The following is a 50,953-nucleotide window of genomic DNA, read 5'->3' on the forward strand; positions in this document are numbered from 1 at the left end:
AGGCCATTATCGAAGACATCAAAGAGCGTACCGCCAATGGTCAGCCGGTTCTGGTGGGGACTATCTCGATTGAAAAATCAGAGGTGGTTTCTAACGAACTGGTTAAAGCCGGGATCAAACATAACGTTCTGAACGCCAAATTCCACGCCAGCGAAGCGGAAATCGTCGCCCAGGCCGGTTATCCGGGAACGGTCACTATCGCCACCAACATGGCAGGCCGTGGTACGGATATCGTGCTTGGCGGTAGCTGGCAGACAGAAGTTGCCGAACTGGAAGACCCGACGCCGGAGCAGATCGCACAGATTAAAGCCGACTGGCAGGTGCGTCACGAAGCGGTGCTGGCGTCAGGTGGCCTGCACATCATTGGTACGGAGCGTCATGAATCGCGCCGTATTGATAACCAGCTTCGTGGTCGTTCTGGTCGCCAGGGGGATGCGGGCTCTTCCCGTTTCTATCTGTCGATGGAAGATGCCCTGATGCGTATTTTTGCCTCTGACCGTGTGGCAGGCATGATGCGTAAGCTGGGGATGAAACCGGGCGAAGCCATTGAGCACCCGTGGGTGACGAAAGCTATCGCCAACGCCCAGCGTAAAGTGGAAAGCCGCAACTTCGATATTCGTAAGCAACTGCTGGAATACGATGATGTTGCGAACGATCAGCGTCGTGCTATCTATTCCCAGCGTAACGAGCTGCTGGACGTTTCCGACGTCAGCGAAACCATCGCCAGCATCCGTGAAGACGTATTCAAAGCGACGATCGACAATCACATTCCGCCGCAGTCTCTGGAAGAAATGTGGGATGTTCCGGGTTTACAGGATCGCCTGAAAAAAGATTTCGATCTGGATCTGCCGATTGCTGAGTGGCTGGACAAAGAACACGATCTGCATGAAGAAACGCTGCGCGAGCGTATTCTGGCCAGCGCAATTGAAGTTTACGAGCATAAAGAGAAAATCGTCGGCACTGAAATGATGCGTCATTTCGAAAAAGGCGTCATGCTGCAAACTCTCGATTCTCTGTGGAAAGAGCACCTGGCAGCGATGGATTATCTGCGTCAGGGGATCCACCTGCGTGGCTATGCGCAAAAAGATCCGAAGCAGGAATACAAACGTGAATCCTTCGCCATGTTTGCCGCTATGCTGGAATCGCTGAAATATGAAGTGATCAGCACCCTGAGCAAAGTTCAGGTGCGCGAGCCGGAAGAAGTGGAAGAGATGGAGCAACAGCGTCGCGCGGAAGCCGAGCGTCTGGCGCAGATGCAGCAGCTTAGCCATCAGGATGAGCAAACCGCGGCTGCGGAAGCCATTGCGGCGCAGACCGGCGAGCGCAAAGTCGGGCGCAACGATCCGTGCCCGTGCGGTTCCGGTAAAAAATACAAACAGTGCCACGGCCGTCTGAGCTAATTGCGAACTTAACCCTGAAAGGCGCAGAGTTCTGCGCCTTTTTTATTGGATGAGACAAAATGAAAGTAATCCAAATTGCCGCCGGGATTATTCGCGATCCCGCAGGCCAAATCTTTATCACCCGTCGTGCCGCCGATGCGCATATGGCGAATAAATGGGAGTTCCCCGGCGGTAAAATTGAAGCGGGTGAAAGCCCGGAACAGGCGCTGGCGCGCGAGTTGCAGGAAGAGGTGGGCATTGTGCCTGGCCCGTCGCCCCTCTACATGAAAATTGAACACGCTTTCCCGGATCGCCACATTACGCTGTGGTTTTATCTGGTGGAAGCATGGCAGGGTGAGCCATGGGGAAAAGAGGGGCAGCCGGGGCGCTGGGTATTACAGCAGGATCTTGATGCCAGCGATTTCCCGCCGGCTAATGAGGCAGTGATTAAGCAATTGCTATCCGGCGTTCAGCCCTGAAACTCACGCCAGCATTATTGCTGGTTTTCGCTCCAGTCATCGCTGTCAGACAGATCGCCCTTGCTTGCGATACGTTTTTCTTCCGCCGCCCACTCGCCAAGATCGATTAGCTGACAGCGCTTACAGCAAAACGGGCGAAACGGGCTGATTTCGCCCCAGACAACGCTTTTCCCGCAGGTCGGACAATTAACAATAGTTTGTTCAGACATATTTACTCCTTAACAGCACGCCAGCTCAAAATTGAGCCGCTCGGGCACCAGACCATTTTCGCTATCCAGCGGCATAAAACGAATCGCAAAACGGCTTTTGTGCCCGGAAATTTGTGGATAAAGCTGCTCGTCGAGAGGCAGTTGCAGGCGCAACAGGTCGGCATCCTCGCCGTTGTCCTGATAAAACCCGTTCAGGCTGGTTTGCTTGCGGAAGGCGGAAGAATTACGGATCAGATCCATAATCAACGTCAGCGCCTGCTGAAGCGGCTGCAAACTGTCCATCCACTGCGCCGTTTGGATATCGCGCTGCGCCTGCGGTAGATGTAGCCACATATGCAGCGTCGGCAAATCAAAACTGCAACAGCCGCCCGGAATACTTAAACGCTGGCGCACCAGCGCAATCAGCCGATCCTCACGCAGAACTTGCCCGATACGCGGCGCGGACATCAGCGTGCTGCCAGCGGCTTTAAGCTGCTGGCGCAGCGAATCAACAAGATTCAGATCCACGCCGGGGACTTCGGTCCACGCCTGAAGTTTACGCTGCTGGCGTTCCAGCTCTTTCAGCAGCTCGGTGCGAACTTCGCCGCGTTCAAAGACATCCAGTAAATCGCCGACATTACGAAAAAAGTGTAATGCCCCCGCGTAATCGGCGACCGGCAATGCGCCAGATAACTGCTCGATTAAAAACTCAATACGCAGCCAGGTACGCATTTTCTCGTTTAGCGGATGTTCAAAAAGAATGTGGGTGTGATGCATTACGTTTTTTCCTGTGAAACAGCCTGCGCCGCCAGTTTCAGATACAGCGCGTGCAGGCGGGCGACATCAGAAGCAATGGCTTCTGGCGCACCGTTGTTATCAATGACATCATCCGCCACGGCAAGGCGTTCTTCGCGCGTCGCCTGGGCGGAGAGAATTTGTTCGGCGTGTTCACGGGTGACGCCATCACGCTGCATGGTGCGTTGTAGCTGGGTATTACGCGAGACATCGACCACAAGGACACGGTTGGCTTTCTCATAAAGCCGGTTTTCGACCAGCAGCGGTACAACCCACAACACCCAGGGCGAGGAGGCTCGCGCGATTTGCCGTTGGGTCTCCTGCTGGATCAGGGGATGCAGTAGCGCGTTAAGCCAGCGTTTATCGTCAGGATGCGCAAAAATATGCTCGCGTAAAAGACGGCGATTCAGTGCCCCTTCGGCGGTCAACATATCTGTGCCGAAGCGTTCAGCAATCGCATTAAGGGCCGGAGTGCCAGGCTCCACAACCTGGCGAGCGATGATATCCGCATCAATAACGTTAACACCAAGCAGGGCGAACGCGTCCGCAACGGTGCTTTTTCCGCTGCCGATGCCGCCTGTTAACGCTACCGTATACCTCATAAAAGCCAGTCCCGGAATGATTGTTGCACTAAATCAGAGAGTTGCGGAAGAAGAAATTAAAGCGAGTGCTAATAATTACCTTCTCACCTTTCGTCAGATAAATTTATAGGATTGTAGCGTAAAAAAAGAGAAAATCGCAGTCTTGCGGAGTCATGATTAGTGCGTATGATGACATCACTGGAGTTGTGCTTTTTCTATTGCCTTTAACCCCAGGAACCCTACATGCGTATCGAAGAAGATCTGAAGTTAGGTTTTAAAGACGTTCTTATCCGCCCAAAACGTTCTACTCTTAAAAGCCGTTCCGAAGTCGAGCTGGAGCGCGAAATCACCTTTAAACATTCCGGTCTGAGCTGGTCTGGCGTGCCCATTATTGCGGCGAATATGGATACCGTAGGGACGTTTGGCATGGCAAAAGCACTGGCGTCTTTTGGCATTCTTACCGCAGTGCATAAACATTACACCCCGGAAGACTGGAAAGCGTTTATCCAGAGCGTATCTGAGGATGTACTGAAACACGTAATGGTCTCCACCGGCACTTCCGATGCCGATTTTGAGAAAACCATTCAAATTCTTAATCTCCATCCGGCGCTGAGCTTTATTTGCATTGACGTGGCGAATGGGTATTCCGAGCATTTCGTGCAGTTCGTCAGTAAAGCGCGTGAAGCCTGGCCGAATAAAACCATCTGTGCTGGCAACGTGGTGACGGGTGAAATGTGCGAGGAGCTGATCCTTTCCGGTGCGGACATCGTTAAAGTCGGCATCGGCCCTGGCTCTGTTTGCACTACCCGCGTAAAAACCGGCGTTGGTTATCCGCAGCTTTCAGCGGTCATCGAGTGCGCAGATGCCGCACACGGGCTCGGCGGACAAATCGTCAGCGATGGCGGCTGTACCACACCGGGCGACGTGGCGAAAGCCTTCGGCGGCGGCGCAGATTTCGTTATGCTGGGCGGTATGCTGGCCGGGCATGACGAGAGCGGCGGCAAAGTTGTCGAAGAGAACGGCGAGAAATTTATGCTGTTCTACGGTATGAGCTCTGAGTCGGCGATGAATCGTCACGTTGGCGGCGTCGCGGGCTACCGTGCGGCGGAAGGCAAAACCGTGAAGCTGGCGCTGCGCGGTCCGGTAGAAAATACCGCTCGCGATATCCTCGGTGGTCTGCGTTCAGCCTGTACCTACGTTGGCGCATCCCGCCTGAAGGAACTGACTAAGCGCACGACCTTTATCCGCGTGCAGGAACAGGAAAACCGCGTTTTTAACAGCCTGTAAACCGCTGGTGCTGGCGCGTCTGCGCCAGCACGATCATCCCATTCCGCTCATCGCATCCCCCAGATGGAAAATCGGCAAATACATGGCCACCACCAGCGTGCCGATAATCATCCCGGTAACAATCAGCAGCACTGGCTCCAGCAATGTCGCCAGGTTATCCGCCAGCCGTTCCGTTTTTTCACTGTGATGCCGGGCCAGATTATCCAGCATGGTATCCAGCGCGCCCGAGGCTTCGCCCGTGCCAATCAGTTGCAGGCATAGCGGGCTGAATTCGCCGCTGCGTTCAAGCGCCTGCCAGATCGATGAACCCTGGCTAATCTCCTGATGTGCCTGGCGCAGCACGCGCTGCCAGTATGGACAGTTCAGCGTTTCACAGGCGTTATCTAAGCCCTGCAAAAAGGCAATCCCGGCGCTTTGCGTCAGCGCCAGCACGCTGAAAATCTGGCTGAGTCGTTGTCCCCGAATGAGGTCGCCCGCCACCGGGCAGGACAGCAGCCATTTTTGCCGCAGCAACAGCCAGCCGGAATGATGGCGTAGTGCCTGAAGCACCACAAAAAGCATACCGGGCAGGGTGGCAAGCAGGGCTCCCCAGCGCTGGATGAAATCGGCAAACGCCATAACTCCCAGAGTCAGCGCAGGCAGCGGGGTGTTGAAGGTTTTATAAATCGCGGCAAACTCCGGTAGCACCCAGCAGACCATCGCCAGCACCACTGCCAGCGCCAGTGCCAGGACGATCGCCGGATAACGCAGCGCCTTTCTGACTTTTGCGCCCAGTCGCTGCTGTGCGGCCTGCTGTCGGGCCAGATGGAAACAGCATTCCTCAAGTTTACCGGTCAGTTCACCGGTGCGGATCATCGCCAGCCACAGCGGTGGAAACGCCTGCGGCCACTGTTTTAGCGCGCCAGAAAACGCCACGCCGTTTTCCAGTTCTTCTTCCAGGGTCTGTAACAACGCCTGCCATTGCCGGGTGGATTGCTGCTGTGCCAGTAAATGCAGACCCTGCGGCAGCGTCAGCCCGGCATGAAGTAGAGTCGCCAGTTGCTGGATCAGATCGCAGCCATATTCATTTCGCCAGAGCGAGCGCCGAACCGCGCAGCGGCGCAGACGCAGCGGGGTAATGTGCTGCTGATGGAGCGCCATTAACACCGCCGCGCGGCCAGATGCCCAGCGGATGCCCTCCTGCACCTTTCCCTCACGCGTAAGGCCGCGCCATTGCCAGAGCTGCTTAGCGGCCATGCGGCGTGCCCAGTACGCGCAGCAGTTCTTCCTGACTGGTCAGTCCCTGTTCCACCGCCAGGCAGCCGTTTTCAAACAGGGTGGTCATACCGCCCCGTCGCGCCAGGACTTCAATTTCTGCGGCGCTCTCTTCTCCGGCGATGGCCTGATGCAATTCGCTGTCCAACTCCAGCACCTCAAACAGCGCTATACGACCATAAAATCCGTGATAACAGCGGTCACAGCCATTGGCCTGCCAGCGGGGCAGGGCGCGTGGCCACAGCGAGGACGGCAGGGCGGGATGCTCGCCGATGCGCTGACGGCAGTACGGACAGAGTTTACGCACCAGCCGTTGGGCGATAACCAGCAGCAGGGAAGAGGAGAGCATCCAGCGTGCGACGCCCATTTGCTGTAAACGCACCAGCGCCTCGGTGGTGGAATTGGTGTGCAGCGTTGAAAGTACCAGATGCCCGGTTTGCGCCGCTTTAATGGCGATTTCCGCCGTTTCGCCATCGCGGATTTCCCCCACCATAATGATGTCAGGATCCTGACGGAGTAACGCCCGTAACACGTTTTGAAAAGTGAGCCCGGTCCGGGAGTTAATCTGCGTCTGGTTAATCCCTTCAAGCGGGATTTCTACCGGATCTTCAACACTGCAAATATTCACCGTCGGCGCATTCAGCGCCTGCAATGCGCTGTAGAGCGTCACCGTTTTGCCACTGCCGGTAGGTCCGGTCACCAGCAGCAACCCCTGCGGCATATTCAGCGCGCTGCGAAAGGCTTCAAGTTGCCGGGTCGCCATGCCCAGCGTTTGTATATCGAGCGCCTGCTCCACCTGATGTAGCAGACGCAGCACCACTTTTTCACCGTTGCGACCGGGCAACGTGGCGATACGAAAGGAGACGGACTTCCCCGCCAGTTCGACGGTGAACTGTCCGTCCTGCGGCACGCGGCGCTCGGCGATATCCAGATTGCCCAGCACTTTCAGGCGCGCGGTGATCGTGGCGACCAGTTCAGCGGGAATACACGTCAGCAGGTGCAGCACGCCATCCACACGCAGGCGGACGCGCAATTGCCCGGCATACGGCTCAAAGTGGATATCGGACGCCCGCTGGAGCTGCGCCTGCTCCAGCGTCTGATTCAGCAATTCGACCGCGCTGGCGCTCCCCGCGCTCACCGCAGGCAAATGCGTTTGCGTCGCCATATGCAGATGTTTATCCATCCGCTCCTGCGACCAGCATTCAATATCGATATTTTTCTGGGTGGCGAAGCGTAACGCGTCCAGAAATTCCTGCCCCGGCTCGCCGATGACGGCGATATTCAGCGTATCGGCATTGCTCCCCAACAGCACGGCGGCATGACGTTTGCACAGCGCAATTAACTGTTCCTGTTTCATCGCGATCTCCTTACTGCGCGTCGAAGCGGAAAACGTCTTCACAGGCCTGCTGTAGCGCGCTGTCCTGCTGAATATTGCAGACCCGCTGCCAGCCCGTGACGCCATTGGCGTTATCCCAGCGTGGGGTCATCACCACGCCCAGACCGTTAAGGCTCTCCTGTCCGGTCAGGGACACGACGCCCTGCGCCACGCTCATTGCCGAGACGTAGCGGGTGGTGGTTGGGGAGGGAATGCCGTTTGTACCGCCGTCGCAGGAAGCCAGGCCGCCGTGATCCAGTGCGCACAGTTCAACGGCCGTGCGGTAGGGAATAAAGGTTTGCAGCATATCGGTCAGCGCCGCTTTGCGCAGGTAGTTCTGGTAGGCGGGAATGCCAATGGCGCTAAGGATGGCAATAATGCCGATAACGACCATGAGCTCAATAAGGGTAAATCCGTGTTGTCTGTTCATTGCGTACTCCTTTGTCAGTGCGGGAACTCTGACAGCGCGGGCATAAACAGGCGAGCGGCAAAAAGCGGATCGTGAAGAGGCTTTCCAGACTTTCTGGGGTTATTGCACAGGCGTTACATCATGTTGCGAGACAATACGAAAAACGGGCCATCAGGCCCGTTTCAAAGAAGGGAGTCACTAACGAAAGCGCATCGACAGATCCAGCGCGCGGATATGCTTGGTCAGCGCGCCGACAGAGATAAAATCAACGCCGGTTTCAGCAAATTCGCGCAGCGTATCAAAGGTCACATTCCCGGAAACCTCAAGCTGTGCCTGTCCCCGGGTGCGTTTTACCGCCTCGCGCATGACATCGGTGGTGAAGTTATCCAGCATGATGATATCCGCCCCGGCTTTCAGGGCATCATCCAGCTCATCCAGGTTTTCGACTTCCACTTCAACCGGGACATCCGGGTGTAGCCAGAAAGCTTTTTCGACCGCCTGACGGACCGAGCCGGAAGCAATAATGTGGTTTTCTTTGATCAGAAACGCATCGGAAAGACCGAGACGATGATTCGCGCCACCGCCGCACAGGACGGCATATTTCAGCGCGGTGCGCAGGCCTGGCAGGGTCTTGCGGGTATCCAGCAACTGCGTCTGCGTGCCTTCCAGTAATTCAACATAGCGCCGGACTTCACTGGCTACCCCGGAGAGCGTTTGCACAAAGTTCAGCGCCGTGCGCTCGCCGGTGAGCAGCACGCGCGACGGGCCATCAAGTTCAAACAGCGGCTGATTGGCGACGACTTTATCGCCATCGGCAACGTGCCAGGTCACCTGAACGTCATCGCCCGCCAGCTGGATAAAGACTTCTTCGACCCAGCGCTTGCCGCAGAAAACGCCGTTTTCGCGGGTGATCACGACGGCATGAGAGCGGCTGTCTTCCGGCAGGAGCTGCGCGGTAATATCGTTATTCGCATCGACTTCCCCGCCTAAATCTTCGCGCAGCGCCTGCGCAACGGTGGCGGGAATATCCAGGTTAATACGTTCCAGAAGCGCGTCACGTCGATGGTCAGGGTTATAGCGGCGAGGCGGCATGATAAAACTCCAGATTGATAACGAATCATAAGGTTGAAACATGCTACTCTGAAGCGGATATTCGCACCACAAATAAGGAGATCCTGCATGTTGTTAGACGAGGGTTGGCTGGCGGAGGCGCGACGCGTTCCTTCCCCGCATTATGATTGCCGCCCGGATGATGAAATTCCTTCTTTACTGGTGGTGCATAATATTAGCCTTCCGCCCGGTGAGTTTGGCGGTCCGTGGATTGATGCCCTGTTCACCGGCACGATCGACCCCGACGCGCATCCTTTTTTCGCTGAAATCGCCCATTTGCGCGTTTCTGCCCATTGTCTGATTCGCCGCGACGGTGAAATCGTTCAGTATGTTCCTTTCGATAAACGTGCCTGGCATGCGGGCGTTTCGCTGTATCACGGACGCGAGCGCTGCAATGATTTTTCGATTGGCATTGAGCTGGAGGGCACGGACACCCTGGCCTATACCGATGCTCAGTATCAGCAACTGGCGGCGGTCACCCGCGTGCTGATTGCGCGTTACCCGGCGATTGCCGACCATATGACCGGACACTGTGATATTGCTCCCGATCGTAAAACCGATCCCGGCCCTGCGTTTGACTGGGCGAGGTTTCGCGCTCTGGTTCTTTCATCGGCGGAAAAGGAGATATCATGACGCTGTTTACCCTGCTGCTGGTCCTCATCGCCGAGCGTTTATTTAAGTTGGGCGAGCACTGGCAGCTCGATCATCGGCTTGAAGTGCTGTTCCGGCGGATGAAGCACTTTTCGATGGCGCGGACGCTGCTGATGACCTTCATGATCATGGCACTGACGTTTCTGCTGCTGCGTGCGCTGTACGGCCTGTTTTTCAACGTGCCGTTGCTGGTGGCGTGGATCCTGCTGGGGCTGCTGTGTATTGGCGCGGGCAGAGTGCGGCTGCATTATCACGCGTATCTGAAAGCCGCCGCCCGCAATGACAGCCACGCGCGGGATTCAATGGCCAGCGAACTGACGTTAATCCACGGGGTGCCGCCCGGCTGCGACGAGCGCGAATATCTGCGCGAACTGCAAAATGCGCTGCTGTGGATCAACTTCCGCTATTATCTGGCCCCGCTATTCTGGTTTATCGTCGGCGGCGTATGGGGGCCAGTGCCGCTGGTCGGTTACGCGTTCCTGCGCGGCTGGCAGTCATGGCTGGCACGCTATCAGACGCCGCATCATCGCCTGCAATCGGGCATTGATTTCCTCCTCCATGTGCTGGACTGGGTGCCGACGCGGCTGGTCGGAGTGATTTACGCCCTGCTGGGACATGGTGAAAAAGCGCTGCCCGCGTGGTTTGCCTCGCTGGGGGATCTGCATACCTCGCAGTATCAGGTATTGACCCGACTGGCGCAGTTTTCGCTGGCGCGTGAACCGCACGTTGCACGGGTCGAGACGCCAAAAGCGGCGGTGTCGATGGCGAAAAAGACCTCGTTTGTGCTGGTGGTGATCGTGGCGCTGCTGACGATTTACGGCACGCTGCTCTAAGCCCGCGTGCCGCGTGTTTTAATGCGTATCCGCAGGCGGGATGCCGAAGTCGGGCATCCCGTTTTCATCCCAGTGGATCAGCTTCATTCGGGTGTGACGATTGGGATCGTACAGCGGATCGCCTTCAATTTCCGTATAGTTGCGCGCGTGATACACCAGCACATCCTGGCCGTCGGGCGTCTGCGTGAAGCTGTTGTGCCCTGGGCCATACTGACGATGTTCGTAGCTGGTGCGGAATACCGGCTGCGATGATTTATGCCAGTTTTGCGGCACCATCGGGTCGGCGTCCTTGTCGATCCACAGCAATCCCATGCAGTAGTTTTCATCCGTGGCGCTGGCGGAGTAGCTGACAAAAAGCCGCTCGCCGTGGGTGACCACCGCCGGTCCTTCGTTAACCTTAAATCCCCGGCATTCCCAGTCAAATTCAGGCTGGCTTAGCATCACCGGCTGGCCTTTAAGCGTCCACGGGTTTTCCAGTTCCGCCAGCCAGAGGTTTGAGTTTCCGGCAATATCCGGCGCTTTCTGCGCCCACAAATACCACTGTTTTCCCTGATGGAAAAAGGTGGTGGCGTCCAGCGCGAAAGTGTTGAACGGGGTGATCACCTGGCCTTTCTCGTGCCACGTTCCGCTTAGCGGATCGGAATCGGCGCATTCCAGGGCAAACATCCGGTGCTGAAACATTCCCAGATCGTCGAGCGCCCGGGTCGGGGCGGCGGCAAAATAGATATACCACTTGCCGTTAATATGATGCAGTTCCGGTGCCCAGATAAGCTCGCTCATCGGGCCGCTGTCCGGCTTGCGCCATACCGTCACCGCTCCGGCTGCGGGCAGCGCCTCCAGCGTCGCGGCGCGGCGGATCTCCAGCCGGTCGTATTCGGGTACGGAAGCGATAAAGTAATAGCTGCCGTCATGGCGCAGAATAAACGGATCGGCACGCTGCTCAATAAAGGGGTTGGGCCAGTTTTCCATCAGGCTTTCCTCGTCTGTTCAGTGGGTGGCAATTCCTGATACTCGCTCAGCTCACGATAGTTCACGCGGCGTTTCTCCAGATCGGCCTGGATCTGCTGCATAAATTGACTGTTGACTTTCAGCAGTCGCACCACGCCTGCGGTGATCAAATACCCGATGCCGGGGATCACCGTAAACAGCAGCATAATGCCGTTGATCGCCGTCGCGCTTTGCTGTTTCGCGCCCGCGTCGTAGCCGTACCAGGAGAGCAGGAAACCCACCATCGCCCCGGCGATAGCCAGCCCCAGCTTCAGGAAAAACAGGTTGCCGGAAAAGCTGATCCCGGTAATGCGCTTACCGGTTTTCCATTCGCCGTAGTCATCGACGTCCGCCATAAGCGACCAGTGCAGCGGGGAGGGAATCTGGTGCAGGATGTTTAGCAGGAAATAGAGCACCACAATCATCACCGTGGCGTGCGGGTCAAAAAAGTAAAAGGCGCAGGAGAAGATCGCCAGTGCGATGTTGGTCCAGAAAAAGACTTTGAGTTTACACCAGCGGTCAGTGAGCACTTTCGCCAGCATACTGCCGATCATCATGCCGACCACGCCGAGGCTGATAAACAGGGTTGCGAAGTGGGTGCTCTCACCCATCACCCAGGTAACGTAGTACATGGTGGCCGCCATGCGGATGAAGCCGGGGCAGACATTGCACAGCGTCAGCAGCAGGATGCGCACCCACTGATCGTTTTTCCACACGTCGCGCAGGTCTTTTTTCAGTTCGTCATTGGTTTGAACGGCCGGACGTACCCGTTCGCGCACCGTGGCAAAGCAAAATAAAAACATGCACATGCCGATAAACGCCAGCACGGTCATCGCCATTTGATAACCCTTCGCCTTGTTATCTCCGCCGAACCAGTCCGCCATTGGCAACAGCGTTAAAGAGAGCAGCAGGGTGGCGATCCCGACCATGACAAAACGATAAGACTGGCAGGCGACGCGCTCTTTGGGATCGTTAGTGATCACGCTGCCCAGTGAGCAATAGGGAATATTAATGGCGGTATAGGTGATCGACAGCAGGAAATAAGTGACAAAGGCATAGATAACTTTGCTGCTGTAGCTCCATTCCGGCGTGGTGAACATCAGCACGCTGAACAGGGCGTAGGGAAAGGCAATCCACAGCAGCCACGGGCGAAAGCGGCCATATTTACTGCGGGTGCGGTCCGCCAGCGCGCCCATAATCGGGTCGGTAATGGCGTCGATCACCCGAATAGAGAGCAGCAGTACCCCGACCAGTGCCGGTGCGAGGCCAAAAATATCGGTATAAAAATAGTTAACAAACAACATGATGGCGCCGAAAATAATATTGCATCCGGCGTCACCCATTCCATAGCCAATCTTCTCTTTCACGGTCAGCGCGTTGTTGTTCATTGCCAGAACCCTCCATTGCAGTATGGAGAGAATTATTCGCTGGCTATGAAATAAATGCGTTGCAGGATAAAGGCGACGATATGGACAAAATGGCTCTGGAGAAGAAAGTGTGAGGCAGGTAACAACCCTCACCCAGGGCGGGTGAGGGCAATAAGATTACTGTGCTTTTACCGTTCTGGCGCTTTTTTGCTTAAACAGGTAGCCCACGCCGAGGATCACCAGCCATACCGGGATGAGGTAAACGGAGATCGCCATCCCGTCGGTCATCAGCATGATCACCAGCACTGCCGCCATAAACAGTAGACAGATCCAGTTACCTACCGGGTAGAACAGCGCCGGGAAACGAGGCGTCACACCCTGCTGGTGTTTCGCCCGGCGGAATTTCATGTGCGCCAGGCTGATCATCGCCCAGTTGATTACCAGCGCTGATACCACCAGCGCCATCAGCAATCCGAAAGCGGATTCCGGGGCAAAGTAGTTGATCAACACGCACAGCGCGGTGACCAGCGCGGAAACCAGAATGGTGTTGACCGGCACGCCGCGTTTATCAACGTTCATCAGCACTTTCGGGGCATTACCCTGCTGCGCGAGGCCGAACAGCATCCGGCTGTTACAGTAAACGCAGCTGTTATAGACCGACAGTGCCGCCGTCAGCACGACCACGTTCAGGGCGTTAGCCACAAAGGTATCGCCCAGTTCGTGGAAAATCAGCACAAACGGGCTGGTATCCGCCGTGACGCGCGTCCACGGCAGCAGTGACAGTAACACTGCCAGCGAGCCGACGTAGAAAATCAGAATACGGTAGATAACCTGGTTGGTCGCTTTCGGGATGCTCTGCTCCGGGTTATCGGCTTCTGCGGCGGTGATCCCCACCAGTTCCAGCCCGCCGAAGGAGAACATGATGATCGCCATCATCATCACCAGCCCGTTAATCCCATGTGGCAGGAAGCCGCCCTGCTCCCACAGGTTGCGCACGGTGGCCTGCGGGCCGCCGTTGCCGCTGAACAGCAGCCAGCCACCGAACAGGATCATCGCGACGACCGCGATAACTTTTATAATGGCAAACCAGAATTCCATCTCGCCGAACACTTTCACGTTGGTGAGGTTAATCGCGTTGATGGCAACAAAGAACACCGCCGCCGAAACCCACGTCGGGATTTCCGGCCACCAGAACTGAATGTATTTGCCGACGGCGGTAAGCTCCGCCATCGCTACCAGCACGTACAGCACCCAGTAGTTCCAGCCAGAAGCAAAACCGGCGAAGCCGCCCCAATATTTATAGGCGAAGTGGCTGAACGAACCGGCAACCGGCTCTTCCACCACCATCTCCCCTAACTGACGCATGATCAGAAAGGCGATAAAACCGGCAACGGCATAACCGAGAATAATGCCGGGCCCGGCGGACTGAATAACGGACGCGCTGCCCAGGAACAGGCCGGTACCGATAGCCCCTCCCAGCGCAATAAGCTGAATATGGCGGTTTTTAAGCCCGCGCTTCAGCTGGTGGTCATGCTGTTGACCTTCCATCGTGAAACCTCGTGAGTATTTATTATGGGGTTGACGCTGTGGTGCGTGTGTACGTTTGCAATTCCATTTTGTGTATTGTTATCTTTACATCGCAGTGGCATGAAATATGGTCTGGATGCTTTTGTCCGAATCAGAATAATGGTATATCGCCGCGAATGCACATCCTTTGTGAAGGGATGATGACGAGTTGCGCAAAAACAGTACAGTTAAGAAGGGCCGCGTACTTTGCCAATCAACATTTAACGCAAATTTAATTATCTAATCCATTGAATTTTAGGTTAAAAAACTCAATACCCATTAATTCGGGAATGGTCAGTAAAACGTTATCCTCCCGTAGCACATCATTACGTCATTCATTATTCGTAAATATATAAACAATATTAATTAATGCCGGGCTTAATAGCGCTACTGGTTGTCAATACTGAGTCGTTATTCTGGAAAAAATGCCTCGCAAGCTTATATTTTATTTGTATTAACAAATCTGCGGGCGTTTAATTAAGTCACAATGGAATACCAGAGCGTGAAATGGAATGAGCGACATCATCTACCTGAAAATAACAGGTGAGAAACAAGGTGATATTTCTTCGGGTTGTGGAACCGTTGCGTCGGTGGGCAATCGCGGGCAGGCCGGGCATGAAGATGAAATTTTTGCATTTTCACTATCAGGCGCCCAGTTCAGGGACGAAAAAGGTTTTACTATTCAAGGGTTAAGTTTCTGTAAGCCTGTCGATAAAAGCTCACCTTTACTTTGTAATGCAATCACTAACAATGAGCGGCTATTTATTGAGTGTGACTTTTATCGAATTAGCAGAACAGGCCATTGGGAGCGTTATTATTATATTCAACTAAGAAATGCTTCAATAACTGATATTCATACGACTTTTGTGCAAAATGAGCTTCATTGCGAAGTGATAGCCGTCACCTATGAATATATTCACTGTAAACACCTTATTGCTAATACAGAATTCTACTACTTAACGCTGCCTGCCGATTATAACGGTATGTTTATTCCTCGTAATGACATATCGATAAACAAGCCTGAACCCTCCGTAGTGAACGCCGTCAGGCCACGGCCTCCGTCAGAAAAAGTGACGCCGGTTTATGCCAAATCCTGCCTGAAAGAGAAAGGATGTACGGACGCCGGGACGACCGAAGAGCCAGCTGAAAACTTCGGGCAAATGGCGATTTTCGCGCAACCGGTTGTCGATGACTGCTGCGGTTACCGCCATCAGCATGATGATGAAGACGCAGATCTCCCGGTTAAATCAGCCGCCGCGCCACTGGCGCTAAGCGTGGGGCTTGCGACGCAGGTCTGGGGAGAGTGGTCGCTTAGCGGGTTATTCGGTGCGGCAAGAGGCGTCCCCTACATAGGGGCGCTGGCCTCCGCTTTGTATATTCCGGGTGCCGGGGAAGGAAGCGATCGCGTGCCGGGACGCGATGAGTTCTGGTATGAGGAAGAGCTACGTAAGAAAGCACTGTCAGGCGGCACGGCGACGACGCGGGTCCGTTTCTTCTGGGGAACCGATATACACGGCAAGCCGCAGGTTTTTGGCGTCCATACCGGGGAGGGAACGCCTTATGAAAACGTTCGCGTTGCCAACATGCTTTGGAATGCCAACGCGCAGCGGTACGAGTTCACTCCCGCCCACGAGGTGGATGGGCCATTAATTACCTGGACCCCGGCAAAGCCAGACGGCTCTGACTACCCCGCCAACACCGGTAATGGCGCTCCGCCGGTCGATCAGCCAACCATTCTGGTGACTCCGATCCCTGAAGGGAACAACGAGTTCACCACTCCGCCTTTTCCGGCTCCCGACGCAGCCGATTTTAATGACTACATTCTGGTTTTCCCGGCGGACTCCGGCATCCAGCCGATTTATGTCTACCTGAAAGCTGACCCGCGGAACGTACCTGGTGTTGCAACGGGCAATGGCGTCAAGCTCAAGCCGGGCACAATTTGGCTGGATGTGTCGGTGACCAATGCGGGAGAGGGGGCACCCATACCCGCGCATATAGCAGATAAATTACGCGGCAGACACTTTAATGATTTTGATGAATTCAGGAAGGCGATGTGGTTTGAAATTAGTCAGGACCCAGATTTAATGGAGCAGTTTAGAGAAAGTAACCAGGATACCTTAAAACAATCTCATGCCCCATATACACCTGAGGAGGGTTACTACCATGGGCCTAATGAGATAGTTAGAAAATTCCAGATACATCATGTCATTGAAATCAAACATGGAGGCCCAGTGTATGATATTGATAATCTAAGGATTGTTACACCGCGTTTGCATGATGAAATTCACTACAGGAGATAACACTATGTTTACATTCAAGGGGAAAATTGAAGATTATACCGAAGCGGAATTTATTGAGCTTCTTGATGAATTAAGGATCGCAACACGAAAAGAAAACTCCTTACAAGGAAGGAAGTTAGAAAAATATATCGATTCTATCGTGGACCATTTCATTAAAATCACGGAGCATCCGGCACAGGGCGATTTGCTCTTTTATCCCAAAACGCGTGATGACGATAAACCTGAAAACATTGTAAAAATCGTCAGAGAATGGCGGCGTGCGCAGGGGCTGCCGCTGTTTAAAGACTCGAAGTGAACATAAAGGAAGTCGCTAACATCAAAATCATCGCATCCTGATGATGCGATGAAATCCACTACAGGGAGTAACGCTATGGTTAAGTTCAGGAACAAGATCGAAGATTATACCGAAGCGGAATTTATCGAACTTATTCAGGAGCTTGAAAATGCACCGACAAGAGAACCGTCCTTAAAAGGTAAAAAATTAGTAAAATATATTGATGATATCGTGGACCATTTTATTAAAATCACGGAGCATCCGGCACAGGGCGATTTGCTCTTTTATCCCAAAATGCGCGGTGACGAGGAACCTGAGAACGTCGTAAAAATCGTCAGAGAATGGCGGCGCGCGCAGGGGCTACCGTTGTTTAAAGACTCGAAGTGAACATATAGGAAGTTGCTAACATCAAAATCATCGCATCCTGATGATGCGATGAAATCCACTACAGGGAGTAACGCTATGGTTAAGTTCAGGAACAGGATCGAAGAGTATACCGAAGCGGAATTTATAGAGCTTCTGGATGAATTGAGGATCGCAACACGAAAAGAAAACTCCTTACAAGGAAGGAAGTTAGAAAAATATATCGATTCTATCGTGGACCATTTCATTAAAATCACGGAGCATCCGGCACAGGGCGATTTGCTCTTTTATCCCAAAACGCGCGGTGACGACAAACCTGAAAACATTGTAAAAATCGTCAGAGAATGGCGGCGTGCGCAGGGACTGCCATTGTTCAAAGACTCAAAGTAAAAAATGACCTGACTGGGCATCAGTTTACCGGTCCAGTCAGCGTTTCTCCCTCATTGTTCGCCTGCTCTTAGCCCGGCACCAGAGACGCCGATCTTCCCCTTCGTTATGTTAAATCTGCCTTCAGCCACGTAAAGCCAACATTTGTGCAAAGTTACATTAATGAAACGTCATTTCTGTAAGGTTGTTAAAATGTGGCGTGTTTTATGATGTGAGTCAAAACCTGTATAGACATAAGGTGAATACTTTGTTACTTTAGCGTCAAGAATATGAAATTGGTAAGACCAATTTACTTCGGGCAAATGGCGTAAGACAGAGAACAATGGCCTATAGCAAAATCCGCCAACCAAAGCTATCCGACGTGATAGAGCAACAGCTGGAGTTTCTCATTCTTGAGGGGACGCTTCGCCCCGGAGAAAAACTCCCGCCCGAACGCGAGCTGGCAAAACAGTTCGACGTTTCCCGACCCTCCCTGCGTGAGGCGATCCAACGTCTCGAAGGTAAAGGTCTGTTGCTGCGCCGTCAGGGCGGTGGAACCTTTGTACAAAGCCGCCTGTGGCAGAGCTTCAGCGATCCGCTGGTTGAACTGCTCTCCGACCATCCCGAATCCCAATTTGATCTGCTGGAAACCCGCCACGCGCTGGAAGGCATCGCCGCTTATTACGCCGCGCTGCGCAGCAATGATGAAGATCGCGCCAGAATCAGCGAGCTGCATCAGGCGATTGAGCTGGCCCAGCAGTCAGGCGATCTCGACGCCGAGTCCAGCGCCGTCGTTCAGTATCAAATTGCCGTCACAGAGGCGGCACACAACGTGGTTTTGCTTCATCTGCTACGCTGCATGGAGCCCATGCTGGCACAAAACGTGCGCCAAAACTTCGAACTACTTTATGCGCGCCGGGAAATGCTGCCGCTGGTGAACAACCACCGCACCACGGTTTTTGAAGCGATTATGGCCGGTGAGCCTGAACGGGCGCGTGAAGCGTCGCACCGCCACCTGGCCTTTATTGAAGAGATTTTGCTCGACCGCAGCCGTGAACAGAGCCGTCGTGAACGCTCCATGCGCCGCCTTGAGCAACGCAAGAATTAGTGATTTTTCTGGCAGAACGTGAACCAGAAGATGTTGTACCAACAGCGCCATTATTAGAGCGCGGCAACTAAACGCAGAACCTGTCTTATTGTGCTTTTAGTTTTCGAAATAGTTCAGGTTGTATCGCGGCGGCAAGCGCGCGCAACCCCGGCAGCATAGTGAACTCTGTGACCGGGATGAGAAAGCGCAGCCGACCAGCAGACAACCTGGAACATGAAGAACAAAGAGCACAATGGGACAGGTTCCAGACAAATCAACGTATTAGATAGATAAGGAATACCCCCATGTCAGAACGTCTTCAAAATGACGTGGATCCGATCGAAACTCGCGACTGGCTACAGGCGATCGAATCGGTCATCCGTGAAGAAGGTGTTGAGCGCGCTCAGTATCTGATCGACCAGTTACTTTCCGAAGCCCGTAAAGGCGGGGTGAAAGTGGCGGCTGGTACAGGCGCTCGCGGTTACGTAAACACTATTGCCGTTGAAGATGAACCGGAATACCCGGGCAACCTGGAACTGGAACGTCGTATTCGTTCTGCTATCCGCTGGAACGCCATCATGACCGTGCTGCGTGCGTCTAAAAAAGACCTCGAGCTGGGCGGCCACATGGCATCCTTCCAGTCTTCCGCAACGGTTTACGAAGTGTGCTTTAACCACTTCTTCCGCGCACGCTCTGAAAAAGACGGCGGCGATCTGGTGTACTTCCAGGGTCACATCTCTCCGGGCGTGTACGCGCGTGCGTTCCTGGAAGGCCGTCTGACCGAAGAACAGATGAACAACTTCCGTCAGGAAGTTGACGGTAAAGGTCTGTCTTCTTATCCGCACCCGAAACTGATGCCGGAATTCTGGCAGTTCCCGACCGTCTCAATGGGTCTGGGTCCGATTGGTGCGATCTATCAGGCTAAGTTCCTGAAATATCTCGAACACCGTGGTCTGAAAGACACCTCCGAACAAACCGTTTACGCTTTCCTCGGCGATGGCGAGATGGATGAGCCGGAATCCAAAGGTGCGATCACCATCGCTACCCGTGAAAAACTGGATAACCTGGTCTTCATCATCAACTGTAACCTGCAACGTCTGGATGGCCCGGTCACCGGTAACGGCAAAATCATCAACGAACTGGAAGGCATCTTTGGTGGCGCTGGCTGGGAAGTGATCAAGGTTATCTGGGGCGGTCGCTGGGATGAGCTGCTGCGTAAAGATACCAGCGGTAAACTGATCCAGCTGATGAACGAAACCGTTGACGGCGATTATCAGACCTTTAAATCCAAAAGCGGCGCATACGTTCGCGAGCACTTCTTCGGTAAATACCCGGAAACCGCAGCGCTGGTCGCAGACTGGTCTGACGATGATATATGGGCGCTGAACCGTGGTGGTCACGATCCGAAGAAAGTCTACGCGGCACTGAAAAAAGCGCAGGAAACCAAAGGCAAACCGATTGTTATCCTCGCCCACACCATCAAAGGTTATGGCATGGGTGACTCCGCTGAAGGTAAAAACATCGCTCACCAGGTGAAGAAAATGAACATGGACGGCGTTCGCTACGTCCGCGATCGTTTCAACGTCCCGGTTGCCGATGAAGCGCTGGAAAAACTGCCGTACATCACCTTCCCGGAAGGCTCTGAAGAGCACACTTACCTGCACGGTCAGCGCCAGAAGCTGAACGGCTACCTGCCGACCCGTCAGCCTAAGTTTACCGAGAAGCTGGAACTGCCAGAGCTGGCGGACTTTAAACCGCTGCTGGAAGAGCAGAACAAAGAAATCTCTACCACCATCGCTTTCGTTCGTGCCCTGAACGTGATGCTGAAGAACCAGTCGATTAAAGATCGCCTGGTGCCGATCATCGCCGATGAAGCACGTACTTTCGGGATGGAAGGTCTTTTCCGTCAGATCGGTATTTACAGCCCGAACGGTCAGCAGTACACCCCGCAGGACCGTGAGCAGGTTGCTTACTACAAAGAAGACGAGAAAGGTCAGATCCTGCAGGAAGGTATCAACGAACTGGGCGCAGGCGCATCCTGGCTGGCGGCGGCAACGTCTTACAGCACCAACAACCTGCCGATGATCCCGTTCTACATCTACTACTCTATGTTCGGTTTCCAGCGTATCGGCGATCTGTGCTGGCAGGCAGGCGACCAGCAGGCGCGCGGCTTCCTCATCGGCGGGACTTCCGGTCGTACCACGCTTAACGGCGAAGGCTTGCAGCACGAAGATGGTCACAGCCACATTCAGTCGCTGACTATCCCGAACTGTATCTCCTACGATCCGTCTTACGCTTACGAAGTGGCGGTCATCATGCATGACGGTCTGGTGCGTATGTACGGTGAAGCGCAGGAAAACGTGTACTACTACATCACCACGCTGAACGAAAACTACCACATGCCAGCGATGCCGGAAGGTGCCGAGGAAGGTATCCGTAAAGGTATCTACAAACTCGACACGCTCGAGGGCAGCAAAGGGAAAGTACAGCTGCTGGGTTCAGGCTCTATCCTGCGTCACGTCCGTGAAGCGGCAGAGATCCTGGCGAAAGATTACGGCGTTGGCTCCGACGTCTACAGCGTAACGTCCTTCACTGAACTGGCGCGTGATGGTCAGGACTGTGAGCGCTGGAACATGCTGCACCCGCTGGAAACTCCGCGCGTACCGTACATCGCTCAGGTGATGAACGATGCACCGGCTGTGGCTTCCACCGATTATATGAAACTGTTCGCCGAACAGGTTCGTACTTACGTACCGGCTGATGACTACCGCGTGCTGGGTACAGATGGCTTCGGTCGTTCCGACAGCCGTGAAAACCTGCGTCACCACTTCGAAGTTGATGCTTCTTACGTAGTGGTAGCAGCGCTGGGCGAACTGGCTAAACGTGGCGAAATCGATAAGAAAGTGGTGGCGGAAGCGATCACCAAATTCAACATCGATGCAGAAAAAGTTAACCCGCGTCTGGCGTAAGAGGTAAAAGAATAATGGCTATCGAAATCAATGTACCGGACATCGGGGCTGATGAAGTTGAAATCACCGAGATCCTGGTCAAAGTGGGCGACAAGGTTGAGGCTGAACAGTCGCTGATCACCGTAGAAGGCGATAAAGCCTCTATGGAAGTCCCGTCTCCGCAGGCTGGCGTCGTTAAAGAGATCAAAGTCTCCGTCGGCGACAAAACCGAGACCGGCAAACTGATTATGATTTTCGATTCCGCCGATGGTGCAGCTGACGCTGCGCCTGCCAAGGCAGAAGAGAAGAAAGAAGAGAAAAAAGAAGCGGCTCCGGCTCCGGCAGCAGCAGCGGCGGCTAAAGAGGTCAACGTCCCGGATATCGGCGGCGATGAAGTTGAAGTCACCGAAATCATGGTTAAAGTGGGCGACAACGTTGCCGCTGAGCAGTCACTGATCACCGTTGAGGGCGACAAAGCCTCAATGGAAGTTCCGGCACCGTTCGCGGGCACCGTGAAAGAGATTAAAATCAGCACCGGCGACAAAGTGTCTACCGGCTCGCTGATCATGGTCTTTGAAGTGGAAGGCGCAGCACCGGCGGCAGGCGAAGCCAAACCGCAGGTCAAAGAGGAAGCGGCTTCCGCTCCGGCAGCGGCCTCTGGCGCGAAAGACGTTAAGGTTCCGGATATCGGCGGCGATGAAGTTGAAGTCACCGAAGTGATGGTTAAAGTGGGCGACAACGTTGCCGCTGAGCAGTCACTGATCACCGTTGAGGGCGACAAAGCCTCAATGGAAGTTCCGGCACCGTTCGCGGGCACCGTGAAAGAGATCAAAATCAGCACCGGCGACAAAGTGTCTACCGGCTCGCTGATCATGGTCTTCGAAGTGGAAGGTGCAGCGCCAGCGCCTGCTGCGAAGCAGGAAGCAGCAGCCCCGGCTCCGGCCGCGAAAGCGGACAAACCGGCTGCGGCTCCGGCGGCGAAGGCAGAAGGCAAAACCGAATTTGCTGAAAACGACGCTTACGTTCACGCCACTCCGCTGATCCGCCGTCTGGCGCGCGAATTCGGCGTCAACCTGGCGAAAGTGAAAGGCACGGGCCGTAAGGGCCGTATCCTGCGCGAAGACGTTCAGGCTTACGTGAAAGATGCGGTTAAACGCGCAGAATCCGCACCGGCCGCTGCAAGCGGTGGCGGTCTGCCCGGTATGCTGCCGTGGCCGAAAGTGGACTTCAGCAAGTTTGGTGAAATCGAAGAAGTCGAACTGGGCCGCATCCAGAAAATCTCTGGTGCTAACCTGAGCCGTAACTGGGTGATGATCCCGCACGTTACGCACTTCGACAAAACTGATATCACCGATCTGGAAGCGTTCCGTAAGCAGCAGAATGCCGAAGCTGAGAAGCGTAAACTGGACGTGAAATTCACTCCGGTGGTCTTCATCATGAAAGCGGTAGCGGCTGCACTTGAGCAGATGCCACGCTTTAACAGCTCGCTGTCTGAAGATGCGCAGCGCCTGACGCTGAAGAAATACATCAACATTGGCGTGGCGGTTGATACCCCGAACGGTCTGGTGGTTCCGGTCTTTAAAGACGTGAACAAGAAGAGCATCACCGAACTGTCTCGTGAACTGACCGTGATCTCCAAAAAAGCGCGTGATGGCAAGCTGACCGCTGGCGAAATGCAGGGCGGTTGCTTTACCATCTCCAGCATCGGCGGCCTGGGGACAACCCACTTCGCGCCGATTGTGAACGCGCCGGAAGTGGCTATCCTCGGTGTATCCAAATCCGCGATGGAACCGGTGTGGAACGGAAAAGAGTTTACTCCGCGTCTGATGATGCCGATTTCTCTCTCCTTCGACCACCGCGTGATCGACGGTGCTGATGGTGCGCGCTTTATCACCATCATCAACAACATGCTGAGCGACATTCGCCGCCTGGTGATGTAAGCGAAAAGCCGGCCTGACGGCCGGCTTTTTTCTGGTAATCTTCTCGTAATGGTGAGATTACTGGCAAAGACACGATTTCGTGAGCCGTTTGTTGTTTCAAAATTGTTAACAATTTTGTAAAATACGGGCGGATAGAACGTCCCGGTGGATGATGGGCGTACCCGGACTGCCGGAAATAAATAAGAGGTCATGATGAGTACTGAAATTAAAACTCAGGTCGTGGTACTTGGGGCAGGCCCGGCAGGTTACTCTGCGGCCTTCCGTTGCGCTGATTTAGGTCTGGAAACCGTAATCGTAGAACGTTACAACACCCTGGGTGGTGTTTGTCTGAACGTTGGCTGTATCCCTTCTAAAGCGCTGCTGCACGTCGCAAAAGTTATTGAAGAAGCTAAAGCGCTGGCTGAACACGGTATTGTCTTCGGCGAGCCGAAAACAGATATCGACAAAATTCGTACCTGGAAAGAGAAAGTTATCACTCAGCTGACCGGTGGGCTGGCGGGTATGGCCAAAGGCCGTAAAGTTAAAGTGGTTAACGGTCTGGGTAAATTTACCGGCGCGAACACCCTGGAAGTGGAAGGCGAGAACGGCAAAACCGTGATCAACTTCGACAACGCGATCATCGCGGCAGGCTCCCGTCCGATCCAACTGCCGTTTATTCCGCACGACGACCCGCGCGTATGGGATTCCACCGATGCGCTGGAGCTGAAATCCGTACCGAAACGTCTGCTGGTTATGGGCGGCGGTATCATCGGTCTGGAAATGGGCACCGTGTATGACGCGCTGGGTTCAGAGATCGACGTGGTTGAAATGTTCGACCAGGTGATCCCGGCCGCCGATAAAGACATCGTTAAAGTCTTCACCAAACGCATCAGCAAGAAATTTAACCTGATGCTGGAAACCAAAGTCACCGCCGTTGAAGCGAAAGAAGACGGTATCTACGTTTCGATGGAAGGCAAAAAAGCGCCTGCCGAAGCGCAGCGTTACGACGCGGTGCTGGTGGCGATTGGTCGCGTGCCGAACGGTAAAAACCTCGATGCCGGTAAAGCAGGCGTTGAAGTTGACGACCGTGGCTTTATCCGCGTAGACAAGCAGTTGCGCACTAACGTGCCGCACATTTTTGCTATCGGCGATATCGTCGGTCAGCCGATGCTGGCGCACAAAGGTGTTCACGAAGGTCACGTTGCCGCTGAAGTCATCGCCGGTAAAAAACACTACTTCGATCCGAAAGTGATCCCGTCCATCGCCTACACCGAACCGGAAGTGGCATGGGTTGGTCTGACCGAAAAAGAAGCGAAAGAGAAAGGCATCAGCTACGAAACCGCCACCTTCCCGTGGGCTGCTTCTGGCCGTGCTATCGCTTCCGACTGCGCCGACGGTATGACCAAACTGATTTTCGACAAAGAAACGCACCGTGTGATCGGTGGCGCGATTGTCGGCACCAACGGCGGTGAGTTGCTGGGTGAAATCGGTTTGGCGATTGAGATGGGCTGCGACGCTGAAGACATCGCGCTGACCATCCACGCGCACCCGACGCTGCACGAGTCCGTAGGTCTGGCAGCGGAAGTGTTCGAAGGTAGCATCACCGACCTGCCGAACCCGAAAGCGAAGAAAAAGTAACCGGGCAGCGCATTGCTTTTCCGGCCTGATACGGGCCGGATTGATGAGCGCTAATCTGGATAAAAAGCGGCTTTTAAGCCGCTTTTTTTATTGCTTCACGCTCTGCCAGGTATCATCCGGGGCATAACGCTCAATAGTCTGCGCCTTGTCTGGCGTATCTTCTCCTGAATCAGCCTGATACAGCGCGCCGCTGGTATCAATCATAAAGCTCATCACTCCCGTTTTACCCCATTCAACCGGCCATGCCAGCAGCGCCACGCTCTGGTCGTCAGCGCCGGCAATAATGCGAAAGCGGTAGCCATGATAGCCTTCGCCGGGCGTGACGGGGCTGAAGGCTGGCCCTAACGGGCTGGGCGTTTCACCCGGTGCGGTTGGCCAGTAGAGACCGTCTTTTTGTCCCTCACTGCTGATGATTTTTTTCGCCCAGCGTTGGTTGATTTGGTAGTAATCGTGCTCGGCAGCCACCCAGGCCTGCATTGCCTGCATCGCGCCCAGCTCATTGCGCCCAATGGTGCGCGTCAGAATTTCATCGGCGGCGGCGGTCATATCAAAATGCCAGCCTTCGGCGCTTTTTTGCAGCGGCAGCGGTAACTGCCAGTTCTCTTCGCCCACATTCAGATGCGCGGTATTACCCTGCTGCTCAATATGATGGCTGACCTTCCAGTCGCGTAAAAAGCGGGCCACGGCCTGCGGATCGACCCCTTCAGACGGCAAATAATGCCGCCAGTCATCGCCCAGAATTTCGCCAAGCGCGGTGTCGTCCTGTGTGGAAATGGCGTTTACGAGCGCGTCGGCGGCGATATCCGGGGTGCTGAACTGCTGCTGTGCCAGGGCGGGCATCATCATCAGCATTAACGCGCTAAACAGAGTTAATTTTTTCATGTTGTTCCTTAATGATGACGTTCGCGGATGGCGGCGCGCTGCTCTGTGCTTAGGTTTTCACGTTTGCGACTTTCGCTTCCACGCAGCTGTTGCGCGCGCGAGGAGGGCGAACGGCTGTCGTTGCCGCTAAGTGCTGTAGCAGCAGGGCGTGCCCGGGGGATCTCGCGCTGTTCATGGCGCTGCTGAATGCTTTCGCGCCGCGCCTGGCGCTGTTCCGGCGTGGAGGCGCTGACCCGCTGCTGGACATTTTCGCGCCGCGCCTGGCGCTGTTCCGGCGTGGAGGAACTGACCCGCTGCTGGACGCTTTCGCGCCGCGCCTGACGCTGTTCCGGCGTCGCCGAGTTCAAACGCTCTTTAGCGTCGTCACGCTTCGCCTGGCGCTGCTCCGGCGTGGTGGATGAAAGCCGTTGCTGAAGCTGGGCTCTGGCGGCGTCGCGCTGGGTATCGCTGGTGTCATATCCGCGATAATTATTTCTCTGTGCAATCTGTTCAAGCTGACGGGGCATTGCCTGACGTGAAGCGGCGGAGGCAGGTAGCGAGAGGGATTTGCCGGTTTTTTCCTGCAACGTTGCCCGCGCGGCCTGGCGCTGGCTGTCGCGATTGCCGACGGGAGTCGTGCTTAAGCCGCCGATCGCGCCCGGCTGGTGAAAACGCTGTGCAATCCTGTCATTGGCATAGGGAACGCCGTTACGGTACGCGGGATTGTGCTCCCATACCCGGCGGTTATCGGTGAGATGATCGCCCGTGATGCGATTGTAGTTATTGACGTTGATATTGATGTTATCGCCGTTACGGACGTAGCCGTTATGGTCATCGTGATAGTCATGATCGTGGTCATCATCGTGATGGTGGTGATCGTGATCGTCATCATCCCAGTCAATACTGCTGAACAGCGCGTAGGTCGTGGCCACGCCGAGGCTGTAGCCAAATCCTTTCACAAAGCTCTCAGTAAACTGTTGGCCGGGAGACGGTTGCAGATACACCGGCGGGTAAGCGGTATTCGGCCAGCTACCGTATACCACCGTCGGATTATAATTCGGGACATACACTACCTCCGGGCTGGCCGGTTCAATGGTAATGACCGTCGGCGCGGCAGACACGACGTGGGTTGAGGAAGGCGTGGTTTTTGTTGAGGAGGACGCGCTCTTCGGCGCGGACGCAGGCGCGGGAGTGGTCACCACCTTAACCGTCTGTTGCGGCGTGCTCTTCAGGGTGCCGGTTTGCTGGGCCAGCGCGCGCAGCTTCTGCACCGAGTCCATCACATCCTGCGGCTGGGCCAGAAACGCGTTACCGAGGTTTTCAACCCACTGCGGATCGCCGCCCATCAGCGACATAAGCTGTGGAAAGGCGACCAGCGACTTGACGCTGGCATCCCACGGCTGGTTAGCCACCGCGCTGATTGCCGCATCGCCCTGCATCGTCGGGTTATCTTTCGACCACTGCACCGCCTGCACCACGCTCGCCGGATAGGTTGACGCCATTAACACCTGAGAGAGCAGGGCGTCAGGGTACAGCGCGATGGGCGCGACCCACTGATCGATTTGTGCCGGGCTAAAGGTGGCGGTAACCGCAGGCGCAGAGACGGGAGCGGCTTCCGCCACAGATGGCGTCACGCTAACCGGCTGGCGGCTTTTCACATACAGCGTCCCGGCTGCCGCACATAACGCCAGACTGCAAGCCAGAGCAATGAAATGCGGCTTAAAGGGCAATGTCATGGTGAGTTTCTCCGTCAGAAACAAGAATCGCGCTCGTGGGCGCTGGATGGGCGGCAGTATATTCCTTGTCCTGATTCTTTTTTGACGGAAACAGGGATCGCCGGGCCATGAATGCGGAAGCGCACGATTAGCGTATTTACGTCGCCGGGCCGCCGCGTTTTCATCTGGCGGAAAGCGTTCATAAACCAGGACTATATGGCCTTTCACGATTCAGCAAGTATTTAATGTTGCTTTTTTGTAAACAGATTAACACCCCGTTGAAATCCTGCTATTCTGCCCGTTGCGGTACCGGGCATTTACCCTACAAACTGCTGTCTCACAGGAGCGTGAAGAAAATCGCCTGCCGCACTATGACAATGAGAGCGAGGAGAACCGTCGTGCTAGAAGAATACCGTAAGCACGTAGCTGAGCGTGCCGCTGAAGGGATCGTAGCGAAACCCTTAGATGCAACCCAAATGTCCGGGTTAGTTGAGCTGCTGAAGAATCCGCCTGCGGGCGAAGAAGAATTCCTGTTAGATCTATTAACCAACCGCGTACCGCCGGGCGTTGATGAAGCCGCCTATGTTAAAGCGGGTTTCCTTGCCGCTATCGCCAAAGGCGATGCCACTTCTCCGCTGGTCACCCCGGAAAAAGCCGTTGAGCTGCTGGGTTCGATGCAGGGCGGTTACAACATCCATCCGCTGATTGACGCGCTGGACAACGACGCGCTGGCACCGATTGCCGTTAAAGCGCTCTCCCACACCCTGCTGATGTTCGATAACTTCTACGACGTCGAAGAAAAAGCGAAAGCGGGTAACACCCACGCGCAGCAGGTGATGCTCTCCTGGGCCAATGCCGACTGGTTCCTGACCCGCCCGGCGCTGGCTGAAAAAATTACCGTTACCGTCTTTAAAGTCACCGGCGAAACCAACACCGATGACCTGTCACCCGCGCCGGATGCATGGTCGCGCCCGGACATCCCGCTGCACGCGCTGGCAATGCTGAAAAACGCCCGCGACGGGATCATCCCGGATAATCCTGGCAGCGTCGGCCCGATCAAACAGATTGAAGGGCTGCAACAGAAAGGTTACCCGCTGGCCTACGTCGGCGACGTGGTTGGCACCGGTTCTTCACGTAAATCCGCGACCAACTCCGTGCTGTGGTTTATGGGCGACGACATCCCGTTTGTGCCGAATAAACGCGGCGGCGGCGTGGTGCTCGGCGGCAAAATCGCACCGATTTTCTTCAACACTATGGAAGATGCGGGCGCGCTGCCGATTGAAGTCGACGTCTCCAGACTGAACATGGGCGACGTGATTGACGTTTACCCGTTCAAAGGCGAAGTCCGTGACCATTACAGCGACGAGCTGCTGGCAACGTTTGAACTGAAAACCGACGTGCTGATTGACGAAGTGCGCGCGGGTGGCCGTATCCCGCTGATCATCGGTCGCGGCCTGACCACCAAAGCGCGTGAAGCGCTGGGGATGCCGCACAGCGACGTGTTCCGCATCGCCAAACCGGTGGAAGCCAGCAGCAAAGGCTTCTCGCTGGCGCAGAAAATGGTCGGTCGCGCCTGCGGCGTGGCGGGCGTTCGCCCTGGCGAATACTGTGAACCGAAAATGACCTCCGTTGGCTCGCAGGACACCACCGGCCCGATGACCCGTGACGAGCTGAAAGACCTCGCCTGCCTGGGATTCTCGGCGGATCTGGTGATGCAGTCCTTCTGCCACACGGCGGCCTATCCGAAACCGGTAGACGTCACCACCCATCACACGCTGCCGGACTTCATTATGAACCGTGGCGGCGTTTCGCTGCGCCCCGGCGACGGCATCATCCACTCGTGGCTGAACCGGATGCTGTTGCCGGATACGGTCGGCACCGGCGGCGACTCCCATACCCGCTTCCCGGTCGGCATCTCTTTCCCGGCAGGCTCCGGCCTGGTGGCGTTTGCTGCCGCGACCGGCGTTATGCCGCTGGATATGCCGGAATCGGTGCTGGTGCGCTTTAAAGGTAAAATGCAGCCGGGCATCACCCTGCGCGATCTGGTACACGCCATCCCGCTGTACGCGATCCGTCAGGGGCTGCTGACCGTCGAGAAGAAGGGCAAGAAAAACATCTTCTCCGGCCGCATTCTGGAAATCGAAGGTCTGCCGGATCTGAAAGTTGAGCAGGCGTTTGAACTGGCAGATGCCTCCGCAGAACGCTCCGCTGCTGGCTGTACCATCAAGCTGGATAAAGCGCCGATCACCGAGTACCTGACCTCCAATATTGTGCTGCTGAAGTGGATGATTGCCGAAGGTTACGGCGACCGTCGTACCATTGAACGCCGTATTCAGGGAATGGAAAAATGGCTGGCCGATCCGAAACTGCTGGAAGCCGATGCGGACGCTGAATACGCGGCGGTGATTGAGATCGATCTGGCGGATATTCATGAGCCGATCCTCTGCGCGCCGAACGATCCTGACGACGCGCGTCTGCTCTCCGACGTGGCGGGCGAGAAGATCGACGAAGTATTTATCGGCTCCTGCATGACCAACATCGGTCACTTCCGCGCGGCGGGCAAGCTGCTGGATGCGCATCAGGGCCAGTTGCCAACCCGTCTGTGGGTGGCACCGCCAACGCGGATGGACGCGGCGCAGCTGACCGAAGAGGGCTACTACAGCGTCTTTGGGAAAAGCGGTGCGCGGATCGAAATCCCCGGTTGTTCCCTGTGCATGGGCAACCAGGCGCGGGTGGCGGACGGTGCGACGGTGGTTTCGACCTCCACGCGTAACTTCCCGAACCGTTTAGGCACCGGTGCTAACGTTTACCTGGCCTCGGCAGAACTGGCGGCGGTTGCCGCACTGCTGGGTCGCCTGCCGTCCCCGGAAGAGTATCTGACTTCCGTGGCGCAGGTAGACAAAACGGCAGTCGATACCTATCGCTATCTGAATTTCGACCAGCTTGAGCAGTACACTGATAAAGCGGATGGCGTCATATTCCAGACGGCGGTGTAACGCATCACCTGAATAAAAACCCGGCGGCGTCAGGCTGCCGGGTTTTTTTATTCTTACTGTGGCTTGCTGTAATAGCCCACTCTAAAAAACACCCAGACCCTTTCTGTACGCACAAAAGCGGGTTTATTTTCATTCCTCCCGTCCGGCACGCTTTTTTTCTTCCTCTCTGCTGCGATAATTAGCCTATCGGCAATGCAGCCGTGGCGCATTGTGACAGCAGAGGAACAGATTATGGATTATGAATTTTTGCGCGACATTACCGGAGTGGTAAAGGTGCGGATGTCGATGGGCCACGAGGTGGTCGGGCACTGGTTTAACGAAGAAGTAAAAGAAAACCTTGCCCTGCTTGATGAAGTCGAGCAGGCGGCGCGGGCGGTCAAAGGCAGCGAGCGTTCCTGGCAACGGACCGGGCATGAATATACGCTGTGGATGGACGAAGAAGAGGTGATGATCCGCGCCAATCAACTGGAGTTTTCCGGCGACGAAATCGAAGAAGGAATGAGCTACTACGACGAAGAGAGCCTGTCGCTGTGCGGCGTGGAGGACTTTTTACAGGTTGTCGCCGCGTATCGGGTGTTTGTCCAGCAGAAGTAATCCCCGCCCTGTACGCATGTCAGGCGACCGCAGCGAATACGTTTTACTGTCGCTGCCGCCGAAACGGTGAGCGGAGCATCCCTGCTCCGCATCGTCAGACCGCAGGAATATTGCGGCCGTAATAAATCTCGCGCATCTCTTTCCACAGCAGGTCAGTAATGACCTTGCGCTCGTCCGCCGTTAAATCTTCCGGGCGGGTGTGGAACATGTAGTGCTTAAGATCGAACTCCTTAAGCAGCATCTTGGTGTGGAAGATATTTTCCTGATACACGTTCACATCCACCATGTCGTACAGCGATTTCATATCGTCGGACATAAAATTCTGAATCGAATTAATCTCATGATCGATAAAGTGCTTCATGCCGTTGATATCGCGGGTAAAGCCGCGCACGCGGTAATCAACGGTGACGATATCGGATTCAAGCTGGTGGATCAGGTAATTCAGCGCCTTCAGCGGTGAAATCACGCCGCAGGTGGAGACTTCAATATCCGCGCGAAAGGTACACAGATCGCCTTCAGGATGGCTTTCCGGGTAGGTATGTACGCAGATGTGGCTTTTGTCGAGGTGGGCGACGACCGCTTCCGGCAGCGGGCCGGGATGCTCGGTTTTGTCGATCAGCTGTGGATCGACCGGTTCTTCGCTCACCAGAATCGTCACGCTGGCACCCTGCGGTTCGTAATCCTGACGAGCGATATTAAGGATATTCGCCCCAATAATGGAACAGGTCTCTGACAGGATCTCAGTCAGGCGGTTGGCATTATAGAGTTCGTCGATATAAGCGATATAACCATCGCGCTCTTCCGCCGTTTTCACGTAGCAGATATCGTAAATACAAAAACTCAGGCTTTTGGTCAGGTTGTTAAAGCCATGCAGTTTCAGCTTTTTCAATTTTTATCACCTCCTTAGAATCACTGTGCGGACAGTGCGTCTTGCAGATACTGGGGCAGGGCAAAGGCTGCCGTATGAATGGCCGGATTGTAATAACGGCAGGTCAGACCGGCCTGATGGAATCGCGCCTGAATGATTTCCGTCGACAAACCGCGCAACGCCTCGTTATCCGTGGCCCAGGCAAAAGTCATAATGCCGCCGTAGTAGGTCGGAATAGCGGCCTGGTAAAAGCTGACGTCGTTGAAGTAAGCGCTCAGTTTACGATGGCTGCCGACCGCTTCGTCCTGCTGCAAAAAGCACACGCCGTTTTGCGCGACAAAAATACCGCCAGGGTTCAGGCAGCGTTTGCAACCTTCGTAGAACGCCGAGGTAAACAGGCTTTCTCCCGGCCCGACCGGGTCGGTACAGTCGGAAATGATCACATCAAACGTTTGCGTGGTCTGGTTAACAAAATTGACGCCGTCGTCGATCACCAGCGTGAAACGCGGATCGTCGTAAGCCCCGGCATTGTGATTCGGCAGATACTGGCGGCAGAAAGAAACCACGCCTGCGTCAATTTCAACCATCGTGATAGTGGCAATATTTTTATGCCGCGAGACTTCGCGCAGCATTGCGCCATCGCCGCCGCCGATAATCAGCACATGCTTCGCGTGACCGTGCGCCAGCAGCGGAACGTGCGTCATCATTTCATGATAAATAAACTCATCGCGCTCGGTGGTTTGCACCACGCCATCCAGCGCCATAACGCGCCCGAAAGCCGCGTTTTCGAAGATGATCAGATCCTGATGATCGGTTTTTTCATGATACAGCACGTTATCAACGGCAAAGTATTGACCAAACTGGTCGTGCAGCGTTTCATGCCAGCGAGTGTTATCGCTCATGGAGTTCTCCCTTGTTAACACCCATGAAAAATGGGCGCAACATAATAGCCAACATTTAACCAGTATGCACGGTCAATGTTTCAGCAGGGAGAGGGGAAGGAAATTATTTTACGTAGGCGAGCAGACTCAGCGAATCCTTTGCCAGCTTTTTGCATTTTTTAGCGGTCGGAATGCTGATCCCGCTGAGGTCGCGATAGCTGTCTTCGCCCAGCGCCTTCATGTTAAAGCTGTCGTAGTTGCTCATATCCCATTGATTCTGCTGGGCAAAGAAAAGCAGCGCCCGGCGGATTTGAGTATTGGGTAAATTCTGGTAGCCGCAGTCGTTTTTCAGAAACACAAATACTGCCGTCAAATCGGCCATATCTTCGGCTTCGGACTCGCTAAGGGCATAGCTATTTGTGGATAACGCTAACAGGGTTCCAAGAACCATTGTTCTGAAAAAGGTCTTCATTATTTCTACCACAGCACACGGAAATGCAACGTTAGCACAACAGACGAGGATGCGGCGATAATTATTATGCATTTGCGTTTAAGACCTGGCAGGGCCGGGCGGAAAGCCAGGGCTTGACGTTCCTGTTAGGGGAGGGTTTAAGCTGGGCGTCTGCAAAAGATGAGGAAGAAACCATGCAACGTCGAGATTTCCTGAAATATTCAGCGGCGCTGGGCGCAGTCAGCGCGCTGCCGCTGTGGAGCCGAACCGCGCTGGCCGCAGAGCGCCCCGCATTGCCCGTTCCTGACCTGCTGACCGCCGACGCGCGCAGCCGGATCAAGCTCGTCGTTCAGGCGGGGAAATCGACGTTTGGCTCCTTCACCAGCACCACCTGGGGCTATAACGGATCGCTGCTCGGCCCGGCAATTCGCCTGCGTCGCGGGAAAGAAGTGAACGTCGATATTCACAATACTTTGCCCGAAGAGACCACCGTTCACTGGCACGGGCTGGAAGTGCCCGGCGCAGTGGACGGCGGGCCGCAGGGGGTGATCGCCCCCGGCTCCTCGCGCACCGTGACGTTTACTCCCGATCAACCGGCGGCGACCTGCTGGTTTCATCCGCATCAGCACGGTAAAACCGGGCGTCAGGTGGCGATGGGGCTGGCGGGGCTGGTGCTGATTGACGACGATGACAGCCGTAAGCTACGGCTGCCGCAGCAGTGGGGCATTGATGATGTGCCGGTGATCGTGCAGGACAAACGCTTCACCGCTGGCGGCGAAATTGATTATCAGCTGGACGTCATGACCGCCGCCGTTGGCTGGTTTGGCGACACCCTGCTGACCAACGGCGCACGCTACCCGCAACATGCCGCGCCGCGCGGCTGGCTGCGTCTGCGCCTGCTGAACGGCTGTAACGCGCGCTCGCTCAACGTGGCGGCCAGCGATAAACGCCCGCTGTATGTGATTGCCAGCGACGGCGGCCTTCTGGCGGAGCCGGTGAAGGTGACGGAGTTGCCGATGCTGATGGGCGAGCGTTTCGAGGTGCTGGTCGATACCCGAGATGGTAAAGCGTTCGATCTGCTGACCCTGCCGGTGAGCCAGATGGGCATGGCGGTGACGCCGTTCGACCAGCCGCAGCCCGTTTTGCGCGTGCAGCCGTTGCGCATTGCCGCCTCCGGCACGCTGCCTGATACGCTGGTGAACATGCCCGAACTGCCCACGCTGGATAACCTCACCCGGCGTCAGTTTCAGCTTTCCATGGACCCGATGCTCGATATGATGGGGATGCAGGCGTTGCAGGAGAAGTACGGCGCGCAGGCGATGAGCGGCATGGATCACGGCAGTATGCACCACGGCAGTATGGGGCAAATGCAGCACGGTGGGCACGGTTTTGATTTCCACAACGCCAACCGAATCAACGGGAAAGCGTTTGATATGGCTACGCCGCTGTTTGCCGCGCAGAAAGGTCGCGATGAACGCTGGGTCATTTCAGGCGAGGGCGACATGATGCTGCACCCGTTCCACATTCACGGTACCCAGTTCCGTATTCTGTCGGAAAACGGTCACGCGCCTGCCGCCCACCGCGCGGGCTGGAAGGACACGGTTAACGTTGACGGTGGCGTCAGCGAGGTGCTGGTGCGCTTCAATCACGATGCGCCGCAGGCGCAGGCGTATATGGCGCACTGTCATCTGCTGGAACACGAAGATACCGGCATGATGATGGGATTTACGGTGGCGTAAGCAAAGCCTCACGGCGCGCGTCGGTACATCCGTCTCGGGTGGCCGATTTTGCCGTACAGCATTTCGACGCACAAAAACCCCGTTTCAACACAGTGCTCCAGATAGCGGCGGGTGGTGGTTTTGCTTAACCCGGTTTCACTCACTACTTCATCCACGGAAAAACAGTGTGCGGCGCGATCGGTAAACAGCTTCTGTACCCGCGCCAGCGTGTTTTCTTCAATGCCTTTACTGCTGTTATCCAGCCGGTAGTTTTTGGCCTGCAACTGGTAGAGCGAATCCACGTTTTGCTGATCGACAATCTTCCATATCCGCTGCTGTTCGGCAAACTGCACAAAACGCTCCAGTGACTGGCTCAGGCGCTTCCAGGAAACGGGTTTGAGAATATAGTCGAACGCGCCGTTGCGGATCGCCTGGCTACAGGTGTCCATATCGCTGGCGGCGGTAATAAAAATCACCGTACAGTTGGCGCGTTGCAGCAGCGGATTATTCAGCAGGGTGATGCCCTTGCCGTCCGGCAGATAGTTATCCAGCAACACCAGTTGTGGCTGAAACGCGGTCATTTTTTCCTGCGCGTCGGCAAGCGTAGATGCAATGCCCACCAGCCGCAGGCGCGGGTGTTTATCGATCAGATCGGCATGCAGCCGGGCCAGCGTCGTTTCGTCTTCAATAATGAGCACATCAATCAGTTCATCTTGCATAGTGAGTCTCTTCCAGTTCCATTGCCGGGTGCCGGGCAGGAATAAACAGCGAGAAAATCGCGCCGCGCGGCGCATTGTCGGTCACTTCTATCGAGCCGCCCGCCTGGGTAACATAACTTTCAATCAGATAGAGTCCAATGCCGTGGTCGCCTTTGGTTTTGGTGGTCATCCCACGCTCAAAGATCCGCTCGCGGATCTCCGGTTTTATGCCGACGCCCTGGTCGGCCACTTCAATAAGCAGCTCACGCTCGTTAAGGATCATCAGTACGTCGACCGGCTCGTGGGGCATCGGCGCGCGCTGGGTGGCTTCGATCGCGTTATCCAGCAGATTGCCGATAATGGAAATCAGCTCTGCTTCGGCGAGGGGCGGAAAGGGGTTATCGATCCGGCAGGCCGGGTCAAAGTTTAGCTCGACGCCTTTTTCTCTGGCGCGCGCCGCTTTGCCGAGCAGCAGCCCGCAGAGCGTGGGGGAGCTAAAGCGCGCGGAGATAAAATCCAGCAGCTCCTGCGCGTGCTCCGACTGGGCCTGAATATAATGGATCGCCTCGTCGTAGCGCCCCATATGCAGCAGGCCGGACAGGGTCGTCATCCGGTTCAACTGCTCGTGGCGCATTATCCGCAGGTTGTCCACGTAGCGCTTCACCTGGCTAAGCTGCGCGCTCAGGGAATCTATTTCATTGCGGTCGCGGAAGGTGATCACCCAGCCCTGCAATGCGCCCTCCAGCAGAATGCGGATGCGGCTGGCGATCACCGTCAGGTCGTTGAAACGGCAAATTTCGTCGTGGGTATCTTTAGCGTGCAGCGCTTGCGGAGTGAGAAACGGCACCGGCGCAATCACCTCGCCGATCAATTGCCCGCGCAGCTCGCGCGCGGGCTGGCTTAAGCCGAGCAGTTTGCGCGCCGCCTGGTTGATAACTTCAATGCGTAGCTGGCTGTCGATGGCGATCACCCCTTCATAGATCGATTCCATCATTGCTTTTTGCTGGCGCACCAGCAGGCCGATTTCACGCGGCTCCAGCGAAAAAATCTGCTTTTTGATACTGCGGGTAAAAAACCACGAGAAAATAAACAGGGCGATCAGCAGCAGCACGGCGGCAATCAGAATGTTAACCACTTTGTTAACGGTGATGGTATCCAGATAACTGGTCAGGTAGCCAACGGAGACGATGCCCACCACCTGACCCGCTTCATCAAAAATGGGGGCTTTGCTGCGCAGTGAAATTCCCAGCCCGCCCTTGCGGATAGTGGTAATACTTTTGCCGTGCAGCACCTCTTCGTTGTCGCCGCCAACCAGTGTTTTTCCTACCCGATCGGCATACACGGAATGGAACAGATGCACGCCTTTGCCATCGCCGATGACAATAAAACTGGCGTCGCTGTGCTGCGCTATTTTCTGCATGAAATCGTGGATCGCCGGGATATCTTTTTCAATGACCTGTTTACGTAATCCGGGAATAAGAGCAATCTCTTCTGCCTGTATTTTTGCGCGGGTGCTCATCTCCTGATATAGCTGCCTGCCAACGTCGATATAATAATAGCTTCCCAGCAGTGCAAATAGCACTGAGAAAAAAGCGACCAGGGAAATAAAGAGCTTTATCTGGAAAGAGAATTTCATCGCGATCACGCACGGTTGCAGGAAAAAGACAATATATCATCTTTTTTTGCCCTGACGCCGGGTTTGCTGGAAAGTTGTGATCCCTTGCACAGCACGCGGCAGCAGCCTGCCACGCCAGCAAAATGCCAGATGTTATTTATTTGTATAAATCAGAAAAGAAACCATAAAAACCACGGAAATATTTAAGGCATTAATCACATAAAATAAAAGAAACCATTAAAACCATAGTCGCCATTAAAACTTCAATTTTAATATGCAGTTCCTCACATAAAGTAAGTCATTAGGGCTTTAAGCTGGCCGCACAAAATAACTAAGGGGCTTGATTATGAGCACAACTGACGATTCTTTTATTGTTAACCATAAACCGATAGATATACCTCAACCCTCGCTGAAAGAGCGCTGGTGGCACATTATGGATAGCTGGAAGGTAGGCATTATTCCCCTGCCGCTGTTTTTGTTAGCCGGTGCGCTGATCGCTATTGATTGCCTTGGCGGTAAGCTGCCCAGCGATATTGTGGTGATGGTGGCCACGCTGGCATTCTTCGGCTTCGCCTGCGGCGAATTCGGCAAGCGCCTGCCGATTGTCGGCAAGCTGGGCGCGGCAGCGATTTGCGCCACTTTTATCCCTTCTGCGATGGTGTATTACGGCCTGCTGCCGGATGTGGTCGTGGAATCGACGACCAAATTCTACAAATCCACCAACATTCTCTATCTCTACATCTGCTGCATTATCGTCGGCAGCATTATGAGCATGAACCGCACGGTGCTGATTCAGGGCTTTCTGCGCATTTTCTTCCCGATGCTGTGTGGTGAGATCGTCGGCATGATTGTCGGGATGGGCGTGGGTCTGGCGCTGGGAATGGAGCCGTTCCAGATTTTCTTCTTCATTATTCTGCCTATTATGGCGGGCGGCGTCGGGGAAGGGGCGATCCCGCTGTCCATCGGTTACGCCACGCTGCTGCATATGGATCAGGGCGTGGCGCTGGGACGCGTGCTGCCAATGGTCATGCTCGGCGGCCTGACGGCGATTATTATTTCCGGCTGCCTGAATCAACTGGGTAAACGTTACCCGCACCTCACCGGTGAAGGGCAACTGATGCCAAACCGCGCCAATGCCGACGGTCAGTCTTCACAGCCCGCGTTTTCCGGCAAAGCCGACGTCACCACCATTGCGGCGGGTGCGCTGCTGGCGGTGCTGCTTTATATGCTCGGTATGCTCGGTCACAAGCTGACGGGTCTGCCCGCGCCGGTCGGTATGCTGTTCGTGGCCGTGCTGGTCAAGCTGTGCAACGGTGCATCTCCCCGCCTGCTCGAAGGCTCGCAGGTGGTCTACAAATTCTTCCAGACCTCAGTGACCTATCCGATTCTTTTTGCCGTCGGCGTGGCGATCACCCCGTGGCAGGAACTGGTCAACGCTTTCACCCTGAGCAATCTGCTGGTGATTGTCAGCACCGTGTCGGCGCTGGTCGCCACCGGTTTCTTCGTCGGCAAAAAGATTGGTATGCACCCGATTGATGTGGCCATCGTCTCCTGCTGTCAGAGCGGGCAGGGCGGTACCGGCGACGTCGCCATCCTCACCGCGGGCAACCGTATGAGCCTGATGCCGTTCGCCCAGATTGCCACCCGCATTGGCGGCGCAATTAACGTCTCCGTCTCGCTGCTGGTACTGGGCAACTTCCTCGTTTAATTGATGTACTCAGGAAAGACTATGAAACTCGCAAGTTTTCTTTATCAGGGCGTTCGCAGCTACGGCATTGTGAATGCGCAAGGGGTGATTGATTTAGGGCGTCGCCTCGGAGACCGCTACGGCGATCTCAAAGCGCTGCTTCAGGGCAACGGGCTGGAGCAGGCCCGGCGTTTTGCCCGCGAGGCCGCCGACATCAGCATTGCCGACATCACCTTTTTACCGGTGATTGAGCAGCCGGAAAAAATCCTCTGCGTCGGCATGAACTATGCCGAAAAGCGCAAAGAATTTGACCAGCATAATCCGGCTCCGACGCTGTTTGTGCGTTTCCCGGACTCACAAACTGCGCATAACGCGCCGGTGCTGAAGCCGCGCCATTCCTGCGAATTCGACTACGAAGGCGAACTGGCGGTGATCATCGGCAAAGGCGGAGAGAATATCCCGCAGGCGCAGGCGCTGGAACACGTTGCGGGTTACAGCTGCTATATGGACGGGTCTGCCCGCGACTGGCAGCACACCTGGTTTACCGCCGGGAAAAACTGGCGGCAGACCGGCGCGTTCGGGCCGTGGATGGCGACGGCGGATGAAATCCCCGATCCGCACCAGTTAGCGATCCGCACCTGGCTCAACGGGCGGATGGTGCAGGATGACAACACCAGCAGCATGATCCACCGGGTTGCTGAGCTTATCGAGTACATCAGCACTTTCACCCGTTTAAGCCCTGGTGACGTCATCATCACCGGTTCGCCGGGTGGCGTGGGTAAAAAGCGTAATCCGCCGCTGTTTATGAAAGAAGGCGATCGCATTGAAGTGGAAATCGAGCATATCGGCCACCTCAGCAATGTGATTATGGAAGCGCCAGCGCAAACGCTGACGGCAGCGTATTAACCAGGCGGCCGTATGCACTCGCAACCTGCTATCGATTTTCGGGTCACGGAGGTGGCGCGCCACCCCGAGCGGTTAAGCCCGATCCGCGCGCTGCTGGCGGACAGCGGTCTGGGGCTGGACGGCGACATTACGCTGTTTGTCGAAGCGCGCGCCGGAACCCGGCTCGTCGGGTGCGCGGGGCTGGCGGCTAACGTCATCAAATGTGTGGCGGTAGAGGAGCAGCTTCGCGGCGTGAACTTAAGCGCCCGGCTGTTGGCGGAGGTGGAAAACGTGGCGCTGGCGCGCGGTCATTTCCATCTTTTCCTCTGTACCCGGCCATGTAACGAGGCGCGTTTTCAACAAAGCGGTTTCTGGCCGGTTGCGCGCAGCGGCAATAATGCGGTGCTGATGGAAAACACCCCGCAGGGCATTGAGCGCTACTGCCGCTCGCTGCACCGCCACCGTCATGAGGGCGCGCGTACCGGCGCGATTGTGATGAATGCCAATCCGTTCACCCTCGGACACCGTCATCTGGTAGAGCAGGCGGCCAGGCAGTGCGACTGGCTGCACCTGTTTGTGGTGCGTGAGGATGCCTCGTTCTTTCCGTTCCGCGCCCGGCTCAACATGGTACGTGCGGGCGTGGCTCATCTGCCGAATGTGACGGTGCATGAAGGGTCGCAATACATCATTTCGCGCGCCACGTTTCCGGCGTATTTCCTTAAGGAGAGCGGCAGGGTACAGCAGGCGTGGAGTGAAATCGATGTGCTGATCTTCCGCGACTTTATCGCGCCAGCGCTGGGTGTGACTCACCGCTTCGTGGGATCGGAGCCGTTTTGTGACGTCACCCGCCAGTACAACCAGACGCTGCACGCGCTGTTGACCCCGCGCATTGCGGTTATCGAGCTGCCGCGCATCAAAGTCTCTGGTCATCCTGTTTCGGCCTCGGAAGTGCGCCGCTTGCTTAAAACAGAACAGTTTTCCCGCATCAGGGAAATCGTTCCCGAATCCACTTTCGCGCATCTCGAAGCGCATTACAGCGCGGAAGTCGTTTAATTTATCAGGAAGGCATTATGAAAATTGTAAGGGAGGCGCTGGCAGGAACCCAGGAATCCAGCGACCTGATGGTGAAAATCGCTCCCGCCGACGGCGAACTGGAGATTGTCATCCGCAGTGAAGTGATTAAGCAGTTTGGCGACCAGATCCGCCGGGTCGTTGAGGAGACGCTCAGCGCGATGGCGGTCCGCCAGGGGCTGATTATCATCGAAGATAAAGGCGCGCTGGACTGTGTGATCCGCGCCCGGCTTCAGGGCGCGCTGCTGCGCGCCGCCGAAGAACAAAATATCGACTGGGGGAAACTGCAATGAGCCACCTCCGCCGCAGTATGCTGTTTCTGCCCGGCGCGAACGCCGCCATGCTCTCCACGGCGTTTATCTACCGCCCGGACTCCATCATGTTCGATCTGGAAGATGCCGTCGCGCTGCGTGAAAAAGACACCGCCCGCCTGCTGGTGTTTCACGCGCTGCAACATCCGATGTATCAGGATATCGAAACCGTGGTGCGCATTAATCCGCTCTGCACGCCGTTCGGTCTTGCCGATCTGGAAGCCGCCGTGCGCGGGGGCGTTGACGTTATCCGTTTGCCCAAAACCGATTCGCCGGAAGATATCGACGAACTGGAAGGCCATCTGGCGCGTATTGAACGCGCGTGCGGGCGTGAGGTTGGCTCGACCAGGGTCATGGCGGCGATTGAATCGGCGATTGGCGTTATCAACGCGGTGGCGATTGCCCGCAGTTCTCCGCGCCTGATTGGTATTGCGCTGGCGGCGTTTGACTACGTGATGGATATGCAAACCGAACGCGGCGACGGCACCGAGCTGTTTTATGCCCGCTGCGCCGTTCTCCATGCTGCCCGCGCGGCCGGGATCGACGCTTTTGACGTGGTGTGGTCAGACGTCAACGATGAAGCCGGATTCCTGCGCGAGGTTGAATTAATCCGCCGGATGGGCTTCAACGGCAAATCGCTGATTAATCCCCGCCAGATCGACCTGCTGCACAACGCTTATGCTCCGACCCGGCAGGAAGTGGATCACGCCAGACGGGTTATCGAGGCGGCGGAAGAGGGCGCGCGTAACGGGCTGGGCGTCGTATCGCTCAACGGAAAAATGGTTGACGCACCGATCATCGATCATGCGCAAAGAGTGCTGGAACGTGCGGCAGCGTCCGGCCTGCGCCGCTAAGGATGAAACAATGAATCAGACAGAACTGCTCCACGTACATTTTCCCCATCTGCGGGAGTTAAAACCTTTTGATACCGCTCACCGCGACACACCCTGGCTTGCCGATCTCACGGCTAAACATCGACGCAAGCTGTGCGACTCGCTGGAACAGGCGGTGGAGCGCAGCGGCCTGCGCGACGGCATGACCATCTCCTTTCACCATGCGTTTCGCGAAGGCGACCGGGTGATCAATAACGTCGTTGCCACGCTTGCCCGCATGGGCTTTAAAAACCTGACGCTGGCTTCCAGCTCGCTGATGACCTGCAACGATGCGCTGATTGAACATATCAAAAACGGTGTCATTACCCGCATTTATACTTCCGGGATGCGCGGCAAACTGGCGGACGCCATCTCTCACGGGCTGATGGACGAGCCGGTGCAAATTCACTCCCACGGCGGGCGCGTCAGGCTGTTACAGGACGGAGAGCTAAACATTGACGTCGCGTTTCTCGGCGTGCCGTGCAGCGATGAGTTTGGCAACGCCAACGGCACGCACGGTAAATCCTGCTGCGGCTCGCTCGGCTACGCGATGGTGGACGCCCAGTTTGCCCGCCGCGTGGTGCTGCTCACCGAAGAAATCGTCCCGTTTCCGAATATGCCCGCCAGTCTGGCGCAGGATCGGGTCGATTACATCGTGCAGGTGGAGAGCGTCGGCGATCCGGCGAAAATCAGCGTTGGCGCGGCGCGGGTTACCAGCAACCCGCGTGAACTGATGATTGCCCGCTATGCGGCGGACGTTATCGAACACTCCGGCTACTTCAAAAACGGCTTCTCAATGCAGACCGGTTCCGGCGCGGCGGCGACCGCCTGTACCCGCTTTATGGAAGAAAAAATGGAGCGCAGCGGCGTGAAAGCGAGCTTCGCGCTCGGCGGGATCACCGGCAGCCTGGTGGATCTGCACGAGAAAGGGCTGATTGAAAAGCTGCTGGACACCCAGTGTTTTGACGCCCAGGCGGCGGCGTCGCTGGCGCGTAATCCTCATCACGTCGAAATCTCCACTAACGTTTACGCCAACCCCGGCAGCAAGGCGGCAAGCTGCGACCAGCTTGACGTGGTGATTTTAAGCGCGCTGGAGATCGACACCGACTTTAACGTCAACGTGATTACCGGCTCCGATGGCGTGATGCGCGGCGCGTCCGGCGGTCACTGCGACGTGGCGGCAGCGGCGAATTTGACCATCGTGGTCGCTCCCCTGCTGCGCAGTCGTATTCCCACCGTGGTGAAGCGTGTGACCACGCGCTTAACGCCGGGGGAAAGCATTGATGTGCTGGTGACTGACCACGGTATTGCGGTCAATCCGGCGCGCCCGGAAATCCGCGAGCGGCTGACGGCGGCGGGGCTGAAAATTATGGATATCAACGCGCTGTACGAACGCGCCATTTCGCTAACTGGCGCACCAAAACCGATTGAATTTACCGATAAGATCGTCGGGGTGATCCGCTACCGTGACGGCAGCGTGATCGACACTGTCCGACAGGTTAAGGAGTTCGAATAATGGATATCGCGACACCCGTGCGTGCGGGTGTCAGTCTGCAGGCGCTGTTAGCGGCAAAAGAAAGCCGCGCGGCGCGTCAGGCGGACTGGCTGACGCACTATCAACAACCGGTTATCTCTCTCACCCTGGTGACGCCGGGGGACGTCAAAGACACGCTGCGCTATCGCAACACCATGGGCGTGGCGCTGCAAATGTGTGACCAGATGCTCTGGCAGCATCACTGGCAGGTGCTGGACCGTCAGGTCTTGTGGCTGCCGACCGGGCCGGAAGCGATGTGGTGCGTGGCGCATTCAGCGGTGGAAATTAAAGCCCACTGCGCGTCGCTTGAGCAGACGCATCCGCTCGGCAGGCTATGGGATCTGGACGTTATCTGCCCGCAGGCCGGTCACGTCGGGCGGCTCTCGCTGGGAACCCATATGCGCCGCTGCCTGATTTGTGACGAACCGGCACACGCCTGCTCGCGTTCGCGCAGGCATCCGGTTGAGCAGGTGATCCGCCGCGTGGAGACGATGATTGATGACTGGTTTGCTCGCGACTAAACCCCGCGACGTCTCTGTCTCCCGGCTGGCTGAAGACGCGCTGTGGCAGGAGCTGGCGCTGACGCCAAAGCCGGGACTGGTGGATCAACGTAACAGCGGCTCTCACCGCGATATGGATCACGCGCTGTTCGCCCGGAGTATTACGGCAATCGCGCCGTGGTTTTCCCGCTTTACCGCCCTCGGCGAAGAACATGCGGATAAACCGGCCGCCCAACAGCTTCGACTGCTGCGCCCGATGGGAATGGCCTGCGAACAGGCGATGTATGCGGCAACCGGAGGCGTAAATACGCATAAAGGCGGCATTTTCGCCCTCGGCCTGCTGTGCTTTGCCGCCGGGCGGGTGCCGTTGATCTCCGCGCAAAGCCTGTGCCGGGAAGTCAGCGCAATCTGCCACGGACTGGTCACGCGCGAACTGCGCGCGCGCAGCGGTGCGGCGACGGCAGGCGAGCGGCAGTTTCAGCAGTTTGGCCTGACCGGGGCGCGCGGCGAGGCGGAAAGCGGCTTTGCCACGGTGCAGGCCATTCTTCCCCACTGGCGGCGGGACAGACAGCATGAGATGTTGCTGCGCCTGTTCGCCATCAATCCTGACAGCAATCTGGTATCGCGCGGGGGAATGGACGGGCTTCGTTACGTGCAGAAATACGCGCAGACATTGCTGGCTGAAGGCTGGGATCGTGCGGCGCTGGAACGGATGGACTGTGCGCTGATGGCGCGCAATTTAAGTCCTGGCGGCAGTGCGGATTTACTGTCGGTGGCGTGGGTACTGGGGGAGTGCGGCGGGTGATAAGCCCCTCTCCCGCAGGAAGAGGGGCTGTGCCTGAGTTACTTCTCGTCGTCCGGCAGGGCGTAGGCAACAATATAGTCGCCCATCTTCGTGCCAAACGAACCGTGACCCCCTGCGGAAATGACCACGTACTGCTTGCCATTCACCTCATAGGTCATCGGCGTGGCCTGACCGCCTGCGGGCAGGCGACCTTCCCACAGTTTGTCGCCGTTGCTCATGTTATAAGCACGCAGGTAGTTATCCGCCGTGGCACCAATAAACAGCACGTTACCGGCGGTGGAGATTGGACCGCCCAGCATCGGCATCCCTAAGTTGAACGGCAGCTTAAACGGCAGCGGGAACGGCAGGCTGTCGCGCGGAGTACCGATACGTTTTTTCCATACCACGTTGTTGGTTTTCAGATCCAGCGCGGAGATATAACCCCAGGCAGGCTGCTTACACGGCAGACCAAACGGTGACAGGAACGGATTCAGGGTGACGCCATAGGGTACGCCGTACTGCGGCTGTATACCGGCTTCCGTACCGCTGCCTTTCGCATCTTTCGGCTGTTCCATTGGATTGCCAGGACCACGCGGGATCAGCTTCGAGACAAACGGCAGCGCCATCGGGTTGGCAATCGCGACCTGACGGTCAGGATCAACCGAAATTCCGCCCCATTCGAACATCCCCAGGTTGCCAGGGAACACCAGCGTGCCCTGCTCGGACGGCGGGGTGAAGATGCCTTCATAGCGCATCTGCTGGAAGATAACCCGGCACACCAGCTGGTCGAACATGGTTGCGCCCCACATATCCGCACCGCTCAGATCTTTCTTCGGACGGAAGCTCAGATCGGAGAACGGCTGGGTTTTGGTGACGTAATCACCTTTTGCCGCACCCTGCGGAACCGGTTTTTCCGGTGCCGGAACGACCCGTTCACCGTTACGGCGATCCAGCACGAAAATGTTACCGGTTTTCGCTGGCGCATAAACCACCGGCACCGTCTGACCGTTAACGGTAATGTCCGCCAGCGTCGGCTGGGACGGCATATCCATATCCCACAGATCGTGGTGAACGGTCTGATAACTCCACGCCAGTTTCCCGGTAGTGGCATTCAGCGCCAGAATGGAACTGGCATAGCGTTCCTGCTCCGGCGTGCGGTTGCCACCCCAGATATCCGGCGTGGAAACGCCCATCGGCAGGTAAACCAGATCCAGTTTCGCATCGTAGGCGGCAGGTGCCCACGAGTTCGGCGAGTTAAAGGTAAAGGTGTGTTCATCCGACGGGACGGCGTTAGGATCTTTCGCGCCCGGATCGAAGGCCCACAGCAGGTCGCCGGTATTAACGTCAAAACCACGGATCACCCCGGAGGTTTCACGCACCGAGAAGTTATCCGTCACCGAACCGGCAATCACGATAGTTTTATCGGTAATGATGGGCGGGGAGGTCGGTTCATACAGGCCCGGCGTGGTATCCGGCATATTGGTTTGCAGATTCAGAATGCCTTTATTGGCAAAGGATTCGCACAGCTTGCCGGTTTCCGCGTTGATGGCAAACAGACGGCCATCGTTGACCGGCAGGATGATGCGGCGCGGACAATCTGCCACAACGTTAGCCGGGGCGCTTTCCGCTTTTGCTTCGTGGTAAGACACGCCACGGCAGGTAATGTGCTGGAAAGACGGATTGGAATTTAGCTGCGGATCAAAGTGCCATTTCTCTTTACCGGTGGCGGCATCAAGCGCAAATAAACGCTGGTGCGCGGTACACAGATACAGCGTGTCGCCCACTTTAATCGGCGTCACTTCATTGGTCAGTTCGCCCGGATCGTTTTCCCGCTTCAGATCGCCGGTGCGGAACACCCACGCTTCTTTCAGCTTATGGACGTTATCGGCGTTAATCTGCTTCAGCGGCGAGTAACGCTGGCCTTCCTGATTGCGTCCGTACGCGGGCCAGTCCTGATCGGCGACCGGGGAAATCGGCGTGGCAGGCGTGGCGTCGGCGCTCAGCGTGCCGTGAACTTCCTGCGGATCGTTAAAGCCTGCCCAGGTCAGAATGCCGCCGCTAATGAGCAGCGCCACCACCAGTGCCGCCACGGCTCCGGCAGAAGGGAAAATCAGACGACGCCAGACAAATGGCAGGATCAGCCATATACCGAAGAATACCAGGATGTCGCTGCGCGGAGTTAATGCCCAGAAGTCAAAGCCGACTTCCCAGACGCCCCAAATCATCGACCCAAGCAGGATGGCGGCATACAGCCACAGCGCCGAGCGCCTGCTGCGCCAGAGTAGCCAGGTCACGCCCAGCATCAGTAAGCCTGCGATGGGGTAGTACCAGGAGCCGCCAATCGCGACCAGCCAGACCCCGCCAATTAACAGGTACAGGCCGCAGAAGGCGGCAAATAGCGCTGTTAACGTCACCAGAATTCGTGACGTATGTGGTTTTGTTTCTGCCATAAAAGGACACTCGTCAGATTAATTAATATTTTAATAGCAATTCATTATAGGATTTAACATGTGTGATCGTCATCACAAAATGAGCTTTCTTAACGGATCGCCCGTTAAAATAGTTTTGCTGGTATACTGCGGGACTTACTAATCAATGCCGCCTTTATCTGCGGCGGTGTTGAGTGATTTACCTAAAAAATCATATGGTTAGTTAAATGAAACATACTGTGGAAGTGATGATCCCCGAAGCGAAGATCAAGGCGCGTATTGCTGAGCTGGGTCAGCAAATTACCGAACGTTATCAGGACAGCGGCAGCGAAATGGTGCTGGTGGGACTGCTGCGCGGCTCGTTTATGTTTATGGCGGATTTGTGCCGTGAGGTGCGAGTGTCGCATGAAGTCGATTTTATGACCGCCTCCAGCTACGGTAGCGGCATGTCCTCGACCCGCGATGTGAAAATCCTCAAGGATCTGGATGAAGATATTCGCGGCAAGGACGTGCTGATTGTCGAGGACATCATTGATTCCGGCAATACGCTGTCAAAAGTGCGCGAAATCCTCAGCCTGCGCGAGCCGAAATCGCTGGCCATTTGTACGCTGCTTGATAAGCCTTCACGCCGCGAAGTGGACGTTAACGTCGAGTATGTCGGGTTTTCGATCCCGGATGAGTTCGTGGTGGGTTACGGAATTGATTATGCTCAGCGTTACCGCCATCTGCCCTATGTTGGCAAAGTGGTGATGCTGGACGAGTAGGGTGTTTGACAGACTTCAACGTTAAAGGCAGGGAAAACCCTGCCTTGTGTACGATGAAATAAAGCGGATTATCAGAACTGATAGCCGTAGTTAAACATCAGGCCTTTGTCGCTGATACCGTCTTCACGCCAGCTGAAGGCTTCCGCGCGCAGATGGCTGGTTTTCTGCATGTAGCTGACGCCGACGGAGGCAAGGCTGTTAATTCCGCCGCCCTGTTCACCGCTGTCAATATTAAAGCGCTGACCAGCCGCCCCCTGCAGTTCGCCGTTACGCTGGCTCTGGTTAAAGCTGAGATTCGGGCTGCCCTCGACCATCGCGTTAACCGCCCAGCCGTTGCTGCCTTTATAGTCCAGCTTCATACCAACGGTGGCATCCACTGCCGTTTTCGAACCGCTGCTCATCTGCAGGTTGAAATCACCGGCGCCGGTTTCGTTCATACCGTTGTCACTGCTGTGGCGGAATTTAACGCCTGCCAGCGGTGCGATGCTCAGTTCGTCGCTCAGGCTGAACGATTTGCTGAACTGAGAGCGCCACTCCAGATACTGCTGAACGGAGTCGGAGCTGCCGGCGGTATTGACCGCGCCGTAGTTGACCAGACGGTCGCTCTGCAGCTGCTGGAAGTCGTAACGCAGGCTGTTGCTCAGCACCACATCATCGGCAAACTGCATGTCATGCTGCATACCGAAGAACTGGCTGAAGCCGCCGGTCAGACCGTTGTCCCCTGCGTCTTTGGCCTTGCCGTTGGTGATACGCGCCATACCGTACTGCAGATTCAGGTTCTGTGCCGGGGTCAGGTCAAAGCGCTGGCTGAGCGAGAGCATGTCGAAGCGGGCGTCGTTGCCCAGTTCGGCGCGGCTGTCGTTCTGCGCGATGACGTTAAAGCCGAGGCCGCTTTCGGTTTTCACTTCGCTGTTGTGCAGCATGTTGAAGCGGTTGCTGAGCACGCGTGACTCACGGCCGGCCGTCACGGCTTTCATGCCGGAGAGCTGGCGCATGGCGTCAGTGACCTGCGCGGCGGTTTCCAGGTTGAGGCTGTTGTACAGCGCGTTGTTGGTGTAGCCCGCGTCAAGCGCCTGCGCCATGTCGCTGACCCCGCTGTCGGTGACGACGTCGGTGTAGGCGTTTTTGGTCATGGTCACATCCACATTGCCGCTGCTGTCCTTGCTGGCGCTGGCGTTCCACACGGCGCTGCTGGAGGTGATATTCTCTTCCCCCTGAATATCCTGGCCGGTGAAGACGTTATCCATCGTGACGCTTTGCGCGCTGGTGCCCAGCGCAAAGCCGGTATTGACCTTCGCCTCTTCAATGGTGTAGCTGTCGGCAGAGTAGGTGCCGTAGCTGCCGTTGGCGCGGGTGCCGACGGTGTAGCCCTGCACGGTGTTCTGCACCACGCTGTCATCTTCGCCGCGTACCAGACTGGAGCCGGTGACGCCTGGTGCAATATAGTATGTACCGTAGTTGATTAATGTGGTGGGGACGTTAATTGCGCCGCCAGAACGATCAAAGACGGCGGAGTCATTGGCATAGACGTTCACCACGCCCGTACTGCCGTTAATGGCAACACTGTTGGGGCCCGATACTTTAAAAGCGGTCATGCCTGTACCGTTCTTCGAGGCTTCCTGCTCCAGACCCAGATTAATGGTGCCGTTATTTACTGACGTTGTGCCAACATGGTCTTCAAATACCGTGGAGTTATTACCGTTTATGGTGATGGTGCCATTATTGGTCAGCGTCCCCGGCGACGACTGACTGTTGTCGAATGCGTTGGCGATGGTGATGTTATCGCCGGTGGCGGTAATGGTACCGTCGTTGGTGAAATTCCCGGCACCCATATAGAGATACGTCTTCGTTGGGTCCTGGGGCTCGTTGTTATTGGTCAGGTTAACCGTCGCGCCGCTGTGGTTAGTAAAATCCAGTTTTCCGCCATTGACTTCCATTGTAGTGGACCCACCAGCAAAATAGATAACGTCAGTTGACCTTATATTGTTAGACGTCAACAGCATAGTGCCATAGTTATCAAAATAGCCCTGGTAGTTTTGCGAGCTGGCAACACTTGCAGCTTGACGATCACCGCCAGTATTGTCGAGGGTTAGCGTGCTGTTTTTACCCACCACCGCGCGGGCATTTTCGCCATCAAGTTCAAAATTGCGGACTGCAGAGCTACTGTCAGTCAGATTGACGTCACCGCTCATCAGGTAAGTGGTTTCCCCCTTAATCGTAATGAACTCGTGCTCTTGCACATTCGGATCGTCCTGGGTGTTAGTTTCACCGGTGTTTTCATAGACCGCTGACGCTTTGCCTTTGTTGGCGAACTCTTTTACTTCGCCGCCGGACAAGGTCAGGCCATCCATGGTTTCGTAAGTCGTTAACTTAACCTTGTTGCCCTGCTCGTCAAATTGCCACCGACCACGGTAATCGATAACGCCACTGGCATCTTTATGCGCGACGATATAGCCGTCGGTTTTACCGGTGGTCTGATCCACCGCGGTGATGACATATTCATTGCCCGCAGCGTCAGCGACAAGCCAGGTACCGTCTGACTGCTCTGTGCCCTGCATTGGCG

43 protein-coding genes and 1 pseudogene (1 of these 44 cut by a window edge) are annotated in these 50,953 nt (G+C 55.8%); 25 read left to right on the forward strand and 19 right to left on the reverse strand.

The window, feature by feature from the left end; genetic code table 11:
• A protein-coding gene (secA, locus tag RT197_RS14855) for a preprotein translocase subunit SecA (RefSeq protein WP_312951876.1) crosses the window boundary here: on the forward strand, positions 1 to 1,400 show its 3' portion. The gene continues 1,306 nt to the left of window position 1, outside the view; only the last 1,400 of its 2,706 coding nucleotides appear in the window; its start codon lies beyond the left edge, outside the window; it ends in the stop codon at positions 1,398 to 1,400.
• Positions 1,401 to 1,459: 59 nt separating this feature from the next.
• Positions 1,460 to 1,858 carry an 8-oxo-dGTP diphosphatase MutT gene (gene mutT, locus RT197_RS14860; protein WP_312951878.1) on the forward strand — a complete coding sequence of 133 codons (399 nt, stop codon included), beginning with the start codon at positions 1,460 to 1,462 and terminating at the stop codon, positions 1,856 to 1,858.
• A 14-nt stretch (positions 1,859 to 1,872) separates the two neighbouring features.
• Here the strand turns inward: mutT and yacG are convergent, their stop codons facing one another.
• Genes yacG through coaE form a run of 3 tightly spaced genes read right to left on the reverse strand, consistent with a single transcriptional unit; the run spans position 1,873 to position 3,443 of the window.
• Positions 1,873 to 2,067 carry a DNA gyrase inhibitor YacG gene (yacG, locus tag RT197_RS14865; RefSeq protein ID WP_312951880.1) on the reverse strand — a complete coding sequence of 65 codons (195 nt, stop codon included), beginning with the start codon at positions 2,065 to 2,067 and terminating at the stop codon, positions 1,873 to 1,875.
• A gap of 9 nt (positions 2,068 to 2,076) precedes the next feature.
• Positions 2,077 to 2,823, reverse strand: coding sequence for a cell division protein ZapD (zapD, locus tag RT197_RS14870; RefSeq protein ID WP_312951882.1), 747 nt, complete (start codon positions 2,821 to 2,823; stop codon positions 2,077 to 2,079).
• Positions 2,823 to 3,443 (reverse strand): dephospho-CoA kinase, encoded by a 621-nt coding sequence (coaE, locus tag RT197_RS14875; protein WP_312951884.1) that lies wholly within the window; start codon positions 3,441 to 3,443, stop codon positions 2,823 to 2,825. Before coaE ends, zapD begins: the two co-directional genes overlap by 1 nt.
• 222 nt (positions 3,444 to 3,665) lie before the next feature.
• On the opposite strand from coaE, the gene RT197_RS14880 reads away from it, so the two are divergent.
• On the forward strand, positions 3,666 to 4,709 hold the full coding sequence (locus tag RT197_RS14880; RefSeq protein ID WP_312951886.1) for a GMP reductase: 1,044 nt from the start codon (positions 3,666 to 3,668) through the stop codon (positions 4,707 to 4,709).
• Positions 4,710 to 4,742: 33 nt separating this feature from the next.
• Here the strand turns inward: RT197_RS14880 and hofC are convergent, their stop codons facing one another.
• The 4 genes from hofC to nadC form a co-directional block, all read right to left on the reverse strand.
• Complete coding sequence (hofC, locus tag RT197_RS14885) at positions 4,743 to 5,945, reverse strand: protein transport protein HofC (protein WP_312951887.1); 1,203 nt, start codon at positions 5,943 to 5,945, stop codon at positions 4,743 to 4,745.
• On the reverse strand, positions 5,935 to 7,320 hold the full coding sequence (gene gspE / locus RT197_RS14890; RefSeq protein ID WP_312951889.1) for a type II secretion system protein GspE: 1,386 nt from the start codon (positions 7,318 to 7,320) through the stop codon (positions 5,935 to 5,937). Before gspE ends, hofC begins: the two co-directional genes overlap by 11 nt.
• A 10-nt stretch (positions 7,321 to 7,330) precedes the next feature.
• Entirely contained in the window at positions 7,331 to 7,768 is a 438-nt protein-coding gene (ppdD, locus tag RT197_RS14895) for a prepilin peptidase-dependent pilin (RefSeq protein WP_312951891.1), read from the reverse strand.
• Between the two features lie 177 nt (positions 7,769 to 7,945).
• A complete protein-coding gene (nadC, locus tag RT197_RS14900; protein WP_312951892.1) occupies positions 7,946 to 8,839 on the reverse strand; it encodes a carboxylating nicotinate-nucleotide diphosphorylase in 894 nt (297 codons plus the stop codon).
• 87 nt (positions 8,840 to 8,926) lie between these two features.
• Between nadC and ampD the strand changes: the two genes are divergently transcribed.
• Together ampD and ampE are read left to right on the forward strand one after the other, a co-directional pair.
• A complete protein-coding gene (gene ampD, locus RT197_RS14905) occupies positions 8,927 to 9,490 on the forward strand; it encodes a 1,6-anhydro-N-acetylmuramyl-L-alanine amidase AmpD (protein WP_312951894.1) in 564 nt (187 codons plus the stop codon).
• Entirely contained in the window at positions 9,487 to 10,341 is an 855-nt protein-coding gene (gene ampE, locus RT197_RS14910) for a beta-lactamase regulator AmpE (RefSeq protein ID WP_312951895.1), read from the forward strand. Before ampD ends, ampE begins: the two co-directional genes overlap by 4 nt.
• Positions 10,342 to 10,359: 18 nt before the next feature.
• On the opposite strand, the gene RT197_RS14915 is transcribed toward ampE, so the two are convergent.
• The 3 genes from RT197_RS14915 to aroP form a co-directional block, all read right to left on the reverse strand.
• Positions 10,360 to 11,310 carry a family 43 glycosylhydrolase gene (locus RT197_RS14915; RefSeq protein WP_312951896.1) on the reverse strand — a complete coding sequence of 317 codons (951 nt, stop codon included), beginning with the start codon at positions 11,308 to 11,310 and terminating at the stop codon, positions 10,360 to 10,362.
• The gene (locus RT197_RS14920) at positions 11,310 to 12,716 is read right to left on the reverse strand and encodes an MFS transporter (RefSeq protein ID WP_312951898.1); all 1,407 of its coding nucleotides are present in this window, start codon (positions 12,714 to 12,716) and stop codon (positions 11,310 to 11,312) included. Before RT197_RS14920 ends, RT197_RS14915 begins: the two co-directional genes overlap by 1 nt.
• Positions 12,717 to 12,872: 156 nt before the next feature.
• Positions 12,873 to 14,243: an aromatic amino acid transporter AroP gene (aroP, locus tag RT197_RS14925; RefSeq protein WP_312951900.1), complete on the reverse strand. Its 1,371-nt coding sequence runs from the start codon at positions 14,241 to 14,243 to the stop codon at positions 12,873 to 12,875.
• Positions 14,244 to 14,773: 530 nt separating this feature from the next.
• On the opposite strand from aroP, the gene tssD reads away from it, so the two are divergent.
• The 8 genes from tssD (at position 14,774) to lpdA (ending at position 25,156) form a co-directional block, all read left to right on the forward strand.
• A complete protein-coding gene (gene tssD, locus RT197_RS14930) occupies positions 14,774 to 16,561 on the forward strand; it encodes a type VI secretion system tube protein TssD (protein ID WP_312951902.1) in 1,788 nt (595 codons plus the stop codon).
• A gap of 4 nt (positions 16,562 to 16,565) precedes the next feature.
• Positions 16,566 to 16,856, forward strand: coding sequence for a bacteriocin immunity protein (locus RT197_RS14935; protein WP_312951903.1), 291 nt, complete (start codon positions 16,566 to 16,568; stop codon positions 16,854 to 16,856).
• A 75-nt stretch (positions 16,857 to 16,931) separates the two neighbouring features.
• Positions 16,932 to 17,222, forward strand: a complete 291-nt coding sequence (locus RT197_RS14940) for a bacteriocin immunity protein (protein WP_312951905.1) — start codon at positions 16,932 to 16,934, stop codon at positions 17,220 to 17,222.
• Positions 17,223 to 17,297: 75 nt separating this feature from the next.
• Positions 17,298 to 17,588: a bacteriocin immunity protein gene (locus tag RT197_RS14945; RefSeq protein WP_312951906.1), complete on the forward strand. Its 291-nt coding sequence runs from the start codon at positions 17,298 to 17,300 to the stop codon at positions 17,586 to 17,588.
• 319 nt (positions 17,589 to 17,907) lie between these two features.
• The gene (gene pdhR, locus RT197_RS14950) at positions 17,908 to 18,672 is read left to right on the forward strand and encodes a pyruvate dehydrogenase complex transcriptional repressor PdhR (RefSeq protein ID WP_312951908.1); all 765 of its coding nucleotides are present in this window, start codon (positions 17,908 to 17,910) and stop codon (positions 18,670 to 18,672) included.
• 284 nt (positions 18,673 to 18,956) lie between these two features.
• Complete coding sequence (gene aceE / locus RT197_RS14955) at positions 18,957 to 21,620, forward strand: pyruvate dehydrogenase (acetyl-transferring), homodimeric type (protein ID WP_312951909.1); 2,664 nt, start codon at positions 18,957 to 18,959, stop codon at positions 21,618 to 21,620.
• A 14-nt stretch (positions 21,621 to 21,634) separates the two neighbouring features.
• A complete protein-coding gene (gene aceF / locus RT197_RS14960) occupies positions 21,635 to 23,539 on the forward strand; it encodes a pyruvate dehydrogenase complex dihydrolipoyllysine-residue acetyltransferase (protein ID WP_312951910.1) in 1,905 nt (634 codons plus the stop codon).
• A gap of 192 nt (positions 23,540 to 23,731) precedes the next feature.
• Complete coding sequence (gene lpdA / locus RT197_RS14965) at positions 23,732 to 25,156, forward strand: dihydrolipoyl dehydrogenase (RefSeq protein ID WP_312951912.1); 1,425 nt, start codon at positions 23,732 to 23,734, stop codon at positions 25,154 to 25,156.
• Between the two features lie 87 nt (positions 25,157 to 25,243).
• Here the strand turns inward: lpdA and RT197_RS14970 are convergent, their stop codons facing one another.
• Entirely contained in the window at positions 25,244 to 26,038 is a 795-nt protein-coding gene (locus RT197_RS14970; protein WP_312951913.1) for a DUF2950 family protein, read from the reverse strand.
• 8 nt (positions 26,039 to 26,046) lie between these two features.
• A complete protein-coding gene (locus tag RT197_RS14975) occupies positions 26,047 to 27,753 on the reverse strand; it encodes a DUF3300 domain-containing protein (protein ID WP_312951915.1) in 1,707 nt (568 codons plus the stop codon).
• 377 nt (positions 27,754 to 28,130) lie between these two features.
• Here RT197_RS14975 and acnB point away from each other — a divergent pair, with 377 nt between their 5' ends.
• Together acnB and yacL are read left to right on the forward strand one after the other, a co-directional pair.
• Positions 28,131 to 30,728: a bifunctional aconitate hydratase 2/2-methylisocitrate dehydratase gene (gene acnB / locus RT197_RS14980; RefSeq protein WP_312951917.1), complete on the forward strand. Its 2,598-nt coding sequence runs from the start codon at positions 28,131 to 28,133 to the stop codon at positions 30,726 to 30,728.
• A gap of 231 nt (positions 30,729 to 30,959) precedes the next feature.
• On the forward strand, positions 30,960 to 31,322 hold the full coding sequence (gene yacL, locus RT197_RS14985) for a protein YacL (RefSeq protein WP_312951919.1): 363 nt from the start codon (positions 30,960 to 30,962) through the stop codon (positions 31,320 to 31,322).
• Positions 31,323 to 31,416: 94 nt separating this feature from the next.
• Here the strand turns inward: yacL and speD are convergent, their stop codons facing one another.
• From speD to RT197_RS15000, 3 genes are all read right to left on the reverse strand, one after another.
• Positions 31,417 to 32,211 carry an adenosylmethionine decarboxylase gene (gene speD, locus RT197_RS14990; RefSeq protein WP_312951921.1) on the reverse strand — a complete coding sequence of 265 codons (795 nt, stop codon included), beginning with the start codon at positions 32,209 to 32,211 and terminating at the stop codon, positions 31,417 to 31,419.
• A 20-nt stretch (positions 32,212 to 32,231) separates the two neighbouring features.
• A complete protein-coding gene (gene speE / locus RT197_RS14995; RefSeq protein WP_312951923.1) occupies positions 32,232 to 33,092 on the reverse strand; it encodes a polyamine aminopropyltransferase in 861 nt (286 codons plus the stop codon).
• Between the two features lie 103 nt (positions 33,093 to 33,195).
• Positions 33,196 to 33,543 carry a YacC family pilotin-like protein gene (locus RT197_RS15000; RefSeq protein ID WP_312951925.1) on the reverse strand — a complete coding sequence of 116 codons (348 nt, stop codon included), beginning with the start codon at positions 33,541 to 33,543 and terminating at the stop codon, positions 33,196 to 33,198.
• Between the two features lie 173 nt (positions 33,544 to 33,716).
• On the opposite strand from RT197_RS15000, the gene cueO reads away from it, so the two are divergent.
• Complete coding sequence (gene cueO, locus RT197_RS15005; protein WP_312951926.1) at positions 33,717 to 35,261, forward strand: multicopper oxidase CueO; 1,545 nt, start codon at positions 33,717 to 33,719, stop codon at positions 35,259 to 35,261.
• An 8-nt stretch (positions 35,262 to 35,269) separates the two neighbouring features.
• Here cueO and RT197_RS15010 read toward each other — a convergent pair whose 3' ends face one another.
• Both RT197_RS15010 and RT197_RS15015 read right to left on the reverse strand, forming a co-directional pair.
• Positions 35,270 to 35,959 carry a response regulator gene (locus tag RT197_RS15010; RefSeq protein WP_312951928.1) on the reverse strand — a complete coding sequence of 230 codons (690 nt, stop codon included), beginning with the start codon at positions 35,957 to 35,959 and terminating at the stop codon, positions 35,270 to 35,272.
• The gene (locus tag RT197_RS15015; RefSeq protein ID WP_312951954.1) at positions 35,949 to 37,574 is read right to left on the reverse strand and encodes a sensor histidine kinase; all 1,626 of its coding nucleotides are present in this window, start codon (positions 37,572 to 37,574) and stop codon (positions 35,949 to 35,951) included. The genes RT197_RS15010 and RT197_RS15015 overlap by 11 nt, the downstream gene beginning before the upstream one ends.
• Positions 37,575 to 37,899: 325 nt before the next feature.
• Here RT197_RS15015 and RT197_RS15020 point away from each other — a divergent pair, with 325 nt between their 5' ends.
• Genes RT197_RS15020 through citG form a run of 8 tightly spaced genes read left to right on the forward strand, consistent with a single transcriptional unit; the run spans position 37,900 to position 45,218 of the window.
• Positions 37,900 to 39,261 (forward strand): 2-hydroxycarboxylate transporter family protein, encoded by a 1,362-nt coding sequence (locus RT197_RS15020; protein ID WP_312951929.1) that lies wholly within the window; start codon positions 37,900 to 37,902, stop codon positions 39,259 to 39,261.
• A 21-nt stretch (positions 39,262 to 39,282) separates the two neighbouring features.
• Complete coding sequence (locus RT197_RS15025) at positions 39,283 to 40,146, forward strand: fumarylacetoacetate hydrolase family protein (protein ID WP_312951930.1); 864 nt, start codon at positions 39,283 to 39,285, stop codon at positions 40,144 to 40,146.
• 12 nt (positions 40,147 to 40,158) lie between these two features.
• Complete coding sequence (gene citC, locus RT197_RS15030) at positions 40,159 to 41,178, forward strand: [citrate (pro-3S)-lyase] ligase (RefSeq protein WP_312951932.1); 1,020 nt, start codon at positions 40,159 to 40,161, stop codon at positions 41,176 to 41,178.
• A 17-nt stretch (positions 41,179 to 41,195) separates the two neighbouring features.
• Positions 41,196 to 41,489, forward strand: a complete 294-nt coding sequence (gene citD / locus RT197_RS15035) for a citrate lyase acyl carrier protein (RefSeq protein ID WP_312951933.1) — start codon at positions 41,196 to 41,198, stop codon at positions 41,487 to 41,489.
• A complete protein-coding gene (gene citE / locus RT197_RS15040; RefSeq protein WP_312951934.1) occupies positions 41,486 to 42,361 on the forward strand; it encodes a citrate (pro-3S)-lyase subunit beta in 876 nt (291 codons plus the stop codon). The genes citD and citE overlap by 4 nt, the downstream gene beginning before the upstream one ends.
• Positions 42,362 to 42,371: 10 nt before the next feature.
• The gene (gene citF, locus RT197_RS15045; protein WP_312951936.1) at positions 42,372 to 43,895 is read left to right on the forward strand and encodes a citrate lyase subunit alpha; all 1,524 of its coding nucleotides are present in this window, start codon (positions 42,372 to 42,374) and stop codon (positions 43,893 to 43,895) included.
• A complete protein-coding gene (gene citX / locus RT197_RS15050) occupies positions 43,895 to 44,434 on the forward strand; it encodes a citrate lyase holo-[acyl-carrier protein] synthase (RefSeq protein ID WP_312951938.1) in 540 nt (179 codons plus the stop codon). The genes citF and citX overlap by 1 nt, the downstream gene beginning before the upstream one ends.
• Complete coding sequence (gene citG, locus RT197_RS15055; RefSeq protein ID WP_312951940.1) at positions 44,412 to 45,218, forward strand: triphosphoribosyl-dephospho-CoA synthase CitG; 807 nt, start codon at positions 44,412 to 44,414, stop codon at positions 45,216 to 45,218. The genes citX and citG overlap by 23 nt, the downstream gene beginning before the upstream one ends.
• A 38-nt stretch (positions 45,219 to 45,256) precedes the next feature.
• Here the strand turns inward: citG and RT197_RS15060 are convergent, their stop codons facing one another.
• Positions 45,257 to 47,647: a glucose/quinate/shikimate family membrane-bound PQQ-dependent dehydrogenase gene (locus tag RT197_RS15060; protein WP_312951941.1), complete on the reverse strand. Its 2,391-nt coding sequence runs from the start codon at positions 47,645 to 47,647 to the stop codon at positions 45,257 to 45,259.
• A 206-nt stretch (positions 47,648 to 47,853) separates the two neighbouring features.
• Here RT197_RS15060 and hpt point away from each other — a divergent pair, with 206 nt between their 5' ends.
• Positions 47,854 to 48,390 (forward strand): hypoxanthine phosphoribosyltransferase, encoded by a 537-nt coding sequence (gene hpt / locus RT197_RS15065; protein WP_312951943.1) that lies wholly within the window; start codon positions 47,854 to 47,856, stop codon positions 48,388 to 48,390.
• A gap of 71 nt (positions 48,391 to 48,461) precedes the next feature.
• On the opposite strand, the pseudogene RT197_RS15070 reads toward hpt, so the two are convergent.
• Positions 48,462 to 50,953 (reverse strand): annotated as a pseudogene (locus tag RT197_RS15070) (autotransporter outer membrane beta-barrel domain-containing protein); the annotation flags it as partial.

Source organism: Superficieibacter sp., assembly GCF_032071645.1.
GTDB lineage: Bacteria > Pseudomonadota > Gammaproteobacteria > Enterobacterales > Enterobacteriaceae > Superficieibacter.

Bases quoted from the DNA above. Each gene is read 5' to 3' on its own strand.
- RT197_RS14945 (WP_312951906.1), top strand. From the start codon at position 17,298: ATGGTTAAGTTCAGGAACAGGATCGAAGAGTATACCGAAGCGGAATTT.
- ampE (WP_312951895.1), top strand. From the start codon at position 9,487: ATGACGCTGTTTACCCTGCTGCTGGTCCTCATCGCCGAGCGTTTATTT.
- citE (WP_312951934.1), top strand. From the start codon at position 41,486: ATGAGCCACCTCCGCCGCAGTATGCTGTTTCTGCCCGGCGCGAACGCC.
- mutT (WP_312951878.1), top strand. From the start codon at position 1,460: ATGAAAGTAATCCAAATTGCCGCCGGGATTATTCGCGATCCCGCAGGC.
- RT197_RS14935 (WP_312951903.1), top strand. From the start codon at position 16,566: ATGTTTACATTCAAGGGGAAAATTGAAGATTATACCGAAGCGGAATTT.
- yacG (WP_312951880.1), bottom strand. From the start codon at position 2,067: ATGTCTGAACAAACTATTGTTAATTGTCCGACCTGCGGGAAAAGCGTT.
- zapD (WP_312951882.1), bottom strand. From the start codon at position 2,823: ATGCATCACACCCACATTCTTTTTGAACATCCGCTAAACGAGAAAATG.
- cueO (WP_312951926.1), top strand. From the start codon at position 33,717: ATGCAACGTCGAGATTTCCTGAAATATTCAGCGGCGCTGGGCGCAGTC.
- ppdD (WP_312951891.1), bottom strand. From the start codon at position 7,768: ATGAACAGACAACACGGATTTACCCTTATTGAGCTCATGGTCGTTATC.
- yacL (WP_312951919.1), top strand. From the start codon at position 30,960: ATGGATTATGAATTTTTGCGCGACATTACCGGAGTGGTAAAGGTGCGG.
- ampD (WP_312951894.1), top strand. From the start codon at position 8,927: ATGTTGTTAGACGAGGGTTGGCTGGCGGAGGCGCGACGCGTTCCTTCC.
- aceF (WP_312951910.1), top strand. From the start codon at position 21,635: ATGGCTATCGAAATCAATGTACCGGACATCGGGGCTGATGAAGTTGAA.
- lpdA (WP_312951912.1), top strand. From the start codon at position 23,732: ATGAGTACTGAAATTAAAACTCAGGTCGTGGTACTTGGGGCAGGCCCG.
- citX (WP_312951938.1), top strand. From the start codon at position 43,895: ATGGATATCGCGACACCCGTGCGTGCGGGTGTCAGTCTGCAGGCGCTG.
- citG (WP_312951940.1), top strand. From the start codon at position 44,412: ATGACTGGTTTGCTCGCGACTAAACCCCGCGACGTCTCTGTCTCCCGG.
- RT197_RS14940 (WP_312951905.1), top strand. From the start codon at position 16,932: ATGGTTAAGTTCAGGAACAAGATCGAAGATTATACCGAAGCGGAATTT.
- hpt (WP_312951943.1), top strand. From the start codon at position 47,854: ATGAAACATACTGTGGAAGTGATGATCCCCGAAGCGAAGATCAAGGCG.
- nadC (WP_312951892.1), bottom strand. From the start codon at position 8,839: ATGCCGCCTCGCCGCTATAACCCTGACCATCGACGTGACGCGCTTCTG.
- RT197_RS15015 (WP_312951954.1), bottom strand. From the start codon at position 37,574: ATGAAATTCTCTTTCCAGATAAAGCTCTTTATTTCCCTGGTCGCTTTT.
- citF (WP_312951936.1), top strand. From the start codon at position 42,372: ATGAATCAGACAGAACTGCTCCACGTACATTTTCCCCATCTGCGGGAG.
- RT197_RS15010 (WP_312951928.1), bottom strand. From the start codon at position 35,959: ATGCAAGATGAACTGATTGATGTGCTCATTATTGAAGACGAAACGACG.
- RT197_RS15025 (WP_312951930.1), top strand. From the start codon at position 39,283: ATGAAACTCGCAAGTTTTCTTTATCAGGGCGTTCGCAGCTACGGCATT.
- RT197_RS14970 (WP_312951913.1), bottom strand. From the start codon at position 26,038: ATGAAAAAATTAACTCTGTTTAGCGCGTTAATGCTGATGATGATGCCC.
- coaE (WP_312951884.1), bottom strand. From the start codon at position 3,443: ATGAGGTATACGGTAGCGTTAACAGGCGGCATCGGCAGCGGAAAAAGC.
- RT197_RS14880 (WP_312951886.1), top strand. From the start codon at position 3,666: ATGCGTATCGAAGAAGATCTGAAGTTAGGTTTTAAAGACGTTCTTATC.
- aroP (WP_312951900.1), bottom strand. From the start codon at position 14,243: ATGGAAGGTCAACAGCATGACCACCAGCTGAAGCGCGGGCTTAAAAAC.
- RT197_RS14975 (WP_312951915.1), bottom strand. From the start codon at position 27,753: ATGACATTGCCCTTTAAGCCGCATTTCATTGCTCTGGCTTGCAGTCTG.
- citC (WP_312951932.1), top strand. From the start codon at position 40,159: ATGCACTCGCAACCTGCTATCGATTTTCGGGTCACGGAGGTGGCGCGC.
- pdhR (WP_312951908.1), top strand. From the start codon at position 17,908: ATGGCCTATAGCAAAATCCGCCAACCAAAGCTATCCGACGTGATAGAG.
- RT197_RS14920 (WP_312951898.1), bottom strand. From the start codon at position 12,716: ATGAACAACAACGCGCTGACCGTGAAAGAGAAGATTGGCTATGGAATG.
- tssD (WP_312951902.1), top strand. From the start codon at position 14,774: ATGAGCGACATCATCTACCTGAAAATAACAGGTGAGAAACAAGGTGAT.
- gspE (WP_312951889.1), bottom strand. From the start codon at position 7,320: ATGAAACAGGAACAGTTAATTGCGCTGTGCAAACGTCATGCCGCCGTG.
- RT197_RS15000 (WP_312951925.1), bottom strand. From the start codon at position 33,543: ATGAAGACCTTTTTCAGAACAATGGTTCTTGGAACCCTGTTAGCGTTA.
- speE (WP_312951923.1), bottom strand. From the start codon at position 33,092: ATGAGCGATAACACTCGCTGGCATGAAACGCTGCACGACCAGTTTGGT.
- RT197_RS15060 (WP_312951941.1), bottom strand. From the start codon at position 47,647: ATGGCAGAAACAAAACCACATACGTCACGAATTCTGGTGACGTTAACA.
- aceE (WP_312951909.1), top strand. From the start codon at position 18,957: ATGTCAGAACGTCTTCAAAATGACGTGGATCCGATCGAAACTCGCGAC.
- hofC (WP_312951887.1), bottom strand. From the start codon at position 5,945: ATGGCCGCTAAGCAGCTCTGGCAATGGCGCGGCCTTACGCGTGAGGGA.
- RT197_RS15020 (WP_312951929.1), top strand. From the start codon at position 37,900: ATGAGCACAACTGACGATTCTTTTATTGTTAACCATAAACCGATAGAT.
- RT197_RS14915 (WP_312951896.1), bottom strand. From the start codon at position 11,310: ATGGAAAACTGGCCCAACCCCTTTATTGAGCAGCGTGCCGATCCGTTT.
- citD (WP_312951933.1), top strand. From the start codon at position 41,196: ATGAAAATTGTAAGGGAGGCGCTGGCAGGAACCCAGGAATCCAGCGAC.